We start from the raw sequence: 43,734 nt of genomic DNA, 5'->3' as shown, positions 1-43,734 counted from the left end.
ACGAACGACACGCCATTCGCAACAAGATCATCCGTGATCTTCTTGTCGATGTTCATGGAAAAAGAACCTTTCTTGGGAACGGGGAAATGGGGGGATCAGATGTTATGCGGCGTGGGCGCGCCATACCTGTCAGGGCGGGACAGGTGCGGATGTCAGGCCCATGGGGACAGGATGATCTTGGGGGCCGCAACGGCACCTGAGCGCAGCGCGGCAAAGGCCTGCGCACCGACCGCCAACGGGCGCGTCTCGGTCCAGTCCAGCGCGCCAAGCCGCCCATCGAAAATCGCGGCACAAGTGTCGCGGAAATCCTGCGCAGTATAGGTGTAGGTCCCGATAAAGGTGATCTCTTGAAGCGTCATGCGGCGTATGTCCAGACCACCCAGATCCTCGCCCAAGCCGATATGCAGGATCACGCCGCCCGGCTCTGCCAAGGCCGATGCCACCTGTCGTGTGGCCGCATAGCCCACCGCATCGACGACCAGTCCAAAGGCCCCCGTCCCGGCCGCAACCACGCGCTGGCCACAATGCTCCGCCAAGAAAGCCCGCCGGCTGTCATTCGGCTCCGCAATCGTCACGTCCTCGATGCCCTGCGCCTGCAAGGCCAGTGCCGCGGCCAGCCCGATGGCCCCGCCGCCCAGCACCAGCGCCGTCTGGCGCCCACCGGGATGCAGCGCCTCGATGCCCAGCCGCGCGGCGTGCCAGCTGACCGCCAGAGGCTCGGCCAGAGCCGCCTTTTCCAGCGGTACATCCTCCGGCACGGTTACAAGGTTCTCGGGCCGCATCGCCACATATTGCGCAAACGCCCCCTCGCGCGGAGGCATGGAAATGATCATCCGCTCCGGGCACAGGTTCTCGCGCCCCGACAGACAGGCCTGACAGGTGCCGCAGCTCACCAGCGGGTTGATCGTCACACGGGTGCCATCCCGCGCCCCGCCCTCGATCACGCCCGCCGCCTCATGGCCCAGGATCAGCGGCGCGGGCCGGCGCGCATCATGGCCAAGATAGGCGTGCATGTCCGACCCGCAGATGCCCGACGCTTCGATTCGGATCAGCTCCTGATCCGCCGCCGCCACCGCCATCGGCACATCCCGGTAGCCCAGCGTTTCCACACCATCGTAAACCAAGGCCTTCATCTGCTCTCCCTCACCCTTCGGCGCTCAGGTCAAAATTCTCGCCCGGGAAATACTTGGCCAGCCGCACATCAGCGGCACGCGCATGGCCCTCCATCCCCTCCAGCCGGGAAATCCGGGCCGTCGCCTCGGCCACACCCTTGGACCCTTCGCGCGTCGCGCGCTGCCATGTCACGATCTTCATGTACTTGTGCACCGACAGACCGCCGGTATATCCCGCCGCACCGGATGTGGGCAAAACATGGTTCGTGCCAGACGCCTTGTCACCATAAGACACCGTCGTTTCCTCGCCCAGAAACAGCGACCCATAGCAGGTCAGCCGCTCCAGCCACCACTCCAGATCCTCGGCCTGCACGGTCAGGTGCTCGGGCGCGTATTCGTCGGAACAGGCCGCCATTTCCTCGCGGTCGCTGCACAGGATCACCTCGGCATAATCGCGCCACGCGGCAAAGGCATTTTCGCGGTTCACCTCCGGCAGATCGTCGATCAGCCCCGGCACCATCTCCATCACCGTCTCGGCCAGCGCGCGGTCATCCGTCACCAGCCACACGGGCGAATTGTACCCATGTTCGGCCTGGCTGACCAAATCGGTCGCCACGATATGCGCGTCCGCCGTTTTGTCCGCAAGGATCAGGCTGTCGGTCGGGCCCGCGATCATGTCGATGCCGACGCGGCCAAAGAGGATGCGCTTGGCCTCGGCCACGAACTGGTTGCCGGGGCCGACCAGGATGTTCGCACGTGGCAGGCCGAACAGGCCAAAGGTCATCGCAGCGACACCCTGCACGCCGCCCATCGCCATGATCTTGTCTGCGCCGCACACATGCGCCGCATAAACGATCGCGGGTGCAATCCCCACGCCGGGGCGCGGCGGCGAACAGGCGGTGATGTGATTGCACCCGGCCACCTTGGCCGTCGTCACCGTCATGATCGCACTGGCGATGTGGCTGTACCGCCCACCGGGCACATAGCAGCCCGCCGCATCCACCGGGATCGCCTTTTGGCCTGCAATCAGGCCCGGCACGACTTCGACCTCGAAATTGGCGACTGTCGCCTTTTGCGCTTCGGCGAATTTCTTGACGTTGGCATGGGCAAACTGGATATCGGCCTTCAGCTTTTCTGGCACCAGATCGGCTGCCGCGGCGATCTCTTCGGGTGACAAGAGCACGGCACCGTCATAGCCGTCGAACTTTTTTGCATAGTCCATCGCAACCGCATCGCCGCCCGTCTCGATGTCGCGCAGAATGCCGGTGACGATGTCGCTGACGTCCGCCGCGCCCGATTGCGCGGTCAAGGTGGCTTTCTTGAGGTAGTCACGTGCCATGGGTGCTGGTGTCCTTGTCTTGTCGCGTGCGTGCGACAGACCCGTCGCCACGCTTTTGCCCGCACGCTAAGTTGCCAGCGTGATCCACACAAGCGGCGCAGACGTGACGCACATTTTCTTCGAAAACAATCCAGCGGACATTCGGCATTTTGGAATATGCGTGGCCGGGTTTTGAGACTTGTCTCAGTTTTTGCGATACCCTGCACCGGACCGCATTCAAAAAGGGAAATGAACGCCTTGCGCGTGCACGGCGCATGTCCTGCGCTCGACATACGGGGATCAGCGCCGCCAACGCGCAGGCAAACTGGATCGCAAGATCGCAACAAGAGAGGGGGTGGCGGACAGACAGGGATTCGAACCCTGGAGACGGTCTCCCGCCTACACACTTTCCAGGCGTGCGCCTTCGACCACTCGGCCACCTGTCCGTGCGCGCGTTCTATCCAAATCCGGCAGGGGAACGCAAGCGGTGAGTTACAGCTTTATCCCATGTTCTCGAGATGCAGATAGACGCGCCGGTTCATGCGGCCCTTCTTTTCGACCTTGCCGATCCGCAGCGCGCCGATCTCGCCGGTACGGGCCACATGGGTGCCACCGCAGGGTTGCAGATCGATCATCGCATCACCGTCCCCGATCCGGACCAAACGGATGCGCCCGGCCCCGCGTGGCGGCTGCACTGACAGCGTCTTGACCATGCCGGGATTGGCCTCCAGATCCGCTTGGGTGATCCATTCTTCGCTGACCCGCAGGTCGGCGGCCACATGGTCGTTGAGCGCGGCCTCCAGCGCCTCGCGGTCCTCGGGCGCCTGCTCCATGTCGAAATCCAACCGCCCGCGCCCGGCCCCCACGGCCCCGCCGGTCACTCCAAAGGGTAAGGCCACCGACAACAGGTGCAGCGCCGTGTGCATCCGCATATGGGCAAAGCGCCGATCCCAGTCGAGCGCCTGTTCGACCCGTGCGCCCACTGGCGGCAGGGCGCGCGGCTCTGCCGGCACGAGGACAATCGCGTCGCCCTCGCCCTTGATCGCCGTGGCAATGGACAGCGCACCGCCGCCCCAGCTCAGCGTTCCACTGTCGCCGGGCTGACCGCCGCCCGTGGGATAGAACACCGTCGCATCAAGCACGATGCCCCCCTCGGGCGTGTGGGCCACAACCTCGGCCTCCGATTCTCTGAGATACGCGTCCGCGCGAAACAGCATCCGGGTCATGCCTGGCCCTCGTCATCAGTGTCAGTTCCAGCGCTGCGCGGTTGCAACGCCTCGGGATTGCGCAGCCAGACATCCCGCTGGGCAAAGGGTATCTCGATCCCCTCTTCGGCGAAGCGCGCCGCGATCTGGTGGTTGATCTCGTTCTTGACCACCATCATCCAGTTCACATCGCGCAGGATCATCCGGATCTCGAAATCCAGACTGTCTGCCCCGAACCCGGCAAACAGGATCATCGGCGGCGGATTGGCCAGCGCCATGGGATGCGCCTCCGCGATCTCGCGCAACACCTTCTCCACAAACCGTGTGTCGGTGCCATAGGCCACGCCCACCGGGATGATCACCCGGCCCACCGTGTTGCCGCGCGTATAATTCGTGACCGTCCCGGAAATCAGATCCGCATTGGGCACAATCACATCCGTCCGGTCGAACGTCTCGATCCGGGTGGAGCGCACCGAGATCGACCGGACATAGCCCATCTGGCCGCCCACCTCGATCCAGTCGCCCTCGGAAATGGGGCGTTCGATCAGCAGAATGATGCCCGACACGAAATTCGACACCACCGTCTGCAGGCCAAAGCCGATGCCCACCGACAGGGCACCCGCGACAATCGCCAGGCTGGACAGATCGATGCCCGCCGCCGTGATCGCCACCAGCGCGGCCAGGAAAATCCCGACATAGCCCAGGCCCGACACGATCGCCGTCTGCCCGCCCGGATCGATCTTCGTCTTGGGCAGAACAGAGGTCTTCATCGCCCCCTGCACCGCACGGGTCAGCAGGTATCCCAGCACAAACACGATGACCAAGGTGAAAAAGCTGCCCGGCGAAATCGTCATGTCGCCGATGGTCAGCCCGGACCGCACCCGCGCCCACACCTCGGTCAGATCCGTGACCCGCGCGCCCCAGATCAACGCCAAAAGCGGCAGGCACAGCAAGACCACGACAAAACCCGCCAGCGTCGGCACAAGGCTCTCGCGTGCGCCCTCGCCCGGCCGGATCATCGCGTAGACATCGCGGATGAACCGCTGCAACAGCGCGACGGACCCGAACAGCGCAAGCGTCAGGATCGTGGGATAGATCAGGCCGCGTGACGCAGCCCCGAACCCAAAGGCCGCGAGCACCGGCGCGACCAAGCCGATGACAATGACCAACCGCCCCAGCAGCGACACAAAACGCGAGGCATAGTCGCCCTCGAAATCCGGCTCCCCCTCGATCCGGTGCTGGCGGTTGCGGCGCAACAGCCACCCCATCCGCATCAGGATCAGACCCGCCGCAATGGTCAGCGGGAAATGCAGCACCGCCTCCGACTGGATCTCATATCGGTCATAGTCGGCAAAGGTGCTGAGCAGGATGGACACGGCATAGATGACGCCCAGAACCACCGTATAGATATTGCCCTCGACCCGACGCTCCGGCGGCAAAGCCAGCGGTGTGGACAGGCTGTCATTGCGCGGAAAAATGCGGCTGGCCAGCCACAGCGAAAAGAACAGCGACAGGCCCACAGGCTCCAGCGCATCCAGCAGAACCGTGCCGCGCGTGCCCAGAATCTCGGTGACCCCGATGGCGCGCACAATGGCAAAAAGGCCCAGCATCGGCAGGATGATCTGCCCCAGCGATACGACGAACCCCGCGGCTTCGACCCCTGCCCCGCTGTCGCGACGCTGGATGCGCACGGCCAGCGCTTCGGACCAGCGGCGCGACCGGCTGACCAGCACCAGCCCGACCGCCAGCAACACCAGCACCAGCGGCAGGTTGTCCTGCGCACGCGCCCGCGCGGCCGGATTGTGCCACGACTGTTGGATATTGGCCCCTATGGCCAGAACACTTTCGGTGGCGCGGCGCAGCGCGCCACCCCAATAGGTCGGATTGGCGGGCGAAGGCCCCATGTTGAGCAGCGCATCCGCCTGCCTCTGGCGCAGGATCTCGTCGATTTCCGCGATGATCCCGTTGGCGCGACTGAACGCCTCTTCGGCCTTGCGACGCGGAATGCTCAGACGGTCCAGCTGTTCGGTCAGTTCCGCACGGCGAGAGGCGATTTCCTCGGGCTCGGTCGACCCTTCCTCGGGCGCAGGGCCCAGTGCATCGATCTGGTCTCGCAGGGTCTGGAGCCGGCTGTCATTGGTATTGAGCAGCGATTGGAACTGCTGCCGCCACCCGGCCACTTCGCCGCGCAGCGTGGTCAGCGCCTCGTCAGAGGCCTGCGCGCTTTCCACCGCGCCCTCGGCCCGTTCCGCGATACTCTGCCATTCCGCATAGTCCGGGCCGGTGGCCTGTGCGACAAGCTGTGTCGCCCAAAAGAGCGCCGCCGCAAGGACAAGCGCCGCGCCACGCCACGATGCCATCGCCGCCGTCACCCGTTAAACATCCTCGAACACGCCGGGAATGCTGGCGGGGCCACGGTCCAGCCATTCGGGCACGGGCAGGCCCTTTTCCTTGAGGAAATCCGGGTTATAAAGCTTGGACTGATAGCGCGTGCCAAAGTCGCACAGGATGGTCACGATGGTGTGGCCCGGCCCCAGATCGCGCGCCAGTCGCATGGCACCCGCGATGTTCACCCCCGTTGATCCGCCCATGCACAAGCCTTCGTTCTGCATCAGGTCAAAGACGATCTCGCAGGCCTCGGCATCCGGCACCCGGTACACCATGTCCGGCGTGAACCCTTCGAGGTTGGCGGTGATCCGCCCCTGCCCGATGCCTTCCGTGATGGAATTGCCGGGGTTCTCCTCACCGGTATAGATCTTGAAAAGGCCCGCACCCTCGGGGTCCGTCAACGCGACCTTGACGCCCTTGGGTTGCAGCACCTCGGCCACGCCTGCCAGCGTCCCGCCCGATCCCACAGCGCAGGTGAACCCGTCCACTTTGCCGCCGGTCTGTTCCCAGATTTCCGGGCCGGTCGTCTGTACATGCGCGCGGCGGTTGGCCACGTTGTCGAACTGGTTGGCCCAGATGGCGCCATTCGGCTCCGTCTCGTTAAGTTTCTCGGCCAAGCGCATGGAATAGCGGATATAATTGTTGACGTTGGCATAGGGTTTCGCAGGCACCTGAACCAGTTCCGCGCCCGCAAGGCGCAGCATGTCCTTCTTTTCCTGGCTCTGGGTTTCGGGGATGACGATCACCGTCTTGTACCCCATCGACGCCCCCACGAGCGCGAGGCCGATCCCGGTGTTCCCCGCCGTGCCCTCTACAATGGTGCCGCCCGGACGCAACGCGCCCGACGCCACCGCATCCTGAATGATCGACAGCGCCGCCCGATCCTTGACCGACTGTCCCGGGTTCATGAACTCGGCCTTGCCCAGAATGGTGCAGCCCGTCTCTTCGCTGGCGCGGCGCAGCTTGATCAGAGGTGTGTTCCCGACGGCCGCAGCCAGATCCGACGCATAGTCCATGTCAGCCCTTTCTCTTTCCTTTGTGCATCAGGTGTAGCTGCGTCGCTGTGCGACCTCAACCCACGTCGCCTGCGCGCAATCGTGCCCGGTGATGGGCCAGCCAGTAGGTCAGCAATGTCAGCGGCGCGTTCACCGTCCGGCGCGCCTCGGCCATTTCCATCAACGCCTCGAACGACAGCACATGCGACCGGATGTTCTCGCCCTCGTCCTCCTTGCCGGCCACACCGGCTGTCCCATCGGGCAGATCGCACAGACCGACATAGAGGTGAAAGAAATCCGTCGAGGCCGCGGGCGAGGCATAGCAATGCCCCACATCTTCCAGACTGCGGAATTGCAACCCCGCCTCCTCCTGCGCTTCGCGGTGGGCGGTCTCGGCGGGCTGCTCGCCCGGATCGACCAGCCCCGCGACCGGCTCCAGCTGCCACACATGCGGATCACGTCGCACGATGGGACCCATCCGCACCTGCTCTACCAGCAATACCCGATCCCGCACCGGGTCATAGGGCAACACGATGGTCGCATCCGCATTCACGAACACCGCGCGGTCCAACTCTTCGGATATCCCCCCGTCGAAGGTCTCATGCCGCAACTGCAACTCGTCCAGAGCAAAGAAATTGGCGTAAACCCGCGCGTGATGCCGAATGTCGACCGCCCCGTGCAGCACGCCATCGCCATGATCACCCGACCGCGCCAGGATCTGGCTCCAGGCCCGCGCGCGCATCCGCGGCAATTGCCGCGCCATCTCCTGCGGGCTCAACCGCCCGAAATGCGACATCGCCTCGCGCGCCGCGATCACCGTCATCTCGGCCCATTTGGCGCACCACGCGTCGAACAGCCATGCGCCATCCTCGGCCTCAACCGCATCCGACGGCAGATAGACCTGCGCCAGCGCGCCATTCGACAGCGCCGCGGCACCCACCGCGTAATCAAATCCGCCTTCGTAGAAATTCAACCGCGCCAGCGCATCACCGTCCAGCCCACGCACCAGCACACCCTGCGCCATGCCACTGCCCTGCGCCACCAGCACGGGGTACAGGCCCGCCTCGCCATTGCGCGCCACATATCCCGGCAATTCCGCCGCCGTCACGTCCAGATCGGACGCATCCCGGCCCAACACGCATTCCAAGAGCGGCACATGCCGCAATGTGCCGTAAAAGAACATATCTGTCATAGGGTTACCGCCAGGTCCGCCACGCATATTCGGTCAAAAGACCCGTGATGACACCACCCACCAACAAGGTGGCCCAAATCGGGATCGTCGCCATCAACAACGCCCACTCCGCGCCGATCTCGAACACCGCCACCAGCGCCTCGAACGCGCCGTCATAGCGGTTCTTCATCGCGATCCGCACCATCTCGTTGCAGGACTGGATGAACAGCGCCCAGAACACCATGACGACCGGGCCGGTCAACCCCACATTGATCGCCGACACGATGCCCCGCCCCGCGCGCGAGCCCACCACCAGCCAGCCTGTCAGGAACCCCACAACCACGTTGACCTGCGTGAACCAGCCGAAATTGGTGCCCTCATCGAAAAGCGGCGGGATCATGCCCGACACGATAAAGGCAAGAATGGCCAAACCAACGGCGGCCACCAATTTGGCTGCGTTAGGCATTGGGCATGTCCTTCATGGTCTATCCGGGGCGTCTGATTGTGATCTGCGTCACATCACAGTTGGCACTTTCAAACGTCGCCGCGCAAGAGGTGAGGTAAAAATTCCACATCCGCCGGAACCGGTCGTCAAAGCCCATGTCGGCAATCTGGTCCCATTTTTCATTGAACGTCTCGTGCCAGCGCCGCAGCGAAATGTTGTAGCTCTGGCCAAATTCGATCGACCGTTCAACGGCCAGCCCGGCCTTGCCGATCTGGTCGCGCAACGCGCTGGGGCTGGGCAGCATGCCGCCGGGAAAGATATATTTCTGGATGAAATCCACCCCACGCTTGTAGACCTCCCACCGGCGGTCCTGCACGGTGATGATCTGCAATGTCGCCGTCTTGCCCGGCTTCAGCCGTTCGCGCACGGTCTCGAAATAGACGGGCCAGTATTTCTCGCCCACCGCCTCGAACATCTCGATGCTGGCGATCCCGTCATACAGGCCACGTTCGTCGCGGTAATCCTGCAACTTGAAATCGACCTGATCCGAAAGCCCTGCTTTTTCAATGCGTTCCTGTGCGTACTTGAACTGTTCTTCGCTGATGGTCAGCCCGGTGACCTTGAGGCCCCGTTCGCGTGCGGCATATTCCGCAAACCCGCCCCAGCCGCATCCGATCTCAAGGATATGATCGCCCGGCTGCGCGCCCATCTGGTCGACCATGCTGGCGTATTTGGCAATCTGCGCGGCCTCGTGGCTCTCCTGTCCGGTCTCGAACAGCGCGCTGGAATAGGTCATCGTATCGTCCAGCCACAGCCCATAGAACTCGTTGCCCAGATCATAGTGATAGCTGATGTTCTTCTTGGCCTGATCGCGGTGGTTGCGTTGCAGCCAGAACCGGAATTTCTCGAACTGGCGCACCAGCCCCATGCCGGGAAATCCGTCATAGATGTCGTCATTGTCCGCATGGGCCCAATCCATGAACGCCTGCAAATCCGGCGTGGTCCACCATTCATCCAGATAGGCGTCGCAAAATCCCAGATCGCCCTCGCGGATCAGGCGGGCAAACAGGTCTTCGTTGTGAATATGCACCTCGGCCACCGGGCCTGGATTGGGGCCTTCGGCGCGAAAATGCCGCCCGTCCGGCAGGACAAAGTCGATGCGGCCCTTGTTGACCGTCTGCAACAGCGCAAAGGCACGTGCAAAATATCGCGGCAAGTTCCGTTCGCCGTCCGTCGTTGTCTTGATCATGCGGTCTCCCCGTTCGCATTTTTGTCAAGCTAGCTTGACACCACCCGTCACGCAAGCGCGCTCGCAGTATTCATGTTCAGAAATCCCGGTTTTCATAGGCACTTAGCGCGATCTTGCGGCCTTCGTCGGCGGGCACGATCGGATCCGGGTAGTCGTCATCCGGTGACATCGCCCAGGTCTTGGGGATCGCATCGAAGAAGGACAGCGCATCGTCATGTTTGTTGCGGCGCCCTTCGGCGATCCAGCGGCTGACATAATCGCGGTTCTTATCGAACTTATCGAGCTGCGTGACCGGGTTGAACACGCGGAAATAGGGCGTCGCATCGGGCCCCGATCCTGCCGACCATTGCCAGCCCATCGCGTTGCTGGCCGGGTCCCAGTCGATCAGACAGTCCTCGAACCACTGCTGCCCGATCCGCCAATGGGTCATCAGGTGCTTGCACAGATACGAGGCGACGATCATGCGCCCGCGATTGTGCATGCGGCCCGTGACGTACAGCTCTCGCATGGCCGCATCCACGAAACGGATGCCTGTGCGCCCCTGTTTCCAGGCCCAGACCTGCGCCTTGCGCGCGTCCTCGTTCCACGGAAAGCTGTCCCAATCCTCTTTCCAGTTCTGGTCAAGGATGCGGGGTGTATGGTGCATCAGGTGATAGGCAAATTCGCGCCAAACCAGTTCTTTCAAAAAGGTTTCGGCACCGGCCTTGCCTTCCTCCAGCGCCCGCACGCCCGCGTGCCAGCACTGGTGCGGGCTGATCTCTCCGAGGGCCAGATTTTCCGACAGGTTCGAGGTGCGGTCCTCGGCAGGGATATCGCGCCCCGCATCATAGGTCGCGACCTTGGATGCCATGAACGCACCCAGCCGCGACTGCGCAGCACTCTCGCCCAGACGGACATGCGGGCGAACGACCTCCGCCCCGCGGTTCATTGCGGCCCCGAGGGTCCAGTCTTTGACGTCCTCGCTTTCGGGCCAAGTCCGGGGTGCCGGGATTGTGTCGGGCGTGGACAGCGGCGCATCCACGTCGCGGTCCTTTACGGATTTCCAAAACGGGGTGTAGACCTTGTAAAACCCGCCGGTCTTTGTCTCGGTCGTCCACGGCTCGAACATCAGGTGCCCGCCATAGCTGCGCGCATCGATGTCCTGTTCTTTGAGGGTTGCCTTGATCTTGCTGTCCCGCTCAACCGCCTGCGGATCGTAAAGGCGCGACCAATGTACCGCGCCCGCCCCCGTCTCGTCGATCAGCTGTAGCAGCACCTCCAGCGCATCGCCCGACCGCAAGGTCAGACGGCTGCCCTTCTCCGCCAGCGATTGCCCGAGATGTTCGACCCCCAGACCCCAGCGCCATTTCGGTGCCGCGCCCAGATCGTCCACGCTCCGATCCCGTATGACCAAAGGGATAACGGGCCGCCCGCTGTCGCAAGCCGCCTTTAACGCCGGATGATCGCTCAGCCGCAGGTCGCGACGAAACCACATGATGATCGGTGTGCTGCTCAAGTCCCCGTTTCCTTTTGTTATTCCGGGGTACGTAGGGCGGATACGTTTGGATCAAGACACAAACGGGTTCCCTTGGGTCACAACACGGCGTCCAGCGCGGTCAGAAGCTGATCGATCTCGGCGTCGCTGGTGTAGTGGGTAAAGCTGAGCCGGAGCACGCCCCGCGCTGCGTCCACCCCCATCGCGGCCAGCGCGCGCCCGGCATAGAAATCGCCCGCCCCCGCCATGATGCCGTGCCCTGCAAGGGCCGCCGCGACAGGTGCCGGATCCCGTCCCAGATCCAGCGCGATCGTCGGCGCGCGGCGCGCGGCATCCGTGGGGCCCAGAACGCGCAGGTCGTTGCGCCCCCCGAGCATGTCCATCACGCGGCCCAGAGCGTCGATCTCGCGGGCGCGCATGAGGTCGTGGACACTCTGTCCCCGCGGGGACACCTTGATGTCTTCACCACCCATATGGTGATCAAAGAGCGCATCCACATAATCTGCCATGCCAGCACAGGCCGCGACCTGTGCGTGATCGGGTCCGGCGGGCGTGAAACGCTTGGTCAGATCATCGCCGTTGAACACGTGCCCCTGATTGGGCAGCAGCTGCGCCAGCGCGCGGCGCACCACCATCAGACCCTGATGCGGGCCATAGGTCTTGTAGGCGGAAAAGAGATAGATGTCCGGCCCCAGCGTGCCCACGTCCGGAAAGCCGTGCGGCGCGTAACTGACCCCGTCCACACAGACAAAGGCCCCCGCCGCATGGGCCAGCGCGGTGATCTCGGTCACCGGGTTGATCTCTCCGACCACGTTGGAGCAATGGGGAAAGCAGACCAGCCGTACCTGTTCATCCAGGAGATCCTCGAGCGCGGCAGGATCCAGATGGCCTGTCGCGGGGTCGATCTGCCATTCGCGGATCTCGATCCCGCGCGCGGCCAGCCGCCGCCACGGGCCGGTATTGGCCTCGTGATCCTGATTGGTCACCACGATGGCCTCGCCCGGTTGCATCATGTCCGCAAAGGCCTGTGCCAGCACATAGGTGTTCTGGGTGGTGGAGGGCCCGAAGCTGAGCTCGTCTGCGTCAACGCCCAGCAAGGCAGACATGCGCGCGCGTGCCTCGTCCATCTCGGCCCCGCCCAGCCGGGACGCTTCATAGTCGGCATAGGGCTGCACCTTGCGCGCGGTATAGAACCGCGTCAGCCGGTCAATGACCTGTCGGCAGGCATAGCTGCCACCCGCGTTCTCAAAGAACGCCTGCCCCTGCAGGGACGGTTCGGCAAAGGCGGGAAACTGCGCGCGGACAAAGTCGAGATCGAGGGACATGGGACACACCTTGTGGCTGATGCACCTTTGAAACGAAAAAGGCCCCGGCGCGCAAGCACCGGGGCCTCTTTGGTTGGTATCGGTCAGAGCCGCTTATTCAGCGGGCGACAGGCCGTTGCCGGTGGCGCCCGGAATTTCCGAGTGGACCGCAGGCACGCCCGCCGCCTCGCGGCGCCCGTCATTGTAGATCGCCTTGATCAGAGCGATGCACATCAGTGCCATCACGATCGAGAACGGCAGCGCGCCGATCACCATCGCGGTCTGGATCGCCCCGGTCCCGCCAGAAATCAGCAGACCCGCGACCACAAGGCCAAGGGCTGCGCCCCAGAACAGGATGTGGGGACGCGCTTTGGGACCTTCGTCACCCGCGGCGTTGATGGTGTTCACGATCAGAACGGCCGAGTCAGCAGATGTGACAAGGAACGTCATCAGCAGAACAACGATCAGAACCGCCATGCCCCAGGCCAGAGCCTGCGCGATGGGCGCCAGCATGAACTCGGTCATGGCAAAGATCTTGTCACCATTGGCCGCGTCCAGAATGACACCGTTGGCGTCCCCGTTCAGTTCCAGATCAATGGCGGTGCCACCGGCCCAGGAGAACCAGACAAAGCACATCAGCGACGGCACGATCATGGCACCCAGCACGAATTCGCGGATGGTCCTACCGCGCGAGATGCGCGCCAGGAACAGACCCACGAAGGGTGCGAATGCGATCCACCAGGCCCAGTAGAACACCGGCCACCAGCCCTGCCATTGTGTGAGCAGGAACGCCTCTGAGCCTTCGACGCCGTCCGATGAATAGACGTTGAAGCTGAGCCATGGGAGCGCGATCAGGTAATCCCAGATACCGACAAAGAACGCTGCGGCCCCAAAGAATGTCGCACCAAAGATGATGAAGAAGCCCAGCAGGACAATCGACAGCACCATGTTGATGTTGGACAGCCATTTGATGCCCTTGCCAACACCGGACAGCGCCGACAATGTCGAGGCGCCCATGATAACAAGCAGGGCTACGATGATGCCCAGCGTTGTGGCAGAGCCATCCTCGAGCACCAGACCACCGATGCCGATACGGGTCAGACCCGCAACGAACTGTTCCACGCCAAAGCCCAATGTTTGTGCCACACCGAGGATGGTCGCAACCACGGCCACGATGTCGATGATGTTGCCCAGCAGCCCCGACAGGCGCGCGCCAAAGAGCGGCGTCAGCGACGACCGGATCGTCAGCGGCAGGCCGCGACGGTAGCTGAAGAAGGCCAGAGCCAGACCCGCGATGGCGTAGCACGCCCACGCGCCCAGACCCCAGTGCAGGAAGGACCAGACATAGGCCTCGCGCACGTTGTCCTCGCCCAGTGCGGTTGTGGCGCCCTGAATGACGGATGGGTTGTTTTTGAAGTGTGCCACAGGCTCGGCGACAGCCCATGTCAGCATGCCGACACCGATCCCGGCGCCGAACATCATCGAGAACCAGGAGAAGTTGGTGAATTCCGGTTTCTCGCCCGGTTGGCCGAGGTTCAGCTTGCCCGCTGTGGGCCAGATGGCCAGACCGATGCAGACGATCACAAAGAACGTCACCACCCAGATGTACCACGCGGCAAAGTTTGACAGGATGACGCTGTTCCAGTCGCCCAGGATGGTGCCGGCCTGGGTGGGCCAGACGATACACCACACCACGAGGATGCTGATGATGACCTTGCTGACCACCGCGACATTGACACTGAACCCGCGATAAAACCCCGTATCGGCGGTTTTGATCGGCAGCTCCGTGAGAGGAGGTTGAATAGACATGGCTTCCTTCCTGTTGTCATTTTTATGACAGTCAGCAAACCACGGGCGGCGTGATTGACGAAGTGTTAATTCCTCCCGTCAGGGTCGTTTATTGCAAAATATCGCCGTTTTCGGACAGCTGTGAAAAAGCGGCCCCGATCTTCAAGTTTTTGCCGGATGTCGCGCCGCGCTCTGCCATGCACGCGCGAATCACTCAGCGCGGCAGCGCGGCGCTGATCCGTTCGGCATGGGCCTTGATCGCATCCATGTCGCCCATCTGTCCCGGTGCGCGCATGGCCAGGCCTGCGTGGCGCGGATGGATGTGGAAATGCAGGTGGAACACCTCTTGCCCGCCTGCGGTCTCGTTGAACTGTTGCAGGGTGATGCCGTCGGCGTCAAAGGCGGTCTTGGCCGCGTTGGCGACCTTTTTCACGGTCGCCATCACAGCGGCCAGCTGTGCGTCGCTGGCGTCCAGGACGTTGCGACAGGGTGTCTTGGGGATGACCAGGCAATGTCCATCGGTACGGGGCATGATGTCCATGAAACACAAGGTGTCGTCGTCTTCGTACACCTTGAAGGACGGGATCTCGCCCCGCAGGATCTTGGCAAAGATGTTCTGGTCGTCATAGGCGGTCATGCGGGTCTCCGAAGCTGGCTCGAAGACCCGTGTAGCCCGATCAGGCGTTCACGTCGACCACGACGCGGCCCTTGACCTGACCCTTGAGAATGTCGGCGCCCAGACCGGGCAGATCCGACAGGGTCGCGGGCTGGATCATGGCGTCGAGCTTGTCCATGGGCAGGTCCTTGGCGATGCGCGCCCAGGCGCGGACGCGGTTGTCATAGGGCTGCATCACGCTGTCGATGCCCAGAAGGTTCACACCGCGCAGCAGGAACGGGATGACCGTCGCAGGCAGGGCCGCGCCACCGGCCAGACCGACGGCGGCGACGCTTGCCCCATATTCCATCTGTCCCAGCACGCGGGCCAGCATCGCGCCGCCCACGGCGTCAACACAGCCGCCCCAGGTCTCGCCCTCAAGCGGGCGCTTGGTGGTTTCGTTGATCTCTTCGCGCGCCACGATCTGGCTGGCGCCCAAGGATGTCAGGTAATCCGCCGTTTCGGGCCGTCCGGTCACGCCCGCCACCGTGTAGCCGAGATTGGCGAGAATGGCCGTGGCCACCGACCCCACACCGCCCGCAGCACCAGTAACCAGAACCGGCCCTGCCTTGATCCCGTGATCCTCCAGCGCCATGACCGACAGCATCGCCGTGAACCCGGCGGTCCCCACGGCCATCGCCGCACGCGTGTCCAGCCCCTCGGGCAGCGGCACCAGCCAGTCGGCCTTGACCCGCGCCTTTTGCGCATAACCACCCCAATGGGCCTCGCCCACGCGCCAGCCGGTCAGCACAACCTTGTCGCCGGGCTTGTAGCGGTCATCCTCGGACGCCTCCACGGTGCCTGCGAAATCGATCCCCGGCACATGCGGGTACTTGCGCACCAAACCGCCGCCAGGGCCAATGCACAGACCGTCCTTGTAGTTGACCGTGGAATACTCGACCGCAACCGTCACCTCGCCGGCGGGCAGATCGTCCAGCGACAACGCCTGCACCGCGGCGGAGGTCTTGCCGCTGTCTTCATCCTTGTTCACAACCAGTGCATTGAACATGTCGTTCTCCATTTCACGAAGGGTCCGTCCCTTCATTGTTCTTCAAATATGCCGGGGTCCGGGGCAGCGCCCCGGTCCTGCCCTTACAACCAGAACGCCTCTTGTACCGTGGCGCGGCGCATGCCGTCGAGGGTGTCGACCTCGAATTCGGTACCCGCATCCCAATGGGTCATGCGCACCATGCCGATGGAAACGTTGGTCTTGAAATCCGGCGACCACGCGGCGGAGGTCACCTGCCCCACACGCTTGCCCCCTGCAAGGATTGGCCAGGGCCGGTCGCAGCTGGGCACCGGTGCGCCGTGGATGGCGATTGGCCGGATCTGTTGCACCGGCCCTTCCTTGGACACCCTGAGCAGCGCGTCGCGGCCGATACAGCCAATCGCTGTCTGCGTGTCACAGAACCGGCCCAGCCCGCATTCATGCGGCGTGTTGTCGTCGGTCATGTCATTGCCATAGCTCAGCAATCCGCCCTCGATGCGCTCGATCCCGTTGGGGCACCCGGCGCGGACCTGCAAATCTTCGCCCGCATCAAAGAGCGCATTCCACAGCGGCATGCCCAGTTCGCCATTCTCCACATAGATTTCAAACCCACCCTGCTTGGAATAGCCCGAGCGCGCGATGGCAAGATCGCAGCCTTCAAACTGGAACATGTCAAAACGGAAGAACCGGATGTCGCGGACCCGTTCACCAAAGACACGCTCCATCAGGTCATCGGCCTTGGGCCCCTGCACCGCCAGCGGTGAGACGTCGGGTTCATCGACCAGCACATCCAGCCGGTAGCCATTGGCGATGCCCTTGACCCAGAGCAGCAGATCACTGTCGGCAATCGAGATCCACCAGCGGTCCTCGCTCAGTTTGACCGCCACGGGGTCGTTCAGCATGCCGCCGGTCTCATCGACGATGGGCACGTAATAGCACTGCCCCGGCAGCATCGAGCGCAGATCGCGCGGGGTCAGCATCTGCATCAGGCGACCCGCATCGGGGCCGCGCAGTTCCACCTGTCGTTCCACCGACACGTCCCAGACCTGCACGTGGTCCTTGAGGTGGCGGTAGTCCGCTTCGACGCTGTCGAATACGGTCGGCAGGAGCATGCGGTTGTAGACGGTGTATGCCTTGACGCCCGCGGCTTCGACACCATCAGAGAAAGGCGTGCGGCGCAGCCGACGCGACGGAGAGATGACTGCCATGTATTACTCGTCCTCTGGCATGAAAATGAGGTCACTGACCGGCGCGGTGAGACCCGCGGCGGTCATCATCGCGTGGACCTGGCCACGGTGATGGGTTTGATGATTGAACAGCTGCGCAATGCACTGTTCGAGCGGTGCGTGCATGTCGGCCTTCAAGGTGCCGGAATACCAAGACAATTCGCCCTTCATATCGATGGTCTTGAGCGTGTCGGCCCACATGCGGATTGCGCCGTCCATGCGAAAACGGTCCGCGCTCCATACGGCAAAGGTCGGGGTATAGTCGAGGTGCCATGCGCCCGGGTCCGGTGCAGTCACGGCACTGGTAAACCGGCTCATCCACAGGGTATCGCCCCACAGCAGGTGGTTGAGCGTCTGCATGATCGACCCGAAGAATGCCCCGCGATCCTCGCGCAGCATCGCGTCGGGCGCCTCTTTCAGCCCCTCCGTCAGCTGGCGGTTTTGCCACGCGTTGTAACGGGCCATGGTACGTACATAACCCGCGTCGATCACAGCGCCGCTCCGATCATGGTTTTGGGCCTTTCCAGTCAATCGGGCAGATTTCGGCAGATTTGCCACCAAAGTCCCAGATGCGGCCATAGTCGCGCACCTTGGACTTGGTGCCGCGCGCCGCGATGATGTCCGGGCCCATCCAGTATTTGTTGTTGGTGAGCATGACGGGGTGGTCCGGATCCGCGCCGTCGATCATTTCGATCTCGCCCTGGATCTTGCGCCCGATATAAAGCCCGCGTTTCTTGCCATCGCGCACGATTTCGACCTTCTCGCGCTCGGCGCCCACGATGTCGCTGACGAGCATTGTGAAGAGGCCCGTGGTGCCGCCCGCGGTGCCGGAGAAGATTTGCAGGATGCCGTTATAGGCCTTGCCGCTGGCGCGCTCGTCCACATAGGCGGCGACCTTCCATCCGCCCTCGGCCATGAGCCCCGGAATTTCCACCATCAGGCCGACGTTGAGGCCCGAGAGGTCTTCGCCCTCGAAATGTCCTTCGTCGATGGCAATCGCCATCCACGCATAGCAGTGCCCTTCGGTGGGGGGATGCTTGCCCAAGCTGACCACGCACGGACAGAAGACCGTGCAGGAGCAGTTCATGAACAGCTCACCCTTGATGGCCCATTCGGTGGGCGTCATCTGACGGCGACCGGGGTTTGGCATTCGGCTGTCGATGCGCTGACTGATCGGCAGGCGATCCGCGTCGGGGCGTTTCTTTACGGCCATCTTATCCTCCGTTGACGACGGGCCAGGCCAACACGGCCAGCCCTGCAAGGGTCAGCACGACCCCCATTGGTTTTGAAACGACATGCCCGATCTGGGGCAATTTTTCGAGCACCATGAACAGTGTGGCGAGGCCCATCCAAAGAAGGCTCATCACCCCGCCGACAAAGCCGAGCGCCATGAAGCCCCAGCAGCAGCCGACGCAGAACGCACCGAGGCCAAGGCCCATGCGCAGCCCACCGCCAAAGCCGGTGCGCCAGTGTCCAAGAAAATACATCATCGGGCTATGGCAGACGCCATGGCAGATCTCTTTCGCGCGGGTGAATTGGAACAGACCGACGGCAATGAGGAGGATGCCTGCAAATGTCGTGGTCTTGGATATGCCCAGCATGTCGATGATGCCGCCATAAAGCAAGGCCAGTTGCACGCCCGTGATCAGGGCGGCAAAAGCGACCCACACGACAAAGTAGCCCAAGAGCACGCCCAACCACCCGGCGCGGGTGCCGTCGGCGGAGACCATCAGCGCCTCGTAGCTGCGCAAGGTGGGCACCAGCGTGGGCAGCATCATCGCGGCCATCATGATCGCCCACATCGCGTATAGTGGGCCAAAGCTGGCCATCGGCATGTACATGGGCATGCGCGGGTCCATCGCGGCCATCCGCGCGCCCATCTCGCCGGGGCGCCCCAAGAGGTCGACATCCATCGACAGCGACATGGAATACATCATCCACCACGCCGCCAGGATCGTCCCGAAGAACCCCAGCCAGAGCGTGGACCGAACAAGATGCGGCATGTGTCCTCCCCGACGACGATGCGACTCAATGCTTGCCAGATTAAATGTCAGACATTAAAATGTAAGACAAATGAAAATTGATCCAGACAGCACAGTTGATCTCTCTGCCCAGATTGCCAAGGCGATCCGGGATGCCATCATAGCGGGAGATTTGATTGTGGATCAAAGGCTTCCCAGCGAGGCGGAACTGGCTGATCACTTTGACGTATCGCGGCCCACGGTGCGTGAGGCGTTGAAACGACTCGCCGCGCAATCGCTGATCCGGACGCAGCGCGGGGCCACGGGCGGCGCATTCGTCAATCGGCTGCGGTTCGAGGATGCCTATGCCCAGCAGGTCACGACCTCGACCCTGCTTTTGTCCATGAACGCGGTCAGTTTCGATGTGGCCTGCGAGGCGCGCTATGCGCTGGAACGCGCCTGCGCGCCCCTGTCGGCAGAGCGGCGCACCCCGGACCAGTTGGCGACCATGCGCGCAGAGATCCACCGGCAGGGCCAGCCCGGCCTGACGGATGAGGCGTTCTGCGCCTCGGACGTGACGTTTCACAGGGCGCTGGTCGACGGGGCGGGCAACAAGGTGCTGTCCTACCAGCTGGCCGGCGCTGTCGAGGCGATGCAGCCTCTGATGAACATGATCACCTTCACCGCCCGGTCGCGCGAGGCGATCGTGGCGCTGCACACGGATATCGCGGATGCAGTCGAGGCGCGGGATGCGCCCAAGGTCGACGCGACCCTCATCAAATTAGAAGCCTACACGCGCGAACTGGCCCATTCGGTTGTCGCTTTGAAAGAAGCGCGCAAATCGGATGGCGCCACAACACGTGCGCACGGGGCCGCAAAAGAGGAGCAAGAGACCGCCTGATCCCTCGATAGAGGTCGCAAAGACACGTGGGGGGCCGGGCACGGATTGAAACAGTGCTTCAGGGAGGAAGCTGATGAATTTGAGACCAGACCCCACATTTTATCCCTCGCCCAAGGACGCCATCAAGGCCCCGGTCGAGACGCTTGCCTTTACGTTGATGTTGAGCCCGGACGGGACCAAGCCCGATGGGCTGGCCGTGGTGGATGTTGACCCCGGCAGCGACACCTACGGTCAGATCGTGCACGAGCTTTATGTGCCGAACCTTGGCGATGAATTTCACCATTTCGGCTGGAACGCCTGTTCCTCGGCGCTGTCGCCGCTGACCGGCCATGCGTTTCTGGAACGCCGGTACCTGATCATTCCCGGCATTCGGTCGTCGCGGATCTACATCATCGACGTCAAGGACCCGATGGACGCCAAGATCCACAAGATCATCGAACCCGAAGAATTGATGGCCAAGACCGGCTATTCCCGCCCGCACACGATCCATTGCGGCCCCGAAGGCATCTATGTCTCGACCCTTGGTGGTGGTGGCGCGGACGGGACCGACGGCCCTCCGGGCATCTTTATCATGGATTGCGAGACGTTCGACATTCTGGGCCGCTATGAAATGGACCGTGGCATTCAGGACAAGCACTATGATTTTTGGTGGAACCTGCCGCGCGATTACATGGTGAGTTCCGAATGGGGTCTGCCGCCGCAGTTCGAGAATGGTGTGGTGCCGGAGGACCTGCTGAGCAACAAATACGGCCACACGATCCATTTCTGGGATCTGCGTGGGCGCAAGGTCGTGAAATCGCTGGATCTGGGTGAAAACCACCAGATGGCGTTGGAAATCCGGCCCGCCCATGACCCGGTGAAGGAATACGGGTTCTGCGGCGTGGTGGTGGACACCACGAACCTGCAAGGCGCGATCTTTACCTGGTGGCGCGATGAGGACGGCGAATGGCAGGCCAAGAAGACGATCACGATTGATCCCGTGCCTGCGGATGCCGACGACCTGCCGGACCTGCTGAAAGGGTTTGGGGCCGTGCCGCCGCTGGTGACGGATATCGACCTGAGCCTTGATGACAGGTTCCTCTATGTCGCGTGCTGGGGACTGGGCGAGATGCACCAATACGATGTGTCCGACCCGATGAACCCGGTTCTGGCGGGCAAGGTCGAGATTGGTGGGATCGTGGCCAAGCACAAGCACCCGAATGGCGAAGACTTTGGTTACGGCCCGCAGATGGTCGAGATCAGCCGCGACGGCAAACGCGTCTACTGGACCAACTCGCTCTATTCCACATGGGATGATCAATTCTATCCCGGTGATCGCGGGGCGGCGATGGTTATGGCACATGTGGGCGAGAACGGTGGGCTGACGCTGGACGAAAAGTTCTGGACCAAGTTCCCCGAAGGCTATCGCAGCCACCAGATCCGGCTGGAGGGCGGCGACTGTTCGACGGACAGCTTCTGCTATCCGTCGGTCGGCTGATGGACATGACGACTGCGGCGGGCCTCTGGCTCGCCGTGATCCTTTCCGGGCTCTATCACGGGCTTAACCCCGGCATGGGCTGGCCGCTGGCGGTGTCCTCGGCTCTGTTCGAGCGGCGGCGGTCGGCGCTGTGGCCTGCGCTGGGCGCGCTGAGCATCGGGCATTTCGCGGCGATGCTGGGCATTCTGCTGCCGTTTTCGATGATGACCCTGCTGATCGATCACCAGCGCGATATCCGTATCGGCGCGGGTGTGATCGTGATCGGCATGGGGCTGTATCTGGCGATCACGCGGCGGCATCCGCGGTTTCTGGCGCGCATTCCGCCGCACAAGCTGACGCTGTGGTCGTTCCTTGTGGCGCTGGCGCACGGGGCGGCATTGATGTTGGTGCCGATCTATCTGGGCCTTTGCGCGATCGAGGAACTGGACGCGGGCCACCGCGCGGCCTCCGCGCTGATGGCGACCACGGCGCTGGCGTTGGGGGTGGCGGTGCTGCACACGGTGGCGATGATCGGATCGGGTGGCGCGCTGGCCTATGCGGTGCACCGCTGGCTGGGCTTGCAATTCCTGAGCCGCAGCTGGTTCGACCTTGAGCTCTTTTGGGCGCTGAGCCTGATCGTGGTGGGGGCCGTGGGCCTCTGGACCGCGATCTGAGGATTTCTGATTGACGTAGCGTCCGCAGGCCGCGACTGTGGCGGGAATGCGGTGCGGTTTCGGGTGATCCAGAATATGTTGCGGTTGATTGACGAGACCCTCGGCAAATGGCTGCGCCATCTGTTTTTCATCATCGTCCGGGCCTATTTCGCGCTGTTTTACAATGTCGGCTGTTCGGGCAAGCACCTGTTGCAGGATACGCAGGGGGCGCTGTTGCTGGCCACTCATGTGAGCCGCCTAGACGGGCCGCTGATCGCCGCGATCCTCTACACGACCCAGCGGATCCGGCCGGTGGTGCACTACCACGAATATCACAACTGGTTGCAGTGGTTTCCGATGTTCGTGGCCCGCGCGATCCCGGTCAGCTCGCCCAAGAAATGGACGCCCGAACGGCGGCAGGCGCGCAAGGAACAGAGCATGGGGCGCATCATGGCCGTATTGGACAAAGGCGAAAGCATCCTGCTGTTCCCGGGCGGTCATGCCAAGCGGCAGGCCCGCGAGGTCATCGCGCCGCATCTGTCGGGCGCCTATGACATCCTGCAGGCAAAGCCCGACCGGCCCGTCCTGCTGGTGCGCATCGAGGGGCTGAGCAAGTTCCAACCTGTACGGCACGATTACTTCTGGAGCTTTATCGGCATCCAGAAAGGACGCCGCCATGTGTCGGTCGATATCCGCATGGTCGAGGATCTGGATCTGTCGCTGGATCTCGCTGCGTTCAACGCGGACCTCGAAGCGCGATTCAATACACCGATTCCTTCGGTGTTCTGACACAGGACCTTGCTGTGCTGCCTGCGCGCCCTACCTGCGGTCCATGATAGACATGATCAACATATTCGCGGCGCTTTTGACCGTGGCCTTTGGGCTCTTTGGATTTGTGGCGCCGCGCTACACCGCGTCGGCGCTGGATCTGGTGCCCACGGGCAGCACCATGGGCCTGAGCGAGATGCGCGCCTCTGTGGGCGGGCTGTTTGTGGTGGCGGGGCTGGCCGCGATATGGCTGGGCGCGCCGCTGGGCTATGCGATGATCGGGTTCGCGTTCACCGGGGCCGCCCTTGGGCGCGTTCTGTCGCTGGCCTTTGATCAGCCGCCCCTGCGCAAGGTTGTGATCTTTGGCGGGGTCGAGGCGGTGCTGGCGGCGTGGTTCCTGTCGGCAAACCTTTCCAGCGTCGTTTAATCGTTACCAGGCAATATGTTGCTGCCCCATTTTGATCTGACACATGGACACCGGCATGGCAAAAAACCGGCCCGTATGTCCCGTGACAGATTGTAATTCCTCGAGGGATATCCTATGTATTTGCTGTCCTTCGGGACTATGGACATAAACGCGCTCGTAATAAGCGGATCGGACCCGGGGGCGGTACCCGGCGTCTCCACCAAACATCCTTCATTTGGGGATCATGGGGACGAAATAGGATCGACGGACGTCTAAAGGGGTTAGCTTTGTCTCGGCTGTCTGCCACCGTTACCGGCGAAACTTGTACAATTGCAAATGACAATCGTGCTCCGATGGCAGTAGCGGCGTAAGCCGTTCCTAATATCGAAAATTAAGCCCTTGCGCCTAGCCGCGTAAGGCGGGGTTCGCAGGCACCTGGCAACAGAAGCCTGCACTTTCCCTCTTCTTTTCAACCTTTGTTAATGCGGCCTCGGTAGTGTCGGAACATTCCTGATGACGATTGGCGGAGAGCCGTGGCATGCCGCACAAGATCGAGACATTGCGCACCTACTTTGACGAGGTTTGGGTCAAGGGCAATGTCGACGCGTTGAAAACCGTTCTGGCCCCTGACGCGCGCACCCGCGGGATCATGGGGGAAATGCCGTTCGCGGTCGATGACATGGTGGAACTGGTGAGCATGGTGCGCGAATTGCTGGGCCCCATCACGGTCGACATCCCCGTGACCGTGGATCAGGGCGATTGGCTGTCGGCCGTGGTCGAGATCAAGAGCCATGCGGCTCATTCGGGCGATCCAGTGCATGTGTTCAACCATATGATCGTTCGTTTCGACGGCCCGAAGATGATTGAGCTTTATAGCGGGGTTGATTCATTGATGTTGTTTGAACAGCTGGGCCTGATGCCCGAGAACGCGCTGGCAATCATGCTTGGCGGGACACGATTGCAATGAGCCTGGACATGGGACAGGACGCGCCAGTGCCCACGTCCGTTATCCTGCGCCGGTTCTATCAGGAGGTCTGGGAAGGCGGCAGGCTGGATGTCATCGAACGCTATTTCCACCCAGAAACGCCGGATCACATCCTGATCGATGACCGCGCCGTGGAGCCGCACGAGGTGCGCGAATGGATGGAGATACTGCGCAGTCTTGTCACCAATATGAAAGTTGAGTTCATCCACACGGTCGATGAGGGCGATTGGTCCGCCGCACTGATGCGGGTGCGCTGTGATTGCAACCGGACGCGCAAGCCCATTGAAGTCTACCAGCAGATCATGAGCCGTCAGAAAGACGGCAAACTGATCGAAAGCTATCCCCAGTTCGACCTCTTGCGGTTCTTCGAACAGCTCGACCAACTGCCCGAGAACGCCTATGCGCTGCTGATGGGGGGCTTTCGCCTCGGCTAGGGACGCAGGCTTGACGCGCCGTCCCTTGCGCCGCTATCACGGGGCCATGGGGTTCGGCGCGAACACCCCGTGAGGCGACAGCCCAACGTTCGCATGTTTCCAGAGTGAAGGATGCATGCTCATGGCTGCCCCAAACGAAATCACACCCAGGCAATTGTTGCGGCTGATCGGCACGCCGGATGCGCCGGTCATTGTCGATGTCTGCATCGATGCGGATTTTGAGGCTGACCCCCATCTGATCCCGACGGCGCGCCGGATCGCGCACACGGACATCGACGCCATTCGGTCTTGTGTCGGAGCGCGCGCCTGCGTGATTGTCTGTCAGAAAGGCCGCAAGCTGAGCCAGGGCGTGGCTGCCTTGCTGAACGCGGACGGACACCGCGCCGAATACCTTGCGGGCGGCATGATGGCGTGGCGTGAGAGCGGCGCGCCCGGCATTCCGGCCGCCGTGGTACCGCCGCATGTCGACGGCGCAACGCTGTGGGTGACGCGGCACCGGCCCAAGATCGACCGCATTGCCTGCCCTTGGCTGATCCGCCGCTTTGTCGATCCGGGCGCGCGGGTGCTGTTCGTGGCACCGGGCGAGGTGCTGGACGTGGCAGACCGGTTTGGCGCAATCCCCTTCGATGTCGAGGACACGTTTTGGAGCCATCGTGGCGACGCCTGTACTTTTGATACCATGCTGGAGGCATTTGCGCTGGACCTGCCCGCGCTGGAACGGATGGCGCAGGTAGTGCGGGCCGCGGACACCAACCGTCATGATCTCGCCCCGCAGGCGGCGGGATTGCTGGCGCTGTCCGTCGGGCTGTCGCGACAGTACCGGGACGATCAGGCGCAGCTGGACGCCGGGATGGCGATCTATGACGCGCTGTATCGCTGGGCACGCGACGGGTTTGACGAGACCCATGATTGGCCCGGAGGGCGCGGCACATGACGGAGCCCACATGGTCGCAGATGACACGTGTGTTCGGACGGATCGGCCTTTTGTCCTTTGGCGGACCTGCGGCGCAGATTGCGTTGATGCACGACGCGCTGGTGGTGCGGGAAAAGTGGCTGAGCGAGGATCAGTATCTGCGCGCGCTGTCGCTGTGCATGTTGTTGCCAGGGCCGGAGGCGATGCAGCTGGCCACCTATGGCGGATGGCGGTTGCGCGGCGTGGCCGGTGGGCTGCTGGCGGGGTTGCTGTTCGTGGTGCCGGGTGCGCTGGTGATCATGGCGCTGGCGCTGGGCTATGTCTGGGTCGGCGATCTGCCGCTGGTGCAGGCGGGCTTTCTGGGGATCAAGGCGGCCGTCATCGTGATCGTCGTGCAGGCGTTGATGCGTCTGGCGCGCAAGGCATTGCAAGGGCCGTTGGCCTGGGCGTTGGCGGGGTTGGCCTTTGTTGCGCTGTTTGTGTTTGGCGTGCCGTTTCCGTGGATCGTGGTCGGGGCCGGGATCGTGGGATATGCGCGGGCACGCGGTGATGCCGTCCCTGCCCCGCCCCCGGCCCGCGTGAACAGTTTGCCCACGGTTGCGGTCTGGGCCGCACTCTGGGCGGCTCCGGTCGTGGCACTCTGGGTGTTTGCGCAGGAGTTCCTGCTGCAGATCGCGCTGTTTTTCTCCAAACTGGCGGTGGTGACCTTTGGCGGGGCCTATGCGGTGCTGGCCTATATGACGCAGGCCGTTGTGCAGGATTACGGCTGGATTACAACGACTCAGATGATCGACGCGCTGGGCCTGGCCGAGACGACGCCCGGTCCCCTGATCCTGGTGACCGAGTTCGTGGCCCTGCTTGCGGGCTATGCGCAGGGGGGCGTTGGCATGGCGCTGGCCGCTGGAATGGTCGCGTTGTGGGTCACGTTCACCCCATGTTTTCTCTGGATCTTCGCAGCTGGCCCGTATCTTGATCACATCGCGGCGCGCCCGCGACTGGCAGCGGCCCTGCGCGGGATCACGGCGGCGGTCACGGGCGTGATCCTGAACCTGTCGGTCTGGTTTGCGCTGCATGTCCTGTTCACAAGCGTCGGCACCGTGCGGGGCCTTGCCCTGCCCGTGCCACAGCTTGCCACGCTGGACGTGGCCGCGCTGGCCCTGACATGTCTCGCGGCTGTGTTGATGCTTGGGATACGATTGAGCCTGTTTGCTTCACTGTCGGTGATGGCCGCACTGGGATGCGGCGTTTTCCTCTTGGGGTTCACTTAATCCGCGCATTCGTGCAACCGGCTCTTTTCACTGGCGGGAATTGGGATATGGTAATGACGAACCGCACGAGGACTGCCATGAGCCGGAACATCGATTACGGCAACTTGATGCATGAGGCCATGCGTGGCCTCATTCGCAAAGTGTTGACCGACGTGGCCGAGAACGGCCTGCCCGGAGCGCATCATTTCTTTATCACCTTTGACACGAGCCACCCGGATGCCGAGTTGGCCGACTGGCTGAGCGACCGCTATCCCGGCGAGATGACGGTTGTGATGCAGCATTGGTATGACAAGCTGGATGTGGGTGCCGAAGGATTTGCCGTCACGCTGAACTTTGGTGACGCGCCAGAACCGCTGTATATTCCCTATGACGCCATCAAGACCTTCGTAGATCCGTCCGTGGAATTCGGGCTGCGGTTCGAGACGCAAGGCGATGATCAGGACGAGGATGCGCCGGCGTCGCCGCCCGAGATCCTGCCCAGCCCGGCATCTTCCGCCCCCAAGGCTGTCGATATGGACGGAGCGGCCAAGGGAAAAGCCGACGGCAAGGACGCCGACGTCGTTTCTCTGGACAGTTTCCGCAAATAGCTTTGCGTCTTATTTCCTGGTGAGAAAGGTTTCGACCGCGCGCTGGATCTGTCCATCGCGGATCGACTGGAACCGCAGATTGAGGCCGCCTTCGGCCAGGGTGCGGTCGTATTGTTGCAGGTTGTAACCGCCCTCGGCATCGACAAAAAGCGAATAGACCGTCAGCGTCCCATCAGTGATGCGCGCCCAGACGTAGGGCTCGCCTTTCATCGGATCAAGCTGAACCTCATGGCCAAACACGTTCTTGCGCTGGGCCGCAGCATAGACGGCGGGGCGCCCGCTCGGCACGAAGTCGATGGAATAGGATTTCTCGGATACCTTGCCCGAGGCGCGATAGGTAATCGACGTCCATTGCACCCGGAAGCCGTCGCGCGTTTCAGAGATTTCGACGCTCATGTCGCGGGGTGTCTTGGTGCCGTCCTGTGCGGTGATCTCGGCCGAACCGGCGTAAGAACCCATGAACGGATCAGCATCCGCGCGCGCCTGACTGGCCAGAAGTCCAAGGGCAAGCGCCAGAAGAACCAACGCACCGATCAGTTGCGGGACCACAGAAACGGCAAGTTCACGTTGGGCTGGCATTTCGTTGGGCTCCTGATCTGCGCACATCTCTTCTCAATATAGGGATGCTCACACGCTGTTGCACCTATCGTGATCAATTTTGCACAGATCACAAGGTCACAACTTGGTGGGCTCACCGCTTGTTTGTGCCGACGCCGCCCGGTACAGGAAAAGGGCATTTGAATTTCTAGCAAGGAGCCGCCAGATGGCCGACACCCGCACCGAAACCGACAGCTTTGGCCCGCTCGAAGTACCGGCAGACAAGTATTGGGGTGCCCAGACACAGCGGTCGATCATGAACTTCCCCATCGGGTGGGAAAAGCAGCCCATCGCCGTGGTGCGCGCCCTTGGCGTGATCAAGCAGGCCTGCGCCATGCAGAACAAGGCGCAAGGTACGCTGGATGCCAAGCTGGCGGATGCGATCATTCAGGCGGCCTCCGAGGTTGTGGCGGGCAAGTTTGACGACAATTTTCCGCTGGTGGTCTGGCAGACCGGATCGGGGACGCAGTCGAACATGAATGCCAACGAGGTCATCGCCAACCGCGCAATCGAGCTGCTGGGCGGTGTGATCGGGTCGAAGGATCCGGTCCATCCCAACGATCATTGCAACATGGGCCAGTCGTCGAATGATACGTTCCCCACGGCCATGCACATCTCGACCGCGATGACTGCGCGCGATGTTCTGCTGCCGGGGCTGGAAAAGCTGCACGCCGCGCTGGAGGACAAGGTCGCGGCCTTTGACGGCATCATCAAGATCGGGCGCACGCATACACAGGACGCGACCCCGCTGACGCTGAGCCAGGAGTTTTCCGGCTACAGCCATCAGGTGGCGATGGGCATTCAACGGGTCAAGGACGCGCTGGGCCGGATTTACGAGCTGGCACAGGGCGGCACCGCCGTGGGAACGGGCCTGAATACCAAGGTCGGCTGGGCCGAGGCGGTCGCGGGGCATATGGCGGACATTACCGGCCTGCCCTTTGTTACGGCACCGAACAAGTTCGAGGCGCTGGCCGCCCATGATGCGATGGTCGAGATGTCCGGGGCGCTGAAGACGGTTGCCGCATCGCTCTTCAAGATCGCCAATGACATCCGGTTGCTGGGTTCGGGCCCCCGCTGTGGTCTGGGCGAACTGGTGCTGCCCGAGAACGAGCCGGGATCGTCGATCATGCCGGGCAAGGTCAACCCGACCCAGTGCGAGGCGCTGACGCAGGTCTGTGCCCATGTGATGGGCAACGATGCCGCCGTAGGCTTTGCCGGCAGCCAGGGGCATTTCGAGCTGAACGTCTACAAGCCGATGATGGCCTATAACGTGCTGCAATCCATGCAGCTTTTGGGCGACGCCAGTTCGGCATTCACCGACAACCTTGTTGTGGGTCTGCAAGCGGACGAGGTGCGGATCGACAAGCTGATGCGCGAATCTCTGATGCTGGTGACGGCGCTGGCGCCCGAGATCGGCTATGACAACGCGACGAAGGTGGCCAAGACCGCGCACAAGAACGGCACGACCCTGCTGCAAGAGGCGATTGCCCTTGGGTTCGTGGACGAAGAGACGTTCAACCGCGTGGTGCGCCCCGAAAACATGATCGGACCCAAGTGAGCGCACCGATCAACCTGAACAAGGTGCGCAAGGCGCGCGCCCGTGCGGCCAAGAAGGCGCAGGCCGCGGCCAACGTCATCGCCTATGGCCGCACGAAATCAGAGAAGACGCACGCAGAACTGGAAAATTCCCGTTCTGCGCGTGATCTGGATGGAAAAGCCTTGGACACGCCACCGTATGGCACGGATGACGACCCCAAATCGCCATAAACGCGCGCCATAACGGTCGTCAGTCGTGTAAAAGGTAACCCGTGATGACCCAAGAGCTGGACACAGAAAAGGCTGCAAAGCAACGCGTGCGCGCCCTGCGCCGGGCCCGCCGGTATATCCGCGCAAACGAAGGATCGTTGGCGCGCGTGCTGAACACCTATGCGCGGATTGCGGAGCTGGACCCCGCGCGCCGGTTCTGGGGCGACCAGTGAGCGGACGACCGCAAAAACGTTCCCTGACCCTCAAAGGCCACCGGACCAGCGTATCGCTGGAGGCCGAATTCTGGATCGCCTTCCGCGAAATAGCTGCGGCAAAATCCATGCCAATCAACGCCCTGGCGAGCGATATTGATGCAGAACGTGACCCCGAGACCGGTCTGGCCTCGGCGATCCGGGTTTACGTGCTGGCCTGGTACAAGGATCAGGCGATGGACGCGTCGTAAATCGTCTTGATGTTCGCGCCGAGGGCCGCGACGAAATCCGCATCCGACATGTCACGCTGCAACCCTTCGGTAAGCGCACGGCTGAAGCTGGCGATCATCTTGTGGTTCTTGGCCAGACGCGCGCTGGCGTCCGCCGTGGAATAGCCGCCTGACAGCGCCACGACGCGCATGACACGCGGGTGATCAGCGAGTGCATCATAAAGGCCCGGCTGCTCCGGCAAGGTCAGCTTGAGCATGACGTCCTGCCCTTCGGACAGCGCATTGATGCGGTCCATCAGCGTGGCGGCCAGCATGTCTTCGGCCTGGGCCTTGGTTTCGGAATGGATATTCACCTCGGGTTCGATGATCGGCACCATGCCCGCCGCGATTACCTCTTGGGCGACGGCCATCTGGTTGTCGACGATGGCCGCGATGCCATCGGCGTTGGCGGAATGCACGACCGACCGTTCCTTGGTGCCAAAGACGCCCATCGCCTTGGCCGCCGCGAGAGTGTCCGCGAGACCCGGAATGGACTTCAGCAGTTGCACGCCGTTGGCCTCGTCCTCGAGCCCCTTGTCGATCTTGAGGAACGGCACAACGCCGCGCTTGGCCCAGAGGTGTCCCGGCACCGCATCGCCCTGGATGGTTTCGTTCAGCGTCTTTTCAAACAGGATCGCGCCGATCACCTTGTCCTTGGTGAAATCGGGGGCGAGGATGATCCGCTCGCGCATGCGCTGGATTTCGGCGAACATCGCCTCTTCGCTGTCGTAGTCGTTGGCGTCCACGCCATAGAGCGCCAGCGCCTTGGGAGTGGACCCGCCCGATTGATCCAAAGCGGCGATGAAACCTGCGCCTTTTTCCATCTGGTCGCGCATTTTCGTAAAGTCGGTCATCGGGGTCTCCAAAGTGACAAGGGCAATTGACGATGGTCTAACCCATTCCTTTCACGGCGTTAATCCCGTGGCGCGCATGTTAGCGCTGACGGTGGCACAAATTTAGCCAGATGCCTTCTTTGGCGCGCACGGTCAGGTGGGCGACGGGCACGGGCGTCCGGTCTGGCACGCATGTTACCCGCATATCGCGCAGCAGACGGGCCAGGATCAGTGGCCCCTCGACCATGGCAAAGCCGGCGCCGGTGCACACGCGCGGCCCGGCCGAAAAGGGGATATAGGCGTCACGTGCACAGGCCTTGCCGTTTTCGGTGTGCCAGCGTGCGGGGTCGAAATCGTCCGGCCGGTCCCATAGCCGTTCATGCCGGTGCAGGTGCCATGGGCTGAGCACCAATTGGCTGCCCTTGGGTACGTCGCGGTCGCGGAACCGTTCGGGGCATGTGGCCTCGCGCACCATCATCGGCACCGGCGGATAAAGCCGCAGGGTCTCGCGGAACACGTCACGGGTGACGGGCAGTTGCGACATCACCGAAAAGTCGCAGGTGGTCAGGGCCTGCGCCTCTGCCGCGACCTTGTCCTGCCAATCGGGGTAAAGTGCCATCAGATAGAGCGCCCAAGCCAGCGCGGAGGCGCTGGTTTCGTGCCCGGCCAGAAAAAAGATCGCGACCTGATCGACCATTTCATCCGGCGCGAATGTGTGGCCGGTTTCGGGGTCCACGGTTGTCATGATCTTGGTCGCCAGATCGTCGGGTGCGGTACCTGCGGCGATTTCGGCGGCGCGGGTGTCGACCAGTTGCGCAATCAGCGCGCGGATCCGGGCGGCGCTGGCGCGGGTGTCCTTGCGAAACAGGCGCGGCATCCAGCGCGGCAGCGGCACGAAGGCCGCAAGGTTCAGAATGGGTTGGCTGCGCTGATAGGCGCGGAATTCGTGAAACACTGCAGAGGCCAGCTCGTTTTCGATCGGGATCGAGAACAGCGTGCGAAAGATCACGTCCGCCGCGGCGTGGCTGGTGTGTTCCTCGATCTCGGTCACGCCCTCGGGCAGCCGGGTCGCCGCCGCCTCGGAGGCGTCCCACATGGCCGGAAAGGTCTCGCGCAGCCGCCCGCCTTCAAAGGCCGGGTCGATGATGCGGCGCTGGCGTTTCCACGTCTCGCCATTGGTCAGAAACACCGAGTTGCCCAGCAGCGGGCGCAGCCCTTCGCCGATGCGGTCGGATTTGGGGAAGGTGTCGGGCCGATCCTTGAGCACGGTTTTCACCAGATCGGGTTGGTTCATCATGTAGCTGCGGAAAAACGGCGTGCGGAATTCGGCCATCCATGCGCGATAGAGCCGTGCGGGCTGTGCCGACAGGATGTCCTGACGAAAGAGCTGCATGTAGCGCCAGAGCGACACGCGGTCCGGGCGGCTGGGCGGTTTGGGCGGGATCATGCGGCCATCGACGTGTATTTCGACACCGCGTGATCGATGCGCGATTTCGACGGGGGCCGGTCTGCATAACGGGTGGCCAGTGTCTGAGGCCCGGCGGTGATCTGGAAATAGTCGTAGTCCTTGGGCCGGTCAAAGGCGCACATGTACTGGAAATGCAGGCGAAAAAAGCGCCAGCGCAGTTCGGCCCACCGCTCCGCGCTGAGCGTTTGGGTGAAGGCCGCGGAAAAGACAAGCGGCCAGCGTTTGTCTGCAGGGGCCACGCCCGACACCGATACCGGATCGCAAAGCGCAAAGGCGCAACCGTCGCCCGGTGCGGTCACGTCGACCCAGGCCAGTTCGGGGCGGGCCGACAGGTAGTGCAGATCGGCGCGCAGCCGGTCGGCCTCTGGCAGGAACGACACCATCGGCACCACCTGCCCCAGCGACAGGAAGGACAGTGCGGGGCCGTGCTCGGGCACCCGACCGGCGCGGATCAGATCGGCCAGGATCGACACACCCAGATGCGCGCCAGATGAATGGCCGACCACCAGCACCTCGTCCACGTCGTCCCGGAGGGCCGCGGAGATACTGTCGCCAAAGGCCGCCATGCGCGCCTCGAGCGGGGCGGGGTTGCGCCCGCGAGAGGCCGCGGAATAGGCGTAGTCGTGCATCAGGTAGTAGGCAAAGAACTTGCCATCCTTGGATTTGAACCATCGCAGCACCACGACAAAGGCGACAGAGCCCAGAGCGGCCCCGCCCCACGCGCCCGCCGTACCCGCCAGCCCCAAACCGATACGCCAAAGTGCGGCCCAAATGGCGAGGGCGATCAGCAGCTGCGCCAACAACATACCCACAGGATAGAGTGCGGCGATCACCGGCCCCTTGCGCAGCCGCATCAGGCGGCGCAAGGCGCCGGTTGCGATATAGGTCCAGGCGGTGCGGATCAGCTGGGCATAGGTGCCGGGGATGGACGCGTCCATGCTGTCGCGCACGATGTCGGACCAGACCAACACGTCGATGTCGCTGTGCACGCCGCGGCCGTCAATCTGTGCGTCAACCTGCCAGCCATAGTGGCCTTCGCCCGTCTTGGGCTTCAACCCGATCTCATAACCCGAGATGGCCGCCTGCGCAGCGCCTTCCTTGCGGTACAGTTCCCTGTACCGGCGCGGGTGGATCGGGTCGTAGCCGGGGATATAGAACACCCGGCGGCGCGACACGTGATGTGGATGCGAACTGCTCATGACTGCACCTCTGTTGGCGTCAGTCTAGCGCAAGTGTTGGACCAAAGTAAGGCGTTCGGCGGGCGCGGTCAGCCCAGCGTTGCCAGCGCCGGAAACTGTTCCAACAGCCAGAAGGAAAAGCGGGTGAACAGGCCAAAGAGCATCGCGGCCCCTACGAGCAGCAAGAGCGCGCCCATGATCTTTTCGATCAGGCCCATATGCCGTTTGATGCGGTTCATCAGCCCCATTGCACGGCTCATGAACATCGCGGCCAAAAGGAACGGAATGCCGAGGCCCGCCGCATAGATGCCCAGCAGGAAGGTGCCCCGTGTCACCGACGCCTCGGAGGCGGCAAGGGTCAGGATCGCCCCCAGTTGCGGGCCGATGCATGGGGTCCAGCCGAAGGCAAAGGCAAGGCCCAGAACATAGGCGCCAAAGGATGACCCACCCTGATCACCCGCCTCCATCCGCGCCTCTCGGTCGAGAAACGGGATGCGGAACACACCCAGAAAATGCAGGCCGAACACCATGATGACCGCGCCCGAGATCTGGGCGAACAGCACTTGGTTCATCAGGAAAAACGCGCCAAAGGCCGACGCGGCAAAGCCCAGAATGATGAACACCGTGCTCAGCCCCAGCACAAAGAACAGCGCGGTGATCGTGGCGCGGTGCCGGCCGGAGCGGCCATCGGACATCTCGCTGACGGTCATGCCCGACATATAGGCCAGGTAAGGCGGCACGATCGGCAGCACACAGGGGCTGAGAAAGCTGATGATGCCCGCAAGGAGCGCCACGCTCATCGCAGGCAGCAGGCTTGCGTCGATGATATCAATTCCAAACATGTCTCTCCCCTACCCCGTGCGTGGGCCCGCGTCACGGGCCACGTGGTCACATGTCTGTGGACAGGTTGAAACATCACGCCTATGTGGCGGGCATGGACAGCGATCAAACTCTCGATGCGACGGGCCTGTTGTGCCCGCTTCCCGTTCTCAAGGCCCGCAAGCGGTTGCAGGCGTTGGCGTCCGGTCAGACCCTTGAGGTGATGGCCGATGATCCGGCGGCGATTGTCGACATTCCGCATTTCTGCGCGGAGGCCGGGCATGAGCTGGTGTCGAGCGATCTGGGCGGCCCGGTGCAGCACTACGTGATCCGCAAAGGATAAGGGCGCGCCTTTCGGCACGCCCCTTTGATCATTTACCCAGCGACCACCAGCCGCGTTTCTTGGGCTTGGGCGGTTCGTCCGGTGCCGCGGGTTCGGGTGCGGCTGCGGCCACTTCGACCACCGGCTCTGCCGGGGTTTCTGCGACCGGTTCCGGCACTTCGGCAACGGGTTCCGGTGTGGGTTCAGACGCAGCCTCGACGGGCGCGGCTTCCTCGGATTCTGCGGCCACTGGCTCTGCTACCTTGGGCTTTGTGCTGCGCGACCGTGTTGTCTTGGGCTTGGGCGCAGGTGCGTCCTCGACAACGTCGGCCTTCTCCTCTGCAGGTGCCGGCGTTTCTGCTGCGGGCTCTGCCTTTGCAGCGGTTTTCGATGCCGTGCTGCGCGAGGATGTCGACCGGCTGGTCGAGCGCGTCCGCGTCGGCGTCTTCTTGGGCGCTGGTGCCGCTTCGTCCTCCGCAGCCGCTTCGGTGGTGGCTGGCGCGGCATCGGCCTCCGTCGGCTCCTCCGACGCGGTGCCGTCTTCGGTCACCGTATCGTCGGCATCGTCCGCGCTGGCCTCGCCCTCGGTGCCATCCTCACCTGCGTAGGTGGAGGATTTGCTACGCGACCGGCGACGCCGGCGACGGCGACGCTTGGGCTTGGGTTCACCGTCTTCGGTCGTGGTGGTGGTCTCGGTCGCTTCGGCCTCTTCGGCATCCGCCTCGTCTTCGTCGATCTGGTCCATGATCGAGGTATCGACAGACACGACCGCTTCGGACACGGCCTTTACCACGCGGGTCGCCGTCTTGAATTTCTCGACCGAGAAATCGGGGCTGACCAGATGCGGGTCGCCTTCGACGCGCACCGACAGGCCATAGCGGGCCTCGATCTGCGCGATGTGTTCGCGCTTGTGGTTCATCAGGAAGTTGGCGATGCCCACGGGGCATTTCACGAGCACTTCGCGCGAACGGCGGCGGGTGCCTTCCTCTTCGATCTGACGGAGGATGGACAGGGCAAGGTTGTCATCCGACCGGATCAGGCCGGTGCCGTGACAGGCCGCGCAGGGCTGTGTCGTGGCCTCGATCATGCCGGGGCGCAAACGCTGGCGCGACATCTCCATCAGGCCAAAACCGGAGATGCGGCCCACTTGAATGCGGGCGCGGTCGGTCTTGAGCTTGTCCTTCATCCGCTTTTCGACGGCGGAGTTGTTCTTGCGCTCGTCCATGTCGATAAAGTCGATGACGATCAGGCCCGCGAGGTCACGCAGACGCAATTGGCGCGCCACCTCTTCGGCGGCCTCAAGGTTGGTCTTGAGCGCGGTTTCTTCGATCGATCCTTCCTTGGTCGCACGACCAGAGTTCACGTCGATGGCGACCAGCGCCTCGGTCACGCCGATCACGATGTAGCCACCGGATTTCAGCTGAACCGTCGGGTTGAACATGCCACCCAGATAGGTTTCGACCTGATAGCGCGCAAAGAGCGGCAGGCTGTCCTGGTACTGTTTCACGTTCTTGGCATGGGACGGCATGATCATTTTCATGAAGTCCTTGGCGATGCGGTAGCCGCGCTCGCCTTCGACGAACACCTCGTCGATCTCGCGGTTGTAGAGGTCGCGGATCGAACGTTTGATCAGGTCGCCCTCTTCGTAGATCTTGGCGGGCGCGATGGATTTCAGCGTCAGCTCGCGAATCTGTTCCCACAGGCGTTGCAGGTATTCATAGTCACGCTTGATCTCGGACTTGGTGCGCTGAGCACCGGCAGTCCGCACGATCAGGCCCGCGCCGGTCGGCACGTCGATCTCGTTCGCGATCTCCTTGAGTTTCTTGCGGTCGGCGGCGTTGGTGATCTTGCGGCTGATGCCGCCGCCACGGGCTGTGTTCGGCATCAGGACGCAGTAGCGCCCGGCCAGCGACAGATATGTGGTCAGGGCCGCGCCCTTGTTGCCGCGCTCTTCCTTGACGACTTGCACCAGCAGGATCTGGCGGACCTTGATGACTTCCTGGATCTTATAGCGGCGCGGGCGCGGTTTGCGCACGGGCCGGATGTCCTCGCTGTCGTCCTCGTCGGCAACGGATTCGATGCTGTCATCCTTGGATGTCGCATCCGCGGCCGCAGTGGACGTATCATCGTCATCCGCGTCCGGCTCGGCCGTGGCCTCGGTGTCGTCTGCCTCGGTCTCGGGTTCATCCGCAGACGGTGTCTCCACCGGCGTCTCGGCCACGGTTTCCATGGGCGATGCCGCTTCGTCCTCGGGCACTTCGGCGTCGAGGTCGATGGTCTCCATCCCTTCGATCTCGGTCGAGACCTTGGGATCCTCGTCCGTGGCCTTCGACGCCTTGGAGCGCGACCGGCTGCGCGACGACTTGGACTTGCTGCGGGATTTCTCTTCGGCCTCGTCACGCGCCTTTTGCGCTTCGACGTAAGCCCGTTCTTCCTCCATCAGCGCCTCGCGGTCGGCGACGGGGATCTGGTAGTAATCCGGGTGGATTTCCGAGAACGCGAGGAAGCCGTGGCGATTGCCACCATAGTCGATAAACGCCGCCTGAAGCGACGGTTCGACCCGTGTTACCTTTGCGAGATAGATGTTGCCAGCGAGCTGGCGTTTGTTTTCGGATTCAAAGTCGAATTCCTCAACCTTGTTTCCGTCCACCACCACGACGCGGGTCTCTTCCGCGTGGGTGGCATCGATAAGCATCTTTTTTGCCATGAAAGTCCATTGCACGCACGTAAGCGCCGGGCACCCGGGGGTGCCAGCGTCTTGGGTACATGTCTTGTCTGAGCGATGTGTGTCACGCCGCAGGCCTGGCCCTGAGGGCCACCTGCCGGGATCAATACTGTCCTCACGCGCGTCATCGCGGTTCTTCTCCGACACACGCGCCCCTCGGGGTGGTGTATCCATTCATAAGCTGCGCCAAACCTCGGTTTGCGTCAGCGTCTCGTGGCCGTTTCCGGCCCAATCGGTCTGTGGTAGCGCGGCGGGACTGGCCCTGAGTGACACGGTACAACAGCGAATCTCATAACGGGGCTGATGCGTTTGCGCATCGATCTGCTCCGTGTCTTTAGATAAGTGGAACTGGGGGGCATTGACAATGGGCAATCGTGATGGCCGTGCAACCTTGGGTCGAATTGCAGTGCGGGATACCCGTCACAGCTCCAGAATCAGCGGGCGGTGGTCGGACACTTCGGGTTTACCGGGCACCGAGAAGCCCGCGCCCAGCAGATCGCGGGTCACCAGCATGTAATCGGCAAAGCGCTGCGGCTTGGCGTAGAGCGTGGTGCGCGTGTCGGTGATACCGTGGTGGGCAATCAGATTGTGCAGGCCGATGCCGTGCAAGCGGTCGAAACAGGCGCTGTCCGGCAACAGGTTGAAATCTCCGCCCAGAACGCCGTTGTCGTGCGGGCCACAGAGGCTTTGGAACACTTTCACAATCCGTGCCGTTTGTGCGGCCCGCGCGGGCGTGTCGCCTTTGCCATCCGGGTCGCGCAGTCCGTGCAGGTGGCCAATGCACAGGTTTTTGCCGGTTTCCGGGTCCTCGATCCGCATCACCTGCATCGTGCGCGGGACTGGTTCTGGCCCCCAGCCGCCCGAGCGGAACGCACCGTGGATGAAGGCCTGCGCCCGGCCCGTGACCGCAAGGTCCCGGCGGACCCAGACCCCCAGCCCGTGTTCAGAAACCACCGGGTTGCTATGCGCATCTTCCAGAAATCCTCGGGTTGCCGGTGCAAACGACGCCTGATGATCGGGCAACAGGGCGGATACATCGCCAAAGACATCGGCGCGCTGATCCAGCTTGCGGTAGGCGTCGCGATAGGTCAGCCACGCGGGGCTTGGCACGGGCGCGCGCGTTACCTCTTGCAGGCACAGGACATCCGGAGCCACATAAGGAAGCCACGCGGCCAGCGCGTCCCACATCTGGCCGCCCCAGGCATTCAGGCTAACGATCTTCATTGGATGCTAGAGATAGTCGGACCGTTGCAGGCCGTATTTCGCCATCTTTTCGTTCAGCGTCCGGCGTGGCAGGCACAGTTCGTCCATCACGGATGCGATCGACCCCTTGTGACGGCGCATGGTGTTGTCGATGAGCATACGTTCGAACGCCTCGACATACTCCTTGAGCGGTTTGCCCTCGGTTGTCATGACGGGCTGCATTTCCTCGTGATCGTTCATCAAGAGCGACGCGATGGAGCCGGTGCCGCGCCGCGCCTGCAACACCGCACGTTCCGCGATGTTGATCAGCTGGCGCACATTGCCCGGCCATGGGGCCTGCAACAGCTGGGCGGCCTCCTGCGCGGACACTTTGGGCGCCTCGCAGCCGTATTCATCCGCGAACTGATCGCTGAGCCGGGTGAAGAGCGTCAGGATATCCTCGCCGCGCTGACGCAACGGGGGCACCGTGATCTTGAGCGCCGCAAGCCGGTAGAACAGATCGGGGCGGAGCGCGTCCTCGCAGGTGCGCCCGGCCTCCTGCATGTTGCAGATGCCCACGATGCGGGTTTCGGCAGGCGTGCCCTGTTCGTTGATCACCGACAAAAGCCGCGCTTGCAGCCCTTCGCTCAGCGCTTCGATATCTTCGAGCACCAGCGTGCCGCCGCGCGCCTCTTCTATGGCGGGCAGTGCGCTGTCCTCGGGCAGCATCGGGCCAAAGAGGCGCTTGGCCAGCGCGTCCTCTTCCCAGGCCGAACAGCTGACGAGCACGAATTTCTTGCCCGCCCGGCTGCCCACGGCGTGCAGCGCGTGCGCAACGAGCGTCTTGCCCGTGCCGGTTTCGCCATCGATCAGCACGTGACCGTCAGCCTGACCGAGATCAAGAATGTCCTCGCGCAGACGCTCCATCACCGGGCTTTGACCAATCAGCTTTTTCATCAACTGGCCGCCGTCTGACAGCTCGCGGCGCAGCACGCGGTTGTCCATGGTCAGACGGCGCGCGCCCGTGGCCTTTTTCGCCAGTTCCGACATACGGTCGGGGTTGAACGGTTTTTCCAGAAAATCGAACGCGCCAACGCGCATCGCCTCGACCGCCATGGGCACGTCACCGTGCCCCGTGATCATGATCACAGGCAGCGCGCTGTCATTGCCCATCAGCTTTTTGAGGAACTGCATGCCGTCCATGCCGGGCATCTTGATGTCCGAGATCACGATGCCGGGGTAGTCGGGGCCCAGTACCTTGAGCGCGTCTTCGGCGCTCGCAAAGGTTTCGGTGTCGTACCCGGACAGTGCCAGCCACTGGCTGATGGATTGGCGCATGTCCTGCTCATCGTCGACGATGGCGATCTTCATGGCTTGGGTCATTTGGGCTTACTCCGCCGCTGCGATATTTGTGTCTTTTTCCGCATCCTGTTCGAGGATGGGCAACTGCATTTCAAAAACGGCGCCGCCTGCCTGTCCGTTCCGCGCGGTCAGCCGTCCGCCCAAATCGTTGACAATGCCGGACGAGATGGCAAGCCCCAGCCCGACGCCGTCGCCGGGCTGCTTGGTGGTATAAAAGGGCTCGAACAGGCTTTCGAGGTCTTCGATACCGGGGCCGTTGTCGCGCACGGTCAGCGTCGCCGTTTCACCGGCGGACAGGATGATGTCCACCTGTGGTTCCCGTACCGATTTGGTGGCGTCGATTGCGTTGCGCAAGAGGTTGACCATCACCTGTTCGATCCGCATCCGGTCCCCCAGCACCTCAATGGGTGCAGGCGGCACGACGCGGTTGATCAGGACGCGCCGCTGGCGCAGCTGCGGCTCCATCATCGACAGGCTCGAGGCCAGCGCATCGCCCATGTTTACTGGGCTGAACGCGTCCTGCCCCTTGCGGGCATAGGATTTGAGCTGGCGGGTGATGGCGCCCATCCGCTCGATCAAGTCGTCGATGCGGCCAAAGCTGACCAGCGCCTCTTCGGGGCGGTTGCGGCGCAACAGAAGCCGCGCACCGGCGAGATAGGTTTTCATCGCCGCAAGCGGTTGGTTCAACTCGTGACTGACCGCCGCCGACATCTCGCCCAAGGCGGCCAGTTTCGAGGATTGTTCCAGCGTTTGCTCGGCCACGGCGAGGTCTTCCTGCACGCGTTTTCGTTCGGCGATTTCCCGCTGCAACTGTGCGTTCAGATGGCGAAGCTCTGCCGACTCGCGCGCAAAGAGGGCAAGGCGCAGCGCCGAGCGACGGCTGAGCGCATAAAAGGCGAGCGCCAGAAGGATCGCGAATCCCATGATTTCAAGCGCCAGGACGCCGTTCACCCGCTCGCGCACCGAGGCGTAGGTGGTAAAGGACGTCATGCGCCAGCCACGGAACGCCACCCGCGTCTCAAGCCGCATCACGCCCTCGCCCTGCAGGTACGCATCCGCCGGAAGCGCCGTCCAATCCGCCGTGGCACGGATGGCGCGTTCGATCGCGCTTTGCGGGGTTTGGCGGGCCAGCGCGTCTTCTTCGGTGCGACCGCGCCAGCGCGGTTCGGTGGCCAGAATGATCTGGCCGGAACTGTCGGTCACTAGCACCGCAGCCGAAATACCCGCCCAAGCGCGTTCGAATTTTTGCAAATCCACCTCGACCGCGATCACGCCCAGAACATCCGTCCCGGCGGTCACACGCCGGGAATAGGTAAAGGCGAAACCACCTGCCTCGCGCGGGGCAACGGTAAAGATGGTGTCGTTGGCACGCAACGCGTCGATGAAATACGGGTCCGTCCGATGGTTTGACCCCAGCCGATTGCGATCTGTGGCCGCAACCGCGCGTCCGTCCCGGTCAAGAAGGATAAGGTTCGCCGCTCCGATCTCTTCGACAAAAGAAATGAGGCGCTGCGTCGATTGCTGGTAATCCGCCGAATTCAACGCACCGATCAGCGTCGGATCGCGCGCCAGGAGTTGCGGGACAATGGCCGCCTGCCTGAGTTCGCTGAGCAGGTTGCCGGAATAGAGTGCCAGACGCAGTTCGGCCCGGTTGCGGGTGGTCTCGGTGAACCGGTCCGTCAGCAGCCTGTTGGTGAAATAGACCGTGACAACCGCAACGATTGTCAGCAACGCCAATGCCAGCCGGACACGCCAGCTGGTCGTGGTGGTCCTTGGGCCGGGTGCGCCGGGCCGGGCGTTCTGAGCGTTTGATGACAGGGCCATGGGCGGCAACTCTAGGGCGCGGGCGCGCCCGGCTCAAGTCACGCGGTTGTCAGTTGCCCCGCCACTGCGCGAAAGAGCGCCTGTCCGTCGGTGCCGCCATGGCCTGAATCCGCCGCCCGTTCCGGGTGCGGCATCATGCCGAGGACGCGCCGGTTCTCCGACAGGATGCCTGCGATGTCGCGCTGCGATCCGTTCGGGTTGTCAGTGTAGGAAAACGCGATGCGATCCTCGTCCGTCAGCGCCGCCAACGTAGCGTCATCGGCAAAGTAATTGCCGTCGTGATGCGCAATCGGGATATCGACCACGTCACCTGCGTTGTACCCTTCGGTATAAATCGATTGCGATGTCTCGACCTTGAGACCCACGGTCTTGCAGATATATTTGAGGCCCGCATTGCGCAGCAGGGCACCGGGCAGGATGCCGGTTTCGGTGAGCACCTGAAACCCGTTGCAAATGCCCAGAACATAGCCGCCACGATCGGCATGGCCCTTCACAGCGCGGCAGATCGGTGAATTGGCAGCAATCGCGCCGCAGCGCAGGTAGTCGCCAAAGGAAAACCCGCCCGGCACGCCCACGATATCCAGCCCGGCGGGCAGATCGGTGTCCTTGTGCCACACCATCTCGACCTCTGCGCCCGCGGCACGAAAGGCTACGGCAAGGTCACGATCACAGTTGGAACCCGGGAAAACGACAACCGCGGCCTTCATGACATGTCGACCCGGAAGCTTTCGATAACCGTGTTGGCGAGCAGTTTTTCACACATGGCGGTCACATCTGCCTCGGATGTGCCGTCGGCAAGGTCCAGTTCGATCACTTTGCCCTGCCGTACGCTGTTCACACCATCGAACCCAAGCGCGCCAAGCGCGTGGCGCACGGCCTCGCCCTGCGGGTCCAGTACTCCGGTCTTCAGCATCACATGCACTGTGGCTTTCATGGCGTGTCTCGTCTCTTAGTTGATGAGCGTTGGTTTGGTGATCGGGCTCGACGTCTTGGGCAGCACACCCAGACGGCGTGCCACTTCGGTATAGGCGTCGGCGAGATTGCCGAGGTCGCGGCGGAACACATCCTTGTCGAGCTTTTGGCCCGTCTCGATGTCCCAAAGGCGGCAGCTGTCGGGGCTGATCTCGTCGGCGATGATGAGGCGCATGAAGTCGCCATCGTAGACGCGGCCAATCTCGATCTTGAAGTCGACCAGACGGATGCCCACGGCCAGCATCACGCCCGAGAGGAAATCATTGACCCGCAGTGCAAGACTGAGGATGTCGTCCATGTCCTGCTGGCTGGCCCAGCCGAAGGCCGCGATATGTTCCTCGGTGACAAGCGGATCACCCAGCGCGTCGTCCTTGTAGCAATATTCGACAATTGGCCGCGGCAACTGCGTGCCCTCATCGATGCCAAGGCGCTGGCTCATGGTCCCGGCGGCATAGTTGCGCACGATCACCTCGAGCGGAACAATCTCGCAAGAACGCACGAGCTGTTCGCGCATGTTCAGCCGTTTCAGGAAATGGGTCGGCACGCCGATCTGGCCGAGGCCGGTCATGAAAAAC

Annotated in this window: 44 protein-coding genes, 1 tRNA gene and 1 other RNA gene (1 of these 46 cut by a window edge); 16 read left to right on the top strand and 30 right to left on the bottom strand. The window is 62.8% G+C overall.

Annotated elements, in window-relative coordinates:
- Positions 1-152: 152 nt before the first annotated feature.
- From Q0949_RS16720 to Q0949_RS16635, 18 genes are all read right to left on the bottom strand, one after another.
- Positions 153-1,133: an alcohol dehydrogenase catalytic domain-containing protein gene (locus Q0949_RS16720; RefSeq protein WP_299374845.1), complete on the bottom strand. Its 981-nt coding sequence runs from the start codon at positions 1,131-1,133 to the stop codon at positions 153-155.
- Between the two features lie 10 nt (positions 1,134-1,143).
- Complete coding sequence (gene hisD, locus Q0949_RS16715; RefSeq protein WP_299374842.1) at positions 1,144-2,451, bottom strand: histidinol dehydrogenase; 1,308 nt, start codon at positions 2,449-2,451, stop codon at positions 1,144-1,146.
- 335 nt (positions 2,452-2,786) lie between these two features.
- Positions 2,787-2,876 (bottom strand) — tRNA-Ser (locus tag Q0949_RS16710).
- A gap of 54 nt (positions 2,877-2,930) precedes the next feature.
- Positions 2,931-3,656, bottom strand: coding sequence for an alanyl-tRNA editing protein (locus tag Q0949_RS16705; RefSeq protein ID WP_299374839.1), 726 nt, complete (start codon positions 3,654-3,656; stop codon positions 2,931-2,933).
- On the bottom strand, positions 3,653-5,995 hold the full coding sequence (locus tag Q0949_RS16700; protein ID WP_299374836.1) for a DUF3772 domain-containing protein: 2,343 nt from the start codon (positions 5,993-5,995) through the stop codon (positions 3,653-3,655). Before Q0949_RS16700 ends, Q0949_RS16705 begins: the two co-directional genes overlap by 4 nt.
- Positions 5,996-6,010: 15 nt before the next feature.
- Entirely contained in the window at positions 6,011-7,039 is a 1,029-nt protein-coding gene (locus Q0949_RS16695; protein WP_299374833.1) for a cysteine synthase A, read from the bottom strand.
- A gap of 55 nt (positions 7,040-7,094) precedes the next feature.
- Positions 7,095-8,210: an NUDIX domain-containing protein gene (locus Q0949_RS16690; RefSeq protein WP_299374830.1), complete on the bottom strand. Its 1,116-nt coding sequence runs from the start codon at positions 8,208-8,210 to the stop codon at positions 7,095-7,097.
- A 4-nt stretch (positions 8,211-8,214) separates the two neighbouring features.
- Positions 8,215-8,655: a TrgA family protein gene (locus Q0949_RS16685; protein ID WP_299374827.1), complete on the bottom strand. Its 441-nt coding sequence runs from the start codon at positions 8,653-8,655 to the stop codon at positions 8,215-8,217.
- Positions 8,656-8,674: 19 nt separating this feature from the next.
- Positions 8,675-9,883, bottom strand: coding sequence for a cyclopropane-fatty-acyl-phospholipid synthase family protein (locus tag Q0949_RS16680; protein WP_299374824.1), 1,209 nt, complete (start codon positions 9,881-9,883; stop codon positions 8,675-8,677).
- Between the two features lie 76 nt (positions 9,884-9,959).
- Positions 9,960-11,378 (bottom strand): deoxyribodipyrimidine photo-lyase, encoded by a 1,419-nt coding sequence (locus tag Q0949_RS16675; protein ID WP_299374821.1) that lies wholly within the window; start codon positions 11,376-11,378, stop codon positions 9,960-9,962.
- Between the two features lie 77 nt (positions 11,379-11,455).
- Positions 11,456-12,682, bottom strand: a complete 1,227-nt coding sequence (locus Q0949_RS16670; RefSeq protein ID WP_299374819.1) for an aminotransferase class V-fold PLP-dependent enzyme — start codon at positions 12,680-12,682, stop codon at positions 11,456-11,458.
- Positions 12,683-12,775: 93 nt separating this feature from the next.
- Positions 12,776-14,470 (bottom strand): BCCT family transporter, encoded by a 1,695-nt coding sequence (locus Q0949_RS16665; protein ID WP_299374816.1) that lies wholly within the window; start codon positions 14,468-14,470, stop codon positions 12,776-12,778.
- A gap of 193 nt (positions 14,471-14,663) precedes the next feature.
- Positions 14,664-15,086 (bottom strand): HIT family protein, encoded by a 423-nt coding sequence (locus tag Q0949_RS16660; RefSeq protein WP_299374813.1) that lies wholly within the window; start codon positions 15,084-15,086, stop codon positions 14,664-14,666.
- 40 nt (positions 15,087-15,126) lie between these two features.
- On the bottom strand, positions 15,127-16,113 hold the full coding sequence (gene acuI / locus Q0949_RS16655) for an acryloyl-CoA reductase (RefSeq protein WP_299374810.1): 987 nt from the start codon (positions 16,111-16,113) through the stop codon (positions 15,127-15,129).
- A gap of 83 nt (positions 16,114-16,196) precedes the next feature.
- Positions 16,197-17,300: a dimethylsulfoniopropionate demethylase gene (locus Q0949_RS16650; protein WP_299374807.1), complete on the bottom strand. Its 1,104-nt coding sequence runs from the start codon at positions 17,298-17,300 to the stop codon at positions 16,197-16,199.
- A 3-nt stretch (positions 17,301-17,303) separates the two neighbouring features.
- Positions 17,304-17,783 carry a DinB family protein gene (locus tag Q0949_RS16645; protein ID WP_299374804.1) on the bottom strand — a complete coding sequence of 160 codons (480 nt, stop codon included), beginning with the start codon at positions 17,781-17,783 and terminating at the stop codon, positions 17,304-17,306.
- A 40-nt stretch (positions 17,784-17,823) separates the two neighbouring features.
- On the bottom strand, positions 17,824-18,531 hold the full coding sequence (locus Q0949_RS16640; RefSeq protein ID WP_299374801.1) for a DUF1326 domain-containing protein: 708 nt from the start codon (positions 18,529-18,531) through the stop codon (positions 17,824-17,826).
- 1 nt (position 18,532) lies between these two features.
- Positions 18,533-19,321, bottom strand: a complete 789-nt coding sequence (locus Q0949_RS16635) for a DUF2182 domain-containing protein (RefSeq protein WP_299374798.1) — start codon at positions 19,319-19,321, stop codon at positions 18,533-18,535.
- A gap of 70 nt (positions 19,322-19,391) precedes the next feature.
- Here Q0949_RS16635 and Q0949_RS16630 point away from each other — a divergent pair, with 70 nt between their 5' ends.
- From Q0949_RS16630 to Q0949_RS16580, 11 genes are all read left to right on the top strand, one after another.
- The gene (locus tag Q0949_RS16630) at positions 19,392-20,180 is read left to right on the top strand and encodes an FCD domain-containing protein (RefSeq protein WP_299374795.1); all 789 of its coding nucleotides are present in this window, start codon (positions 19,392-19,394) and stop codon (positions 20,178-20,180) included.
- Between the two features lie 73 nt (positions 20,181-20,253).
- Complete coding sequence (locus Q0949_RS16625; protein ID WP_299374792.1) at positions 20,254-21,657, top strand: selenium-binding protein SBP56-related protein; 1,404 nt, start codon at positions 20,254-20,256, stop codon at positions 21,655-21,657.
- A 5-nt stretch (positions 21,658-21,662) separates the two neighbouring features.
- Positions 21,663-22,310 (top strand): hypothetical protein, encoded by a 648-nt coding sequence (locus Q0949_RS16620; RefSeq protein WP_299374872.1) that lies wholly within the window; start codon positions 21,663-21,665, stop codon positions 22,308-22,310.
- A 75-nt stretch (positions 22,311-22,385) separates the two neighbouring features.
- A complete protein-coding gene (locus tag Q0949_RS16615; protein ID WP_299374789.1) occupies positions 22,386-23,078 on the top strand; it encodes a 1-acyl-sn-glycerol-3-phosphate acyltransferase in 693 nt (230 codons plus the stop codon).
- Between the two features lie 43 nt (positions 23,079-23,121).
- Positions 23,122-23,484 (top strand): DUF4345 family protein, encoded by a 363-nt coding sequence (locus Q0949_RS16610; RefSeq protein WP_299374786.1) that lies wholly within the window; start codon positions 23,122-23,124, stop codon positions 23,482-23,484.
- 86 nt (positions 23,485-23,570) lie between these two features.
- Positions 23,571-23,919, top strand: a transfer-messenger RNA (tmRNA) gene (gene ssrA / locus Q0949_RS16605).
- A gap of 82 nt (positions 23,920-24,001) precedes the next feature.
- Complete coding sequence (locus tag Q0949_RS16600) at positions 24,002-24,430, top strand: nuclear transport factor 2 family protein (protein ID WP_299374783.1); 429 nt, start codon at positions 24,002-24,004, stop codon at positions 24,428-24,430.
- A complete protein-coding gene (locus tag Q0949_RS16595) occupies positions 24,427-24,882 on the top strand; it encodes an ester cyclase (RefSeq protein ID WP_299374780.1) in 456 nt (151 codons plus the stop codon). The genes Q0949_RS16600 and Q0949_RS16595 overlap by 4 nt, the downstream gene beginning before the upstream one ends.
- 121 nt (positions 24,883-25,003) lie before the next feature.
- Positions 25,004-25,816 carry a sulfurtransferase/chromate resistance protein gene (locus Q0949_RS16590; protein WP_299374777.1) on the top strand — a complete coding sequence of 271 codons (813 nt, stop codon included), beginning with the start codon at positions 25,004-25,006 and terminating at the stop codon, positions 25,814-25,816.
- Positions 25,813-27,063: a chromate efflux transporter gene (gene chrA / locus Q0949_RS16585; RefSeq protein ID WP_299374774.1), complete on the top strand. Its 1,251-nt coding sequence runs from the start codon at positions 25,813-25,815 to the stop codon at positions 27,061-27,063. The genes Q0949_RS16590 and chrA overlap by 4 nt, the downstream gene beginning before the upstream one ends.
- Positions 27,064-27,140: 77 nt before the next feature.
- Complete coding sequence (locus Q0949_RS16580) at positions 27,141-27,650, top strand: ClpXP protease specificity-enhancing factor SspB (protein WP_299374771.1); 510 nt, start codon at positions 27,141-27,143, stop codon at positions 27,648-27,650.
- 9 nt (positions 27,651-27,659) lie between these two features.
- On the opposite strand, the gene Q0949_RS16575 is transcribed toward Q0949_RS16580, so the two are convergent.
- Positions 27,660-28,229, bottom strand: a complete 570-nt coding sequence (locus Q0949_RS16575; RefSeq protein WP_299374768.1) for a hypothetical protein — start codon at positions 28,227-28,229, stop codon at positions 27,660-27,662.
- Between the two features lie 184 nt (positions 28,230-28,413).
- Here Q0949_RS16575 and fumC point away from each other — a divergent pair, with 184 nt between their 5' ends.
- Genes fumC through Q0949_RS16555 form a run of 4 tightly spaced genes read left to right on the top strand, consistent with a single transcriptional unit; the run spans position 28,414 to position 30,456 of the window.
- A complete protein-coding gene (gene fumC, locus Q0949_RS16570) occupies positions 28,414-29,805 on the top strand; it encodes a class II fumarate hydratase (RefSeq protein ID WP_299374766.1) in 1,392 nt (463 codons plus the stop codon).
- Positions 29,802-30,014 (top strand): DUF4169 family protein, encoded by a 213-nt coding sequence (locus Q0949_RS16565; RefSeq protein ID WP_299374763.1) that lies wholly within the window; start codon positions 29,802-29,804, stop codon positions 30,012-30,014. The genes fumC and Q0949_RS16565 overlap by 4 nt, the downstream gene beginning before the upstream one ends.
- A 44-nt stretch (positions 30,015-30,058) precedes the next feature.
- A complete protein-coding gene (locus Q0949_RS16560; RefSeq protein ID WP_299374760.1) occupies positions 30,059-30,226 on the top strand; it encodes a hypothetical protein in 168 nt (55 codons plus the stop codon).
- A complete protein-coding gene (locus Q0949_RS16555; protein WP_299374757.1) occupies positions 30,223-30,456 on the top strand; it encodes a ribbon-helix-helix domain-containing protein in 234 nt (77 codons plus the stop codon). Before Q0949_RS16560 ends, Q0949_RS16555 begins: the two co-directional genes overlap by 4 nt.
- On the opposite strand, the gene Q0949_RS16550 is transcribed toward Q0949_RS16555, so the two are convergent.
- The 4 genes from Q0949_RS16550 to Q0949_RS16535 form a co-directional block, all read right to left on the bottom strand.
- Complete coding sequence (locus Q0949_RS16550; protein ID WP_299374754.1) at positions 30,435-31,328, bottom strand: fructose bisphosphate aldolase; 894 nt, start codon at positions 31,326-31,328, stop codon at positions 30,435-30,437. The genes Q0949_RS16555 and Q0949_RS16550 overlap by 22 nt on opposite strands.
- A 79-nt stretch (positions 31,329-31,407) precedes the next feature.
- A complete protein-coding gene (locus tag Q0949_RS16545; RefSeq protein ID WP_299374752.1) occupies positions 31,408-32,754 on the bottom strand; it encodes a cytochrome P450 in 1,347 nt (448 codons plus the stop codon).
- The gene (locus Q0949_RS16540) at positions 32,751-33,974 is read right to left on the bottom strand and encodes a hypothetical protein (RefSeq protein WP_299374749.1); all 1,224 of its coding nucleotides are present in this window, start codon (positions 33,972-33,974) and stop codon (positions 32,751-32,753) included. Before Q0949_RS16540 ends, Q0949_RS16545 begins: the two co-directional genes overlap by 4 nt.
- A gap of 68 nt (positions 33,975-34,042) precedes the next feature.
- Positions 34,043-34,795: a cytochrome c biogenesis protein CcdA gene (locus Q0949_RS16535; RefSeq protein WP_299374746.1), complete on the bottom strand. Its 753-nt coding sequence runs from the start codon at positions 34,793-34,795 to the stop codon at positions 34,043-34,045.
- Positions 34,796-34,845: 50 nt separating this feature from the next.
- On the opposite strand from Q0949_RS16535, the gene Q0949_RS16530 reads away from it, so the two are divergent.
- Entirely contained in the window at positions 34,846-35,115 is a 270-nt protein-coding gene (locus tag Q0949_RS16530; protein ID WP_299374744.1) for a sulfurtransferase TusA family protein, read from the top strand.
- A gap of 28 nt (positions 35,116-35,143) precedes the next feature.
- On the opposite strand, the gene Q0949_RS16525 is transcribed toward Q0949_RS16530, so the two are convergent.
- The 7 genes from Q0949_RS16525 to purC all read right to left on the bottom strand — a co-directional run.
- Positions 35,144-37,801 (bottom strand): ribonuclease E/G, encoded by a 2,658-nt coding sequence (locus Q0949_RS16525; protein ID WP_299374742.1) that lies wholly within the window; start codon positions 37,799-37,801, stop codon positions 35,144-35,146.
- Between the two features lie 438 nt (positions 37,802-38,239).
- Positions 38,240-39,043: an endonuclease/exonuclease/phosphatase family protein gene (locus Q0949_RS16520; RefSeq protein WP_299374739.1), complete on the bottom strand. Its 804-nt coding sequence runs from the start codon at positions 39,041-39,043 to the stop codon at positions 38,240-38,242.
- Between the two features lie 6 nt (positions 39,044-39,049).
- Positions 39,050-40,384 (bottom strand): sigma-54 dependent transcriptional regulator, encoded by a 1,335-nt coding sequence (locus Q0949_RS16515; protein WP_299374736.1) that lies wholly within the window; start codon positions 40,382-40,384, stop codon positions 39,050-39,052.
- Between the two features lie 6 nt (positions 40,385-40,390).
- The gene (locus Q0949_RS16510) at positions 40,391-42,187 is read right to left on the bottom strand and encodes an ATP-binding protein (RefSeq protein ID WP_299374733.1); all 1,797 of its coding nucleotides are present in this window, start codon (positions 42,185-42,187) and stop codon (positions 40,391-40,393) included.
- Between the two features lie 38 nt (positions 42,188-42,225).
- Positions 42,226-42,894: a phosphoribosylformylglycinamidine synthase subunit PurQ gene (purQ, locus tag Q0949_RS16505; protein ID WP_299374730.1), complete on the bottom strand. Its 669-nt coding sequence runs from the start codon at positions 42,892-42,894 to the stop codon at positions 42,226-42,228.
- Positions 42,891-43,121: a phosphoribosylformylglycinamidine synthase subunit PurS gene (purS, locus tag Q0949_RS16500; RefSeq protein ID WP_299374727.1), complete on the bottom strand. Its 231-nt coding sequence runs from the start codon at positions 43,119-43,121 to the stop codon at positions 42,891-42,893. Before purS ends, purQ begins: the two co-directional genes overlap by 4 nt.
- A gap of 15 nt (positions 43,122-43,136) precedes the next feature.
- Positions 43,137-43,734: the 3' portion of a phosphoribosylaminoimidazolesuccinocarboxamide synthase gene (gene purC, locus Q0949_RS16495; protein ID WP_299374724.1), read on the bottom strand. Its footprint extends 164 nt past the window's final position; the window shows 598 of its 762 coding nt (coding positions 165-762); its start codon lies off the right edge, out of view; it ends in the stop codon at positions 43,137-43,139.

Origin of the sequence: uncultured Tateyamaria sp., from assembly GCF_947487805.1 — a bacterium.
In the GTDB taxonomy this organism is placed as follows: Bacteria; Pseudomonadota; Alphaproteobacteria; order Rhodobacterales; family Rhodobacteraceae; genus Tateyamaria.
This window is presented reverse-complemented; position numbering and strand designations above follow the sequence as displayed.

Bases quoted from the DNA above. Each gene is read 5' to 3' on its own strand.
- Q0949_RS16520 (WP_299374739.1), bottom strand. From the start codon at position 39,043: ATGAAGATCGTTAGCCTGAATGCCTGGGGCGGCCAGATGTGGGACGCG.
- Q0949_RS16635 (WP_299374798.1), bottom strand. From the start codon at position 19,321: ATGCCGCATCTTGTTCGGTCCACGCTCTGGCTGGGGTTCTTCGGGACG.
- Q0949_RS16540 (WP_299374749.1), bottom strand. From the start codon at position 33,974: ATGAGCAGTTCGCATCCACATCACGTGTCGCGCCGCCGGGTGTTCTAT.
- fumC (WP_299374766.1), top strand. From the start codon at position 28,414: ATGGCCGACACCCGCACCGAAACCGACAGCTTTGGCCCGCTCGAAGTA.
- acuI (WP_299374810.1), bottom strand. From the start codon at position 16,113: ATGTTCAATGCACTGGTTGTGAACAAGGATGAAGACAGCGGCAAGACC.
- hisD (WP_299374842.1), bottom strand. From the start codon at position 2,451: ATGGCACGTGACTACCTCAAGAAAGCCACCTTGACCGCGCAATCGGGC.
- Q0949_RS16680 (WP_299374824.1), bottom strand. From the start codon at position 9,883: ATGATCAAGACAACGACGGACGGCGAACGGAACTTGCCGCGATATTTT.
- Q0949_RS16530 (WP_299374744.1), top strand. From the start codon at position 34,846: ATGTCTGTGGACAGGTTGAAACATCACGCCTATGTGGCGGGCATGGAC.
- Q0949_RS16660 (WP_299374813.1), bottom strand. From the start codon at position 15,086: ATGACCGCCTATGACGACCAGAACATCTTTGCCAAGATCCTGCGGGGC.
- Q0949_RS16695 (WP_299374833.1), bottom strand. From the start codon at position 7,039: ATGGACTATGCGTCGGATCTGGCTGCGGCCGTCGGGAACACACCTCTG.
- Q0949_RS16510 (WP_299374733.1), bottom strand. From the start codon at position 42,187: ATGGCCCTGTCATCAAACGCTCAGAACGCCCGGCCCGGCGCACCCGGC.
- purQ (WP_299374730.1), bottom strand. From the start codon at position 42,894: ATGAAGGCCGCGGTTGTCGTTTTCCCGGGTTCCAACTGTGATCGTGAC.
- purS (WP_299374727.1), bottom strand. From the start codon at position 43,121: ATGAAAGCCACAGTGCATGTGATGCTGAAGACCGGAGTACTGGACCCG.
- Q0949_RS16600 (WP_299374783.1), top strand. From the start codon at position 24,002: ATGCCGCACAAGATCGAGACATTGCGCACCTACTTTGACGAGGTTTGG.
- Q0949_RS16720 (WP_299374845.1), bottom strand. From the start codon at position 1,133: ATGAAGGCCTTGGTTTACGATGGTGTGGAAACGCTGGGCTACCGGGAT.
- Q0949_RS16700 (WP_299374836.1), bottom strand. From the start codon at position 5,995: ATGGCATCGTGGCGTGGCGCGGCGCTTGTCCTTGCGGCGGCGCTCTTT.
- Q0949_RS16575 (WP_299374768.1), bottom strand. From the start codon at position 28,229: ATGCCAGCCCAACGTGAACTTGCCGTTTCTGTGGTCCCGCAACTGATC.
- Q0949_RS16610 (WP_299374786.1), top strand. From the start codon at position 23,122: ATGATAGACATGATCAACATATTCGCGGCGCTTTTGACCGTGGCCTTT.
- Q0949_RS16640 (WP_299374801.1), bottom strand. From the start codon at position 18,531: ATGGCCGTAAAGAAACGCCCCGACGCGGATCGCCTGCCGATCAGTCAG.
- Q0949_RS16650 (WP_299374807.1), bottom strand. From the start codon at position 17,300: ATGGCAGTCATCTCTCCGTCGCGTCGGCTGCGCCGCACGCCTTTCTCT.
- Q0949_RS16560 (WP_299374760.1), top strand. From the start codon at position 30,059: ATGACCCAAGAGCTGGACACAGAAAAGGCTGCAAAGCAACGCGTGCGC.
- Q0949_RS16550 (WP_299374754.1), bottom strand. From the start codon at position 31,328: ATGACCGACTTTACGAAAATGCGCGACCAGATGGAAAAAGGCGCAGGT.
- Q0949_RS16665 (WP_299374816.1), bottom strand. From the start codon at position 14,470: ATGTCTATTCAACCTCCTCTCACGGAGCTGCCGATCAAAACCGCCGAT.
- chrA (WP_299374774.1), top strand. From the start codon at position 25,813: ATGACGGAGCCCACATGGTCGCAGATGACACGTGTGTTCGGACGGATC.
- Q0949_RS16645 (WP_299374804.1), bottom strand. From the start codon at position 17,783: ATGGCCCGTTACAACGCGTGGCAAAACCGCCAGCTGACGGAGGGGCTG.
- Q0949_RS16625 (WP_299374792.1), top strand. From the start codon at position 20,254: ATGAATTTGAGACCAGACCCCACATTTTATCCCTCGCCCAAGGACGCC.
- Q0949_RS16685 (WP_299374827.1), bottom strand. From the start codon at position 8,655: ATGCCTAACGCAGCCAAATTGGTGGCCGCCGTTGGTTTGGCCATTCTT.
- Q0949_RS16615 (WP_299374789.1), top strand. From the start codon at position 22,386: ATGTTGCGGTTGATTGACGAGACCCTCGGCAAATGGCTGCGCCATCTG.
- Q0949_RS16690 (WP_299374830.1), bottom strand. From the start codon at position 8,210: ATGACAGATATGTTCTTTTACGGCACATTGCGGCATGTGCCGCTCTTG.
- Q0949_RS16705 (WP_299374839.1), bottom strand. From the start codon at position 3,656: ATGACCCGGATGCTGTTTCGCGCGGACGCGTATCTCAGAGAATCGGAG.
- Q0949_RS16595 (WP_299374780.1), top strand. From the start codon at position 24,427: ATGAGCCTGGACATGGGACAGGACGCGCCAGTGCCCACGTCCGTTATC.
- Q0949_RS16580 (WP_299374771.1), top strand. From the start codon at position 27,141: ATGAGCCGGAACATCGATTACGGCAACTTGATGCATGAGGCCATGCGT.
- Q0949_RS16515 (WP_299374736.1), bottom strand. From the start codon at position 40,384: ATGACCCAAGCCATGAAGATCGCCATCGTCGACGATGAGCAGGACATG.
- Q0949_RS16630 (WP_299374795.1), top strand. From the start codon at position 19,392: ATGAAAATTGATCCAGACAGCACAGTTGATCTCTCTGCCCAGATTGCC.
- Q0949_RS16535 (WP_299374746.1), bottom strand. From the start codon at position 34,795: ATGTTTGGAATTGATATCATCGACGCAAGCCTGCTGCCTGCGATGAGC.
- Q0949_RS16525 (WP_299374742.1), bottom strand. From the start codon at position 37,801: ATGGCAAAAAAGATGCTTATCGATGCCACCCACGCGGAAGAGACCCGC.
- Q0949_RS16670 (WP_299374819.1), bottom strand. From the start codon at position 12,682: ATGTCCCTCGATCTCGACTTTGTCCGCGCGCAGTTTCCCGCCTTTGCC.
- Q0949_RS16620 (WP_299374872.1), top strand. From the start codon at position 21,663: ATGACGACTGCGGCGGGCCTCTGGCTCGCCGTGATCCTTTCCGGGCTC.
- Q0949_RS16545 (WP_299374752.1), bottom strand. From the start codon at position 32,754: ATGATCCCGCCCAAACCGCCCAGCCGCCCGGACCGCGTGTCGCTCTGG.
- Q0949_RS16590 (WP_299374777.1), top strand. From the start codon at position 25,004: ATGGCTGCCCCAAACGAAATCACACCCAGGCAATTGTTGCGGCTGATC.